Here is a 57,671-nt window from a genome sequence, read left to right on the forward strand (position 1 = left end):
TCCAGTCGCCGTGACAGATCAACGAGATGGCCAGGCCTTCTGCACCCGCACGGCCGGTACGACCGATACGGTGAACGTAGTCATCGCCACTGCGCGGCATGTCGAAGTTGATCACCAGGTCCAGACCTTCAACGTCCAGGCCACGAGCGGCGACGTCGGTAGCAACCAGCACCTTGGTGCCGCCCTGCTTCAGACGGTCGATAGCGGCCTTGCGGTCTTTCTGGTCCTTGTCGCCGTGCAACACGAAAGCTTTGTAATCCAGTGCTACCAGACGGCCATACAGGCGGTCGGCCAGAGCTTTGGTATTAGTGAAGATAATCGCCTTCTGATACGTCTCGTTGGCCAGCAGCCAGTGGACGATCTGTTCCTTGTGGCTGTTGTGGTCAGCGGTGATGATCTGCTGACGGGTACCGGAAGCCAGCTCGCTGACGCTGTTGACTTGCAGGTGCTGCGGATTATTCAACACCTTGCCAATCATTTCGCGCAGACCGGCACCGCCGGTGGTGGCCGAGAACAACAGGGTCTGTTGGCGGTTGGCGCATTCATTCGCCAGACGCTCGACGTCTTCGGAGAAGCCCATGTCCAGCATGCGGTCAGCTTCGTCGAGGACCAGCACTTCAACGTTCTTCAGGTCCAGGTTGCCAGCGTTCAATTGCTCCAGCAAACGGCCTGGGGTGCCGATCAGGATATCCGGCACCTTGCGCAGCATGGCGGCCTGGACCTTGAAGTCTTCGCCGCCGGTGATCAGGCCGGACTTGATGAACGTGAACTGCGAGAAACGCTCGACTTCCTTGAGCGTCTGCTGCGCCAGTTCACGGGTCGGCAGCAGGATCACGGCACGAATGTCGACGCGAACCTTGGCCGGGCCCATCAGACGATTGAGGATCGGTAATACAAATGCAGCAGTCTTGCCGCTGCCGGTTTGCGCCGTCACCCGCAGATCACGCCCTTCCAGCGCCAGAGGTATGGCGGCAGCTTGCACTGGCGTCGGCTCGACGAATTTAAGCTCGGCCACGGCTTTTAGCAGGCGTTCATGCAGGGCGAATTGGGAAAACACGGGTGTTACCTCGACGAAATACAAAAATACGGCGCATAGCGTAACGGTTTCGGCCGCCCGAGCCGAGTTTCTTTACTACCAATGGCTGATTTTGTTACGCAATTTGCCAAGGTGTCCCCTTATCTGCGCCATGAATGTTCTAATTGCGGCGCTTTTCTCTACCGGATTTTTAAGATCATCTATGGATATTCAATCGTTATGGCGCCGCGCCCAGGATCTCTGGGCAGTTCTTGATCAACATCCCGTCCTGCATGCGAGCCTCGGCCTGTTGTTGCTGTTGGTCGTCGCGCTGGTCGCTGGGCGACTGGCGCGCTTTCTGATTCTGCACGCGACAAAAATACTGGGCCGTCAGCCCGCACTGCACTGGGTCAATGACTTACGCCACAACAAGGTCTTTCATCGGCTGGCGCAAATGGTCCCCTCACTGGTGATCCAGTTCGGCCTGAATCTGGTGCCTGACCTCAGCAAAACCGGGCAGAACGTCATCGGCAACATCGCACTGGCGTTCACCATTCTGTTCATGACGCTGGCAATAGGGACGCTGCTGAACGCCCTGCTCGATATCTATGCCCGCACCACCCACGCCCGCACCCGCTCGATCAAAGGCTATGTACAGCTGGCGAAGATGATTCTGTATATCTTTGCCGCGATCATCATCGTCGCCACCTTGATCGACCGCTCGCCGTTACTGCTGCTTTCGGGTCTGGGTGCCATGTCGGCGGTGATTCTGTTGGTCTACAAGGACACCCTGCTCTCGTTCGTGGCCAGTGTGCAACTGACCAGCAATGACATGCTGCGGGTGGGCGACTGGATCGAAATGCCTCAGGTCGGCGCCGACGGCGATGTCGTCGACATCACGCTTCACACGGTCAAGGTGCAGAACTTTGACAAGACAATTGTTTCCATTCCTACCTGGCGCCTGATGTCAGAGTCGTTCAGAAACTGGCGTGGCATGCAGCAATCCGGCGGACGACGCATCAAGCGCAGCCTGTTCATCGACGCCAGCGGCGTACGTTTCGTGCGTGACGATGAAGAGTTGCAGCTCAGCCAGGTGCACCTGCTGACCGACTATATCAGCCGTAAACAGGCGGAATTGCTCGCCTGGAATGAGGCTCAGGGCAACGTCGCAGCGCTATCCGCCAATCGCCGACGCATGACCAACATCGGCACCTTCCGCGCCTATGCGCTGGCCTACCTGAAAAGCCACCCCGACATTCACCCGGACATGACCTGCATGGTCCGCCAACTGGAAGCCACGTCCCAAGGCGTGCCGCTGGAAATCTACTGCTTCACCCGCACCACCGTGTGGGCCGACTACGAGCGCATTCAGGGCGATATTTTCGATTACCTGCTGGCCGTGCTGCCGGAGTTCGGGCTTGGGGTTTATCAGCAACCGAGCGGGTCGGATATGCGGGTGGGGTTGGCGGGTAAGTGATGCCTTTCTGAATCTTCCGCGCAATGACTCCAACCCCCGTCCATACTCAGTTTTGCTACACTGCGGCAACTACAGAAGGAGGCCCTTCGACATGGCAACCCTGAATATCCCCGAGAAGAACGTATCCGGATTCATTCGATCTCTAGCGGAACGCAACGGTGTTCACTACACCGAATCCAGGCTGGATAAGGTGTCTCGTGTAGTCACCCGCCTGGCTGGCGACGAAGTAAATCCAGACGATATCGAGGGCTTGCTCATCAGCCTCAGCCGGAAAGGCTTCATCGCTGGGCCGGACATGATGAAACTGCACTCGCGTTATCTGGATGAGCTCAAGGCGAACGTAAAGTATCCAGTAGCTCGATGAGCAGCCGACGTCACGCCGTTTTCGACCCATTTGGTACTTTTAAAACAAAGGGATATCTGGAGAACGCTACTGCCGAGAAGGATCTCGAAAAAGTTAAACGTATGGAGCATGTTGCCTTTACCTCTCGAATCGAGTCGGCACTGGATATGCTCGCTACAACTGATGAAATCTCCTATCAAACAGTTTTGGAGACGCACAGGACACTTTTTCAGGACTTCTATCACTGGGCCGGTCGCGATCGGCTTTCCACGGCCCCCGACAAAGAAATCTCGAAGGGCGACGTAGACTCGCCTTTCCGTACTGAATTCGAAAGACCCGAGCAGATAAAACTCGCCGTCGACTATGCCCTGCGCCTAGCTAGCGACAAAAATAAAATGAAAGAAAAAGCCGGGACCATCATGGGCCTGTTTGCTTTCGCCCATCCTTTTCTCGACGGCAACGGTAGAGCGATCTTACTCGTGCACATGGAGTTATGCTTCCGCGCCGGATTCTCAATCGCCTGGGCTGCGACTGAGAAAAATGCTTACCTCCAAGCGCTCAGCCAGGAAATTGATTCGCCCGAACTGGGAATTCTCGACTGCTATCTGAGCAACTTTATTCGCCCGGTTACTAGCCGTGACGATTGGCTTGATCAGATCGTAAGCATTCAAGGCCTGGATGGCGCGCATCCTGTCAACGCAATGGACGATGAAGTCTACGTTGCAGGAGCCGCCAATACGCCAGAAATGCTAGAGCGCTACAGGGCCCAAGCCGCCAAAAAGCGATACCGGACAGATCCCTGAAAGAAGCGTCACTCAACAGAAGGTTTCAGAATCTGTAACCTTCTGTTGAGTCTTCAAGATGCGGATCTCCGCCCCATCGAACCAAGCCGACTAACCCACAACGACACCAGAATCAGCACCCCGCCAAAAGCCAGCCGCTCCAGCGGTTCGTTCTGGTTCCAGATCAGCAGGTTGATCAGCAGCCCGACCGGCACATGCAGGACGTTGAAGACCGCCAGGGTGCCGCCGTTGACCAGACACGCTCCCTTGTTCCACCAATACATGCCCAGTGCCGTGGAGCAAAACCCGAGGAACAGCAGCACTGCCCATTGGTCCGTTGCGTCCGGTAACCTTTGCGGGTTGCCGAACATCAGGAACGCGGGCAAGGCGATGATCAGCGCCCCCAGGTAGAAGTAGCCGAAGCGCCGGTAGTGCGGCAGATCGCTGGGGTAGCGGGCGACCAGATGTTTGTACAATACCTGCCCTGCGGCGTAGGTGAAGTTGGCAACTTGCAGCAGCAGGAAGCCGCCAAGGAAGTTGCCGTCGATGCCGTCCCAACGAATCACGCCTGCGCCCAATACGGCAACCAGTGCGGCCACGAGGGCCCACGGGTTGAAGCGTCGATTGAGTGCGTCTTCGATCAGGGTTACGTGCAGTGGCGTGAGGATAGTGAAGAGCAGGACTTCCGGCACGGTCAGCACCCGGAAGCTCAGGTACAGGCAGACGTAGGTGATGCCGAATTGCAGCGCACCGATGACCAGCATCCCGCGCATGAAGCCCGGCTCCACCCTACGCCATTGAGTCAGCGGGATGAAGACCAGCCCGGCCAGCACGACGCGGATCAGCACAGCGAAGTAGCTGTCGACATGCCCTGCCAGAAAAACACCGATCAGGCTGAATGAAAACGCCTGGATCAGCGTCACGATAAGTAGATAACCCATGAGCACTCCCCCATTGAAGGCGGCGACCTTAACGGGTTGGTGTCAGCGGTGTCCATAAAGCACGGCGAATTCAATTCATGTAGCTTGCGCGTGCCTATCAAAAAAAACATAACTCACTGAATAAATAAGGTTTTTTTGTGGGAGCGGTGCTTGCCCGCGATAAGGGCGGCGCGGTCGAAGGATAAATCGCGGTGTTCTTATCGCGGGCAAGCACCGCTCCCACATGGGACCGAGCTTGCTGTGAGACAACGCAGCGGCGGAGACGAAGCAGTCGCCCCTACAGAAGGCACATCTGCCCGCCTGACGAGGCTTACTCCTTACTCAAATCCACCAACGGCTCTTTACGCACTTCGGTCGCACGCCCGGCCTGGATATCTTTGACCTTGCCCAGCGCGGTATCGACTGCTGCTTTGTCGGCTAACAAGCTGTAGCTGATCTCAAACTGGCGTTGCTCCTTGGGACCAATGGTCGGCACAAGATTCAGCGGGCGTTGGTAACGGCGGTTGTAGGAGAAGCTGGTGCCCGGCTCCAGACCCGTCACGTAACCCTGGCCTTTGGTGTCAGTGTTTTTCCACAGCGAGAAGACTGGCAACTGCTGGGTATTGAAGCCCAGCGACACCCCCAGGCTGCCGCCTTTATTATGCAGGACCGCAAGGGTCTCGCCCTTGGCATCGCCATACGGCACCACGTTGTAAACGGTTTCGTCGTAGTCGGGTGTTGGCGCGCGATAGGTTTGCCAGTCACCGAGATCACCTTTGGCCTTCTCGTTGAACGGTGAAACCTGCTTCACCGGCGCTTCGAAACGCGCGCCCTGCTCCAGGAACGGCGTGCTGAAGTTACTGTGATACAGCGCCTGATATTCCTTCGGGTAGTCCCCGTTATTGGTCAACGTGTCGTTGAGGGTGAAGCGCGTGCTGCCGGCATCAGTCACCAGTTCGGTCTGCACCGAGAAGTCGACCTTCTTGAACGCCTGTTCTTTCAATTCGCCTCTGAGACGGATGGCAAACGGCGGTTTCTCATCAATGTGCAACGTCACTTTACTGGCCGGAATGTTCGCGGCGCGACCATGAAGGGTCAGTAACTCGCCGTTATCCATGCCCGGGTGCCCGACCCATTCATAACCGCAGCGGGTCACTAACTCGTTGAACCCTTCCAGCCAGCCCAGACCGCCACGACCATTGAGTTCGATAAACGCTGGATTGACGATGTCCTTCACCGGCGAATCCCAGCCCATGCGCACATCGCCCACAGACGCTTGCAGCACGTTCATGCCGCGGGTGGGCACCACCGTAAGCTTCATCGTGCCGTTGTCGATATCAATTACGCTCACACCTTCCTGCCGACCGCCATGCAGCGTGCGCATCGTGATGGAGAACGGTTTGTCGGTCTTGACCCCGAGTTGGGCGCTGGTGATTTGCTGGTTCTGGGCGGGCTTGTCGGTGTCGAGCAGCACGTAGTCCCAGGCGGCGGCCTGTGTAGCGACGGCAATTGCGCTGAGGCCGAAAAGCCAGGCAAGAGGTTTCATTGGGGTAGTCCTTATTGGAATTATTGGATTCGCAGCAGCATCAGGCTGAATCGGATTAATCGATTCAGCTACCAACCGAGTCTAGTCAAAATGCAGACAAACAGGAAATGCAATTCAGACGAAGTCGTCGCTGAAATACACAAAAGAAAAAAGCCCGATAACCCGCCAAAAAAGGGGATCTATCGGGCCATGCACCCAGGAGCGGGAGGTGCCAAGGGGAAGTCGATTCAGTAGAGCGCGCAGCAATGCTTCAGATCAGGCCACCTGAGCCAGTTTGGCGATGGCCTGGTTCATACCCTTCTCGACGAAGTCACCGCCCATGTTCAAGCCTTCAGCGTGGATGAAGGTAACGTCGTGAATGCCGATGAACGCCAGTACCTGACGCAGGTACGGTTCCTGATGGTCCAGGCTGCTGCCAGCGTAGATACCGCCGCGAGCCGTAAGAACGATGGCGCGTTTGCCGACCAGCAGACCCTGCGGACCTGTTTCGCCGTATTTGAAGGTCACACCGGCACGCAATACATGATCCAGCCATGCCTTGAGGGTGCTCGGGATTGCGAAGTTGTACATCGGTGCGGCGAGTACCAGAACGTCCGTTGCAACCAGCTCATCGGTCAGTACATCAGAGCGCTCCAGTGCGGCTTGCTCTAGAGCCGAGCGCTGATCGGCGGGCTTCATCCAGCCACCCAGCAATGTCGAATCCAGATGCGGCACAGGGTCTGCGGCCAGATCACGAACCGTCACTTGATCAGCAGGATGCGCGGTTTGCCACTGGCCGATGAACTGTTGAGTCAATTGGCGGGAAACCGAACCTTGCTGACGGGCGCTGCTTTCGATGACTAGGACGCGGGACATGATCTGTGGCTCCAACGAAAAAAATGTGTTCGATGGAGTGAAGGTTAAATGTGAACATATCGATTAAAAAGCGTAAAAACCTGCTACAAAATATCTAATAACTTGTTTTGTCCTACCGCTCGTTTACTCTGGGATCACGCTGTCGTGCAGCACATATTGGAACTGTGGGTTTCGATGTGGAACTGCAACTTTTTCTCAGGCGCCAAATCCCTGTGGGAGCCGAGCTTGCTCGCGATAAGGCTTGACGCGATCCAAAGTGAACTGCGTCAAGCCTTATCGCGAGCAAGCTCGGCTCCCACAGGGACGCACTCCAATCCAGAAATCGGGTGTTGGTGATTACTCGGCTTTACAGGTAAGACTGATGCGCAGCTTGATGATGCTGCGGTTGAATTTGGCGGTCACGTCCGCGCTTTTTTTCGCGGCCACGGTAATGCGCCGGGTACGGGGAGCTTCGGGGCCGTTGCGAAACACCACGCTGCATTTGGCGTCGACGTCGCCGTAGTTGTTCACGGTGATGGAGCCCATGTCGTGAAAACTATCGTGAGCGGTGTAGTCGACTTGAACGCCCTCGTAGCTTTTCTCAACCTCGATGGGATACGCCCAGGCCGTCATCGGCAGCAGCGCCAGCAATACACAACAGATTCTGTTCATCGGCAGTCTCCAGAAGGGATTGCAGATTAGGATAAAGCGCAGCAAAAGAGGAGCATCACATGAAAGCCCCCCGCGTCACTCTCGATCAATGGCGAACCTTGCAGGCCGTGGTCGATCACGGCGGCTTCGCCCAGGCAGCCGACGTGTTGCACCGCTCGCAATCGTCAGTCAGCTACACCGTGGCGCGTATGCAGGAGCAACTTGGCGTGCCGCTGTTGCGCATCGACGGGCGCAAGGCGGTGCTGACCGAAGCGGGTGGCGTGCTGCTGCGCCGCTCCCGTCAATTGGTCAAACAAGCCAGCCAGCTTGAAGACCTTGCCCATCACATGGAGCAAGGCTGGGAAGCGGAAGTGCGTCTGGTGGTGGATGCCGCGTATCCCAACGCAAGACTGGTCCGGGCACTGACAGCCTTCATGCCGCAAAGCCGTGGCTGCCGCGTCAGGCTGCGCGAAGAAGTGCTGTCAGGGGTAGAAGAAGTCTTGCTCGAAGGCGTTGCCGATCTGGCGATCAGTGGCTTCAGCATTCCCGGTTATCTGGGCACTGAAATGAGCACCGTGGAGTTCGTCGCCGTCGCCCACCCGGAACATGCACTGCATCAATTGCACCGAGAACTGACCTTTCAGGATCTGGAAAGCCAGTTGCAAGTGGTGATCCGCGATTCCGGCCGTCAGCAACCCCGAGACGTTGGCTGGCTGGGCGCTGAGCAGCGCTGGACGGTCGGCAGCCTGCCGACCGCCGCGACTTTTGTCAGCAGTGGTCTAGGCTTTGCCTGGTTGCCGCGCCACCTGATCGAACGCGAACTGCGTGAAGGTGTACTCAAGGCATTGCCGATGGACAAAGGTGGCAGTCGTAACCCGACCTTCTATCTTTACTCCAGCAAAGACAAACCACTGGGGCCAGCGACGCAGATTCTCATCGAACTGATCCGCACCTTTGATACCGCACCGCTGACCGCTGCTTTCGCCGCGCCTCAACAAGCCTGACAAGGACCTGTCCATGGCCCATTTCGAACATGACGGCTGCTCGTTGCATTACGAAGAATATGGCCAGGGCCCACCCTTGCTATTGCTGCATGGCCTGGGCTCAAGCTGCCGGGACTGGGAGTATCAGATCCCGGCATTCGCCGCCCGTTATCGGGTCATTGCCATGGACATGCGCGGCCACGGGCGCTCCGACAAACCCCGGGAGCGCTACAGCATTCGTGGCTTCAGTGCCGATGTCGAAGCGCTGATCGAGCACCTCAATCTGGGCCAGGTGCATGTACTCGGGCTGTCCATGGGCGGGATGATCGGCTTCCAGTTGGCGGTGGATTATCCTCATCTGCTGAAAAGCCTGTGCATCGTCAACAGTGCACCGCAGGTCAAAGTGCGCAGCGCCAACGATGTCTGGCAATACACCAGGCGTTGGGTGCTGGCGCGGCTGCTGGGTATGGGTACCCTGGGTAAGGCGGTGAGTCACAATCTGTTCCCCAAACCCGAACATGCACATTTACGCCATCTCATGGCCGAACGCTTTGCGAGCAACGACAAACGCGCTTATCTGGCCAGCTTCGATGCGATCGTCGGGTGGGGCGTCGAGCACAAGCTGTCGCGCATTACCTGCCCTACACTGGTGATCAGTGCCGATCGGGATTACACACCGGTCGCGCTTAAAGAAGCGTACGTGGGACTGATCCCGAATGCTCGACTGGTGGTCATCAAAGACTCCCGTCACGCTACGCCGCTTGAGCACCCGGAGCAGTTCAACCGTATCGCTCTGGAATTCATCGATGCCGTACAGGCTGACGTGAACGTCTAAAGCGCTTTCACGCTGGGCAAAAAAAGCCAAACGTGATTACCTTGCAGCCTGCATCGCTTCATGTGTCTGCATTATCGATCGCAGTCGAAACCATCAATCAGGATCAACTGACCCATGCTGAAAAAAATCGTCATCGCCGCCTGCTCCGTGTTGTTCGCCGCCAACCTCATGGCTGCAACACCTGCCAAGCCGACCCGCGTCGTGCTCGACACCAGCTTCGGCGCGATTGAAATCCAGCTCGAAGACCAGAAGGCTCCGATCAGCACTGCGAACTTCCTGGGCTACGTCGACAGCAACTTCTACAACAACACGATTTTCCACCGTGTGATCCCGGGTTTCATGGCCCAGGGCGGCGGTTTCACTGCGCAAATGCAGCAGAAGCCGACCAAAGATCCGATCAAGAACGAAGCGAACAATGGCCTGCATAACGTGCGTGGCACCGTTGCCATGGCCCGTACCTCGCAAGTCAATTCGGCCACCAGCCAGTTCTTCATCAACACGGCCGATAACGCCATGCTGGACAACGGCGTGCGCGACTTCGGTTACGCCGTTTTCGGCAAAGTGGTCAAGGGCATGGATGTAGTCGACCAGATCGTCAACGCCCAGTCCGGCAACAAGCAAGGCATGCAGAACGTCCCTCTCGACCCGATCTACATCAAGTCCGCCAAGCGAGTCGAATAAGCTAAACGTGTCCGCATGAAATCAGTTTAAGCATTCTTGATTTCATGCGGTCCGATCAAGGGAATATCCGCTCAGTAAGGAGAGCCCGCCTAACTCGTGGGCATCATTGCCAATGTTCTATCGTCGTTTCGAAAAACTGATCGATATCTTCCGTGACGCTCCCACCGACGCCCCGCCCAATACCGTTCTAGCCTTCTACATCTACTACCTGCGCCAGGTCTGGCCGAGCTTTGCAGCCTTGCTGGTCGTCGGCTTGATTAGCGCACTGATCGAAGTCGCGCTGTTCAGCTACCTGAGCCGTATCATTGATCTGGCCCAGGGCACGCCCAATAAAGACTTTTTCAGTATCCACGCCAACGAGCTCATCTGGATGGCCGTGGTTGCCCTGCTGTTGCGACCGATTTTCGTTGGCTTGCACGACCTGCTTGTGCACCAGACCATCAGCCCAGGCATGACCAGCATGATTCGCTGGCAGAACCACAGCTATGTGCTAAAGCAGAGCGTGCGGTTCTTCCAGAACGATTTCGCCGGGCGCATCGCCCAACGCATCATGCAAACCGGTAACTCATTGCGCGACTCTGCCGTTCAGGCTGTGGATGCGCTCTGGCACGTGTTGATCTACGCCATCAGCGCCCTGGTCTTGTTCGCTGAAGCAGACTGGCGCCTGATGATCCCGCTGCTGGCGTGGATTGCTTCGTATATCGCCGCGCTCTGCTACTTCGTCCCGCGTGTGAAAGAACGCTCGGTGGTGTCCTCGGACGCACGCTCCAAACTCATGGGCCGTATCGTTGATGGCTACACCAACATCACCACCTTGAAGCTGTTCGCTCATACCAATTACGAACAACAGTACGCCCGCGAAGCGATTATCGAACAGACCGAAAAAACCCAACTGGCCGGTCGCGTTGTGACCGCCATGGATACCGTCATTACCACCATGAACGGGGTGCTGATCGTCACCACTACCGGTCTGGCGTTGTGGCTGTGGACCCAGTCCCTGATCTCGGTGGGCGCCATCGCCCTGGCCACTGGCCTGGCGATTCGTATCGTCAACATGTCCGGCTGGATCATGTGGGTAGTCAACGGCATCTTCGAAAATATCGGCATGGTTCAGGACGGTCTGGCGAGCATTTCCCAACCGGTCAGCGTCACCGATCGCAAGCCTGCACCGCGCTTGAACGTGGACAAGGGCGGCGTGAAATTCGACGGTGTGGATTTCCACTATGGCAACGGTAACGGGATCATCCACGGCCTGAACCTGGACATCAGACCGGGCGAGAAAATCGGTCTGATTGGTCCATCAGGTGCGGGCAAGTCGACGCTGGTCAACCTGCTGTTGCGCATGTACGACGTACAGGGCGGACAGATCCTGATCGACGGTCAGGACATTTCCCATGTGTCTCAGGAAAGCCTGCGCGAACAGATCGGCATGATCACTCAGGACACGTCGCTGCTGCACCGCTCGATCCGTGACAATTTGCTGTACGGAAAACCGGAGGCCACCGACGAGCAATTGTGGGAAGCCGTGCGCAAGGCTCGGGCGGATGAGTTCATCCCGCTGCTGACAGACTCCGAAGGACGCGTGGGCTTTGACGCTCAGGTAGGAGAACGCGGCGTGAAGCTGTCAGGTGGGCAACGCCAGCGTATCGCGATTGCCCGGGTGCTGCTCAAGGACGCGCCGATTCTGATCATGGACGAAGCCACCTCGGCACTGGATTCGGAAGTCGAAGCGGCAATTCAGGAAAGCCTGGAAACGCTGATGAAGGGCAAAACCGTGATCGCCATCGCTCACCGCCTGTCGACGATTGCGCGAATGGACCGACTGGTCGTACTGGAAAACGGCCGCATTGCTGAAAGCGGTACACACGCCGAGTTGCTGGCACATGGTGGCTTGTATGCAAGGCTGTGGCAGCATCAGACCGGAGGGTTTGTGGGGATTGATTGATTCTGTCAGCCCCTGCAACTGATGGATTGGAATACACCCCCTGTGGGACCGAATTCATTCGGGAAGGCGGTATTCCTGACTGTGGAGATGACGTGAATGCACCGGCCCCTTCGCGAATGAATTCGCTCCCACAAGGCCGTTCAAAGGCACGAGATTGTCGTCAAACCTGCCGATACGGCAGCGCTCCTTTGGCATCTTCGGCATACGCCAGGATGCCAACCCTTTCCTGATCAAGAAAATCACTGACCGCGTCCTTCAGCCCGGCATGGGTCAAGTAGTGCCATGACCGAGTGATCACCGGCTCGAAGCCGCGAATCAATTTGTGCTCACCTTGCGCTCCGGCATCGAAGCGCTTCAGGCCATGGGCAATGGCGTAATCCATGCCCTGATAGAAACACGTCTCGAAATGCAGGCGGTCGAACTCCGCGAGACATCCCCAATAGCGCCCGTAAAAACTGTCACCCCCCAAAAGGCTGAACGCCATGGCTACAGGCCGCGAGCCTTGTCGCGCCAGCACCACACGGATCGCCTCAGGCATGCGCTCGGCCAACAGACTGAAGAACTCACGCGTCAGATAAGGCGATTGCCCACGAACCTCGTAGGTATTGGAGTAGCAGGCATACACGAAATCCCAGAGCAGCTCGCTCAGCTGATGGCCTTCGAGCCAGTCGAACTCGATGCCCTGCCCCGCCACCTGCTCGCGCTCCTTGCGCATCTGCTTGCGCTTGCGCGAACTCAAGGCATCGAGGAAGTCCTGAAAATCCCGATAGCCACGGTTTTGCCAATGAAACTGGCAACCATAACGCTGTAGCCAGCCTGGCTGCTCGTCCAGAAACGCATCGGCCAGGGGGTCAGTGAAATTAACGTGTGCGCTGGAGAGTTCCTGGTCTTGAAGATAACCGGGCACAGCATTGAGCAACTCAATGCCGGCATCAGGCGACGCCGACAAAATCCTTGCTCCACTCACCGGACTGAACGGCACTGCCACCAGCAGCTTGGGGTAATACGCAATGCCCGCGCGACGACAAGCATCAGCCCAGCTGTGATCGAACACGTACTCGCCGTAAGAGTGCCACTTGCGATACGCAGGCATCGCCGCGACCAGCTCACCATTCTGGTAGTTGAGCAAGTGTTCAGCCTGCCAGCCCGAGCGTGGCCCGAGGCTACCGCTGTCTTCCAGCGCACTGAGAAACGCATGGCGCACGAACGGCTGCCCCCCCGGAACCAGTGCGTCCCATTGGGCAGGCACGACGTTTTCAAGGGTAGATATCTGGACGGGCATGCGGACTTCCCCAACTGAATCGAGCGACGCAGCAGTATCCCCCATCAGTCGACAATGTTCACCCGTCTCGGTTTCGAAGGCTCTAGCTCAAGGCATACAGACTTTTAAATGTCACCGAGACGCCATCGTTGTGCCACCTTTTTGTCATAACCCATCGTGATACTGGCGCCTGTTTTTAGAAACGGGGGTACTAACCCTCAAACGCCCTGCCTGTGGGGCGGTTTCCCCAGGATGACCTGATGTCGTCCTTATTCACGTTATGGAGATCAACATGCGTCTTGTTTCTACACGTACTGCTTCGGCCCTGTGTGGTGGCCTGGTATTGGCAATGGCTATTCCTGCCAATGCCGCAGTCGACGCTAAATTGCTGGACATGCTCAAGGCTAACGGCTCTATCAACGCAGCCCAGTACGCTGAACTGCAGACCGAACTGGCCAAAGACCAGGCAGCACAGAAACAAGCACTCGCAGATGTGCAAAACACCAAGACAGCCTCTCAGGCCGAGTTCGAGAAAAAAGTCGCCTGGGCGACCAAGACTCAGTTCAAGGGTGATGTGCGTGTTCGCCAGGAATTCGTCAACGTCGAAGGACAGAGCAACAGTCAGGACCAGAGCCGCCAGCGTATCCGGGCAAGACTGGGTGCCTATACCGAAATCAACCCGCAAGTGAACACGGGTATTCGCATCGCCACCGGCGGCACCAGCGGTGATGGTCGCTCTACCAACGCGGATCTGGATAACAAGTTCGCCAAGAAAAACCTGTGGCTGGACCTGGGCTACATCGACTACGCCCCGACAGCCATCAAGAACCTGCACATCATCGGCGGCAAGATGAACCAGCCGTGGGTCAGCATGGGCGATATCATCTGGGACAGCGACCTCAACCCTGAAGGCCTGGCAGCGACCTACAGCTTGCCACTGGGCGGCAAAACCGAGTTGTTCGGCAGCGCGGGTCATTACACCCTCAACAACAATATCGACGGTGAAGGCACGCAATTCCGTCATGACCTACGCATGTATGCCGGTCAGTTGGGTGCCAGGTTCGCGCCGACAGACAACCTGAAAGTTACCTTGGGCGGTAGCGTCTACGGTTTCGACAACGATGACGATGAGGGCGCAGCCGGTCTTGCAGTCAACGGTAATACACCGACTGAGTTCCAGTTGTACGAAGGTTTCGGTCAGATAGATATCAGCGGCCTGGCTGTACCACTGGGTGTGTATGGTCAATACGTCGTCAACGACAAAGCCTCTGACGGCAATGACACGGCCTGGCTGGCGGGTGTGAAAACCAAGGTGTTCGGTTTCGGTCTGGACTACAACTACCGCGATGTACAACGCAATGGCGTGGTCGGCGCGTTCACCGACTCGGACTTCGCCAACGGCTTCACCGGCTCACGCGGTCACAAGTTGAAAGTTGGTTACGAAATCGACAAGAACTTCACGATTGGTGCCACTTACCTGTTGGCCGATGCTGACCACATCCCTAACGCCGGGCGCACCGACGCAGATGCAAAAACCCTTCAGCTGGATCTGGAAGCGAAGTTCTAAAGAGCACCGCGACACGTTTCAGGCTTCAAGCGGCGCAGCTCCCGTCGCTTGACGCCGCAAAGACCTTACCGCTCGACGTTGCCCTGGCGATCCCCATCATCCGTTCGCCAGGGCAAGGTCGGGCTTTTTTTTCGATACCACTTTGTAGGAGTTCCGAAGGCTGTGACGGCTTTTCATCTGACGCCCCAACATCGCACCCTCTGGAAGCCCGCCGCCCTCAACGCTTGCGCAGAATCACGCTGCCAATCGAATAACCTGCGCCAAACGAACTCAGCACGCCCAGCGCGCCGCTTGGCAGGTCATCCTGATAGGTGTGAAACGCGATCACCGAACCCGCCGAGCTGGTGTTCGCATACGTGTCGAGAATTACCGGCGCTTCTTCGATCGAGGCGTCGCGGCCCAAGAGCTTTTTGACGATCAGGTGGTTCATGCTGAGGTTGGCCTGATGCAGCCAGAAGCGCTGCACATCGCTGACGTTCAGGCTGTTTTCATGCAGGTGCGCACCCACGAGTTCGGCGACCATCGGGCAAACTTCGCGAAACACCTTGCGGCCTTCCTGGACGAACAGTTTGTCGGGCGCGCCTTCGCCCTCTTCTGCTGTGCGGTTGAGAAAACCGAAGTTGTTACGGATGTTGTTGGAAAAGCTGGTCAGCAACTTGGTGCCGAGAATATCGAACTGATGCGCTGAAGTGGCCAGATCGGCACGCTCAACCAGCACAGCCGTGGCGGCATCACCGAAGATGAAGTGGCTGTCGCGGTCACGGAAATTCAGGTGTGCAGTGCAGATTTCCGGGCTGACGACCAATACTGCGCGGGCCTGGCCCAATTGCACGCTGTTGCTTGCTGTCTGAATCCCAAAGGTTGCCGACGAGCAGGCGACGTTCATGTCAAAGCCGAAACCCTGAACACCCAATGCTGCCTGAATTTCGATGGAAATCGCCGGGTAGGCGCGTTGCAGGTTCGAGCAGGCGACGATAACGCCGTCGACATCGGCAGCGGTCTTGCCGGCACGTTGCAAGGCTTGCTCAGCGGCAGCCACACCCATCTGGCAGAGGATCGACCATTCATCATTGGAGCGTTCGGGCAAGCGAGGCTTCATGCGGTGCGGGTCAAGAATACCGTCCTTGTCCATGACAAAACGGCTTTTTATGCCCGAGGCTTTTTCGATAAAGGCAGCGTTGGATTCAGTCAGCGCCTGGACTTCGCCACGCTCGATGGCGGCAGCGTTCTCGCTGTTGAATTGGGCAACGTAGGTATTGAAAGACTGCACCAGCTCTTCATTGGAAATGCTGTTGGCCGGGGTATACAGGCCTGTGCCGCTGATGACGACGTTGTGCACGGTCGTTCCTCTCTTATTGATCAATGCAGGTAACGACCTGCTCGGGCATCGCGGCGGCCCCTCTTTTTTGGGACCGACGTACCAATGCAAAACGGTAAAACACCCTTGGTGCGGACAAGCTTTGGCAACGCTCAGGGGTTCAAGGGCCGAAGTGTGCCATATCGGCCCCTATATTGGGGAGTTTGAACAGAAGACCTGTAGGTGCTCGTGCGATCAGGTGAGTACCTATATCTGAGCGGTGCCTGGGCCGAGCCGCATCGGACGATAAACGATAACGCGGTGTGTCTTCCCGCCGCGTCTCATGTATCGCGGGCAAGCCTCGCTCCCACACGTTTTGCGCATGACCCACGCACTGGGTGCTGTATCAAACCTGTGTGAGATTCTATGTTCGCCTGTAAACCTGTGAGAGCGAGGCTTGCCCGCGATGCAGACGACTCGGTTTGTCAGCCATTACCGTGTCATCGTTCATCGCGAGCAAACTCACTCACAGATATCCGTTTGAACGGCCTACCCCTCCACTTGGCTCCATTGCTTGCTCAAGCGCTTGTCGGACACCGGCATTCTGGTCCCCAGTTGCTGGGCGAACAACGACACGCGGTATTCCTCCAGCCACCAGCGATAGGCGGTCAGCTCCGGATCGCGCTTGCCTTCCTGGGCGTGTTTGCTGGCACGGGCCTGGTATTGGACCCAAAGCCCGGCCAGTTCGATGCTCCAGACGCGGTCCTTCTGCACTTGGCTTGGGAGTTTCTCCAAACGCATTTCAATGGCTTTCAGGTAACGCGGCAACTCCTTGAGCCACTGCGCCGGTGTTTCGCGAACGAAGCCCGGATAGACCAACTGCGCCAGCTGCGACTTGATGTCGTTGAGCGCGACCGCCTCGGCCAGATTGATCTTGCCCTTGAAGCGCTTTTGCAGGCCGTGCCAGAGCTTGAGAATATCCAGGGTCAGCTTCGCCAGACGCTCGGCGTGTTCAGTCCATGCGCCACGCTTGCGTTCGGCCAATGCCAGCAGCCCGGCACCGTCACGGGGCAAGCTCTCCTCGCCTTCCAGCACGCAGGTGTCGAGGCTGGCCAGCAGAATGTCTTCGACCAGCGCGTCGATGCGCCCCAACTCGCGATACAGCAATGCCAGTTCGGTCTGGCCCGGCAGTTTGCTGCGCAGGAACTTGGCCGGTTCAGCCAATTGCTGCAACAGCAAACGTTGCAGGGCACGGCGATGCTGGTATTCAGCTTCGGCGGAGGTCGAGAAGCGCCCCTCCTTGACCGTACCTGATTCTTCGACCAGCGCAGGGTAAACCGTCATGGAAAGCCCGGCGATGTTCTGCTGGGTTTTTTCCGCCACCGGCGCGAAGACTTTCGCCTCTACTGGCTGCTGACCTTTCGCTGACTGCGGAACTGCCAGGGCAGCCTGACTGGCTTCTGCAAAACGCGCGGTCAGTTCGTCCAGCTCGCGGCCTTCGCCGAGGAATTTGCCGTTGCCGTCGACAATTTCCAGATTCATTTTCAGATGACTTTCAAGCTGCTGCGCGGCTTCAGCCCAGGCTTCGTCACTGACTCGCGCACCGGTCATGCGCAGCAATTCGCGGCCCAGCGCCTGGGGCAACGAACCTTCGCCAAACGTAATGCGCTGCAACGCTGCCTTGATAAAGTCCGGGACCGGCACGAAGTTCTTGCGAATTGCCTTGGGCAGGTTGCGGACCAGCGCGATGCATTTGGTTTCCAGCAAGCCCGGCACCAGCCATTCCAGCCGCTCGGCGGGCAACGACAGCAACAACGGCGCAGGTACGCGTACGGTCACGCCATCGCGAGGATGATTGGGTTCGAAGTGATAAGTCAGCGGCAGGGTCAGATCGCCCAGCTTGAGGGTGTCCGGGTAATACGCCGCGGTGACTTCATTGGCCTCGCGGGCCAATACGTCTTCTTCGCGCATGATCAACAGTTGCGGGTTCTTCTGACTCTCGGTTTTGTACCAGTGATCGAAGGTCGCAGCCTGATGAATCTCGGCGGGAATTCGTGCCTCGTAAAAGCCGTAAAGCGTGTCTTCGTCAGCGAGAATGTCGCGGCGACGCGCCTTGGCTTCCAGTTCGTCGAGGGTTTCCAGCAACCGGGTATTGGCGCTCAGGCACTTGGCGCGAGAGTTGATCTCGCCACGCACCAACCCTTCGCGGATGAACAGTTCTCGGGAGACCACCGGATCAATCGGCCCGTAGTGCACCGGACGACGGCCGACCACGATCAGGCCAAACAAGGTGATCTGTTCGAACGCCACGACCTGCCCGCGCTTCTTTTCCCAATGCGGCTCGAAGTGGTTCTTCTTGATCAAATGCCCGGCCAGCGGCTCGATCCAGTCTGAATCGATCTTGGCGACCATGCGCGCATACAGTTTGGTGGTTTCCACCAGCTCAGCGGTCATCAACCATTGCGGCCGCTTCTTGCCCAACCCTGACGACGGGTGAATCCAGAAGCGTCGTTGTCGTGCGCCGAGGTAATCGCCTTCGTCGGCTTTCTGCCCGATCTGACTGAGCAGACCGGAGAGAATCGCCTTGTGGAATTTCGGGTAGTCGGCGGGCTCTTTGTTGACTGTCAGTTGCAGGTCGCGACAGATCAGGCCCAACTGGCGGTGAGCGTCGCGCCATTCTCGCAGGCGCAGGTAGTTGAGGAAGTTGCGACGGCACCAGTTGCGTAGCGGGCTGGCGGTCAGGGCCTGACGTTGCTCTTCGAAACCACGCCACAGATTGACCAGTCCGGCGAAGTCCGAATCAGCGTCCTTCCATTGTGCGTGGGCCTGATCCGCCGCTTGCTGACGCTCCGGCGGACGCTCGCGCACATCCTGCACGGACATGGCGCTGGCAACGATCAACACCTCCTGCAAGCTGCCCTGCTTCGCCGCTTCCAGCAACATGCGCCCCATGCGCGGGTCCACCGGCAAGCGTGCCAACTGGCGGCCCAGCGGTGTCAGCTGATTTTCGCGGTTAACCGCCGACAGTTCCTGCAAGAGGTTGAAACCGTCGCTGATGGCTTTGCCGTCTGGTGGCTCAATGAACGGGAAGTCCGTGATCTCGCCCAGGCGCAGATGCAGCATCTGCAGGATCACCGCGGCGAGGTTGGTACGCAGGATTTCCGGATCGGTAAACTCCGGCCGCCCGTTGAAATCTTCTTCGCTATACAGCCGCACGCAGAGACCCGGCTCGACCCGGCCGCAACGGCCTTTACGCTGGTTGGCGCTGGCCTGGGAAACGGCCTCAATGGGCAAGCGCTGTACCTTGGCGCGATAGCTGTAGCGGCTGATGCGCGCGGTCCCGGTGTCGATCACGTAACGGATGCCCGGAACGGTCAACGAAGTTTCAGCAACGTTGGTTGCCAGTACCACACGCCGTCCCGGATGCGACTGGAAAATCCGCTGCTGCTCGGCAGGCGACAGGCGCGCATACAGTGGCAGGATTTCCGTATGTTTGAGCTGCGCCTTGCGCAGCATTTCTGCAGCATCACGGATTTCACGCTCGCCGGGCAGGAACACCAGAACATCGCCAGGGCTCTTGCGTTCACTGCGTTCGAAAGCGGCCAGCTCGTCCAGCGTCGCCAGAATCGCCTGATCAACCGTCAGGTCATCTTCGACGCTGTTGCCCTCTTCGTCCTGCTGGGAGGTCAGCGGGCGATACCAGGTTTCCACGGGGAACGTCCGACCGGAAACCTCGACGATAGGTGCGTCATTGAAGTGCTCGGAAAACCGCTGCAAGTCGATGGTCGCCGACGTGATGATGACTTTCAGGTCCGGGCGACGCGGCAGCAGGGTTTTCAGGTAACCCAGCAGGAAATCGATATTGAGGCTGCGCTCGTGGGCTTCGTCGACGATGATTGTGTCGTAACGCTCAAGAAAGCGGTCGTGCTGAGTTTCCGCCAGCAGGATACCGTCGGTCATCAGCTTGATCAGGGTGCTGCTGTCGCTCTGATCCTCGAAGCGCACCTGATAACCGACCAGCGCGCCCAATGGCGTTCCCAGCTCTTCTGCCACGCGACTGCCGACGCTGCGCGCTGCGATTCGACGTGGCTGGGTGTGGCCAATCAGACCGTGTTGCCCGCGACCGATTTCCAGGCAGATCTTCGGCAACTGGGTGGTTTTACCCGACCCGGTCTCACCAGCAATGATCAGCACCTGGTGCTTGAGCAGCGCCTCTTTGATTTCGTCACGCTTGGCAGCGATCGGCAGGCTGTCGTCGTAACGAATCAGCGGCACGCTATCACGCCGCGCAGTGACCTGAGCACACGACGCCTGCACCTTCGCCACCCACTGCGCCAGCTTCGCCTCATCGGGCTTCTTGCGCAGCTCATGCAACTGGCGGCGCAAGCGATGACGATCGCTGATCATCGCGTGGTCGAGGTTCTTCAGGAGTTGGTCAATCGAGGGCGTTTGATCGGTCATCAGGTGCGCAGGGTCTTTTTGAAAGGTGCAAAGGCGGGGATTGTCGCAGATTGAGGTTACTTGTGACGACCTCCCATATCCGACGCGAAATTCATAATAAGCAATGGCCCACTTGGATGGTTGCGAAAGCCCATTAAAAAGACCAAAATATCGCCCAAAATGGAGCACCAAATAATGCAAAGTATCTTGGCCGACATCGCCGTCAGCGTATCCGAATTGAAGAAAAATCCCTCAGCGGTATTGAGTGGTGCCCATGGATTGCCAGTCGCAGTTCTTAACCATAACAAGGTGATGGGCTATATGGTCCCCGCAGAGGTCTTCGAGGCCATGATGGAGCGTCTTGACGATCTCGATCTCGCCGACCTTATCAAGTCGCGCCAGCATGAAAAGCCCGTGCCGGTAGACATTGATGACCTTTAAGCTTGAGTTTCTGCCATCAGCATTGAAAGAGTGGGAAAAGCTGGGCCATACAATTCGTGACCAGTTGAAGAAGAAGCTTCAAGAGCGACTCAGCCTGCCAAGAGTTCCGGGTGATGCTTTGCATGGCATGCCGGACCACTACAAGATCAAACTGCGCAGCGCAGGTTATCGACTGGTGTATCGGGTCGAAGATGACCGAGTGGTCGTTACTGTGGTCGCGGTTGGTAAGCGGGAGCGTGGCGATGTGTACGCCGCAGCCGGGAACCGATGAGGTTCTTGCGTGAGACTCTACTGGGCCGCATTCGAACCTAGAACGATAATGCGTTCGCGGAGAAGCACAGCTCCAACAGACGATCACAAAACCTGTGGGAGCCGGGCTTGCCCGCGATAAGAACACCGCATATATCAGGTCTGTCGCGTCCAGCCTTATCGCGGGCAAGCCTCGCTCCCACAGGTTTTTTGATCACCTGTGGGAGCGAAGCCTGGCAGAAGAACTTTTACTTCTTCAACCCCAACTTCTTCAACTCCTCATCGCGCAATTCGCGACGCAGGATCTTGCCGACGTTTGTAGTAGGCAGTGAGTCGCGGAACTCGACGCTACGCGGGACTTTGTAGCCGGTCAGGTTGGCGCGCATGTGCTCCATGACTTGATCCTTGGTCAGGGTCATGCCCGGTTTGACCACCACGAACACCTTGATCGCTTCGCCGGATTTATCGTCTGGAACGCCAATGGCCGCACACTGCACCACGCCCGGCAAGGTCGCCAGCACGTCTTCGAGCTCATTAGGGTAAACGTTGAAGCCGGAGATCAGGATCATGTCTTTCTTGCGATCGACAATCCGCATGTAGCCGTCGGGCTGGATTATTGCGATATCGCCGGTCTTGAGCCAGCCATCCGCGTCGATCATTTCATCGGTCGCGTCCTGACGCTCCCAATAGCCTTTCATCACCTGTGGGCCTTTGATGCACAGCTCGCCAACTTCACCCAGTGGCAAATCGTTGCCTGCGTCGTCGATGACTTTGCACAACGTCGAAGGCGCCGGAATGCCGATGGTGCCAATCTGGATATTCTGGTTAGGGTTGCAACTGGCTACCGGACTGGTTTCAGTCATGCCATAGCCTTCGCAAATGGCGCAGCCAGTCACTTCTTTCCAGCGTTCGGCAGCGGCCAGTTGCAAGGCCATGCCGCCGGACAGCGTCACTTTCAGGCCCGAGAAATCCAGATTGCGAAACTCAGGGCTATTGCACAGCGCCACGAACAACGTATTGAGGCCGACAAACCCAGTGAACTTCCACTTGGAAAGCTCCTTGACCATGGCGGGCAGGTCACGCGGGTTGCTGATCAGGATGTTGTGGTTGCCGATCAACATCATCGACATGCAGTGAAAGGTGAAGGCATAGATGTGATAGAGCGGCAGCGGCGTGATCACCACTTCGCTGCCTTCATTCATGTTCGAGCTCATCAAGGCCTTGCACTGCAACATGTTGGCGATCAGGTTGCGGTGGGTAAGCATCGCGCCTTTGGCCACGCCGGTGGTGCCGCCGGTGTATTGCAGCACCGCAACGTCATTGCTGGCCGGTACGGCCTCGGTGAAGGAAAGGCCACGGCCTTTTTTAAGCACTTCATTGAATTTGACTGCCGCCGGCAAGTGGTAAGCCGGAACCATCTTCTTCACGTACTTGATAACGCTGTTGATCAACAGGCGCTTGAGCGTCGGCAGCATGTCCGCCACTTCGGTGACAATCACATGCTTGACGCTAGTCTTGGGCACGACCTTTTCAGCCAGATGCGCCATGTTCGCCAGGCAGACCAGCGCCTTGGCACCGGAGTCCTTGAACTGGTGTTCCATTTCCCGCGCGGTATACAGCGGGTTGGTATTGACCACGATCAGACCGGCGCGCAAGGCACCGAATACGGTAATGGGGTATTGCAGGACGTTGGGCAACTGCACGGCGATACGATCACCGGGCTGCAAATCGGTATGGTGCTGAATCCAGGCGGCAAAAGCGCCCGACTTTTCATACAGCTCACCATAGGTGAGGGTCTGGCCCAGATTGGTGAACGCCGGCTTGCTGGCGAAACGCTCGCAAGACTGCTTCAATACGGCCTGGACGTTGGGGTATTCGTCAGGATTGATCTCGGCAGGTATGCCAGACGGATACTTGTCCTTCCAGAAGTTTTCAATCATGGAAGCCGGGCTCCTCAGCGACAGCGAATTCTTCACACCGCTTGAATGCGATGATTTTTTTGTGTTTTGGAATTGTGCAGTTCACGCTTTGTTGCTTAATGACGGGTCAAAAGCGGGCCGAGAGTAGCAGCTTTGCAAATGGCCGCCTAGAGGCAAGGAAGGCCTCTTCAGTCACTTAAATGACTCAAGAATTCATAGCAGTCACGTTTAGAGTTTTAATTCTATTTGTCGCTAGTCGGGCTAGGATAGCCGGGTTAGAGCTGCTGAAAGAAATCCCATTTTTCAAATACATTCTGTGGGAGCAGAGCTTGCTCGCGATAAGGCTGGACGCGATTCACTTCAGATCCAGTCCAGCCTTATCGCGAGCAAGCTCTGCTCCTATCAAACAAGAAAATAACTACCTGATCTGGAATGCATTTTCTGTAGGAGTGAGCTTGCTCGCGATAGCTTCAGCACAGGCAATATATTCATCGACCAACAGATCGAATCGCGAGCAAGCTCACTCCTACAGGTCCCGTGTTTGCTGCGCGACAGCGTGGTGTCAGGGACACCGGGGCAGCTCCCACAGGAATCACTGATGATGTGGGACTGGCTTTAGCCGGGAGAGCACCCTTTCAGCCGATAAAAATGCATCGACCTTAGTGGCCTCCTCCCGGCTAAAGCCGGTCCTACGGAAATCCAGCAATCTACGTATTGCTCAAGCGAGATCCCGCAACTCCCTCCTGAGAATCTTGCCCACCGGCGTCATAGGCAACGACTCGCGCAGCACGATCTGTTTGGGCACTTTGTAGCCGGTGAAGTTTTCTTTGCAGAACAGCTTCAGTTCTTCAACGCTGACGCCGCCTTCGCGAGGCACCACAAACAGTTTTACCGCCTCCCCCGAGCGCTCGTCCGGCACGCCAATCACGGCGCAGTTGGCGACGCCCGGATGCCCCATCACCACATCTTCAATTTCATTCGGGTAGACATTGAAACCCGACACGATGATCAGGTCCTTCTTGCGATCGACGATGCTGACAAAGCCATCGGCTTCGATCACTGCGATGTCACCGCTCTTGAACCAGCCATCTGCGTCGAGCGCTTCGGCGGTGGCCTCTGGACGTTGCCAGTAACCGAGCATCACCTGCGGGCCTTTAATGCACAGCTCGCCGCGTTCGCCTGACGGCAACTCGTTACCCGCATCATCAATGACCTTCATCAACGTGCCTGGCACGGGAATGCCAACCGTACCAAGACGCGCATACTCGCCATAAGGATTGGCGCTGGCAACGGGCGAGGTTTCGGTCAAACCATAGCCTTCGACAATTCGGCAGCCGGTCATCTGCTCCCAGCGCTCCGCGGTGGCCTTGACCAGCGCCGTGCCGCCGGAATTGGTGCTTTTCAGGCTGGAGAAATCCAGCGACTTGAAGTCCGGGTGATTCATCAAGGCCACGAACAGCGTGTTGAGGCCGATCATCGCCGTGAATCGCCACTGGCCAAGCTCCTTGATGAAGCCGCCAATGTCTCGCGGATTGGTAATCAGAATGTTGTGATTGCCGCTGACCATCATGCACATGCAATTCGCTGTGAATGCATAGATGTGATACAGCGGCAGCGGCGCGATCATGATCTCCTTGCCTTCCTGGAACACTGGTTGCCCGTCGCTGCCATGCTGCAACATACAGGCGTAAACCTGCTGCATGTTGGCGACGAGATTTCCATGGCTGAGCATCGCGCCTTTGGCCAGGCCGGTGGTGCCGCCGGTGTATTGCAGCACCGCGATGTCACTGAGTTGCAGGGCCACTGGATTCAATCGATGGCCTTGCCCCTGATGCAGTGCAGCTTTGAAACGGGTTGCCTGCGGCAAGTGATAGGCCGGGACCAGCTTCTTGACCTTGTCGACGATGGTGTTGATCAGCCAGCCTTTGGCGGTCGACTGCATGTCGCCCATCTTCACTTCGATCAGGTACTTAATGTCGGTATCGGGCAGCACTTCCTGGACGAGCTTGCCGAACATGTTCAGATAAACCAGCGCCCGGGCGCCGGAATCCTTGAACTGGTGGCGCATTTCCCGCGCGGTGTACAAGGGGTTGGTGTTGACTACGATCAGGCCGGCGCGCAAGGCACCGAATACGGCAATCGGGTACTGCAGCAGGTTGGGCATCTGCACTGCGATGCGATCACCGGGTTTGAGGTCAGTATTCCGCTGCAGCCATGCCGCAAAGGCGGCGGAATGGCGATCCAGGTCAGCATAAGTCAGGGTCACCCCCATGTTGGTGAACGCCGGGCGGTCGGCAAACTTGCGACAGCTGCGTTCGAATACTTCAACAACCGACATGTACGCCAGCAAATCCACTTCGGACGGCACGCCTGCCGGTCGCTTGTCGCTCCAGAAATCAGGTTGCATTGTTTTTATCCTCTTACCTGAGATTACCTGAGACTGTCTGACCCACGATGATGGCGCGGGGACTTCGCGGACGTTAGCAGCTAAAACAGGGAAGGCAAACAGAGAAGGTCGCGACATCATTACCATGAATTACAGAGCTGGCCGGTCTGCAATTCTTCAGTCACTCTACACTCCACAAACAGAGCGTTTTAACGCCGTTCCTACCGTTTCCGGAGTTGTCATGAAACATCAGCCGTTCTGGCTCGACGCCAGCGACCGAAGCCGTCTGTACGTCAACGTATGGTTACCTGAGGTCGAGCCAAAAGCGGTGGTCATGCTGTCTCACGGCATGGCCGAACACAGCGGCAGATATGCGCGCCTGGGCATGGCACTGGGCGAAGCCGGGTATGCACTGTATGCCCACGACCAGCGCGGCCATGGCAAGACCGCTGATCAAGGCATGCTCGGCCATTACGCTGACGAACAGGGCTGGGCAAAAGTAGTCGGCGATCTGGCCAGCGTCACTCAAACCATTGGCCAACGGCATCCCGACGTACCGGTTTTCCTGCTGGGCCACAGCATGGGCAGCTACATCGCCCAAGCTTATTTACAGCACCACGGCGCAGGCCTGCAGGGAGCGATCCTAAGCGGCTCCAATTTCCAGCCAGTCGCCCTGTATCGCGGCGCTCGCGTGATCGCCCGCCTGGAGCGCTTTCGCCAGGGCAACACAGGCCGTAGCCGACTGATCGAATGGCTTTCGTTTGGCTCATTCAACAACGCGTTCAAACCGGCACGTACCTGTTTTGACTGGCTCAGCCGCGATCCTGATGAGGTCGACAAGTATGCGCTGGACCCATTGTGCGGCTTTCGTTGCACCAATCAACTCTGGCTGGACATGCTTGCCGGTCTGCAGCAAATCAGCAAGCGGTCGAATCTGGCGCAGATCGATCCGGGCTTGCCGTTGCTGGTAATTGGCGGCGAATGTGATCCGGTGAGTGATGGCAAGCGTCTGAAGGATCTTGCCGACGCATTGGTCGCGGCAGGCCACCAGATGTTACAACTGAAGATCTACCCGCAGGCGCGGCATGAACTGCTCAACGAAACCAATCGTGATGAAGTCACCCGTGATCTAATCGACTGGCTGGAACAGGCAATGCATCAGCCAAGACCGCGTCGGGCGGAATAAACGCTGCGTTTGACATCAATATTCAATTTTCAGGATCACTCATGACCCAGGTTACCAACACGCCGTACGAAGCCCTCGAAGTCGGTCAGACCGCCTCATACAGCAAGACTGTCGAAGAACGTGATATCCAGTTGTTCGCCGCGATGTCGGGCGACCACAACCCGGTCCACCTCGACGCTGAATACGCGGCCTCGACCATGTTCAAAGAGCGCATCGCCCACGGCATGTTCAGCGGCGCATTGATCAGCGCTGCAGTGGCCTGCGAGCTGCCTGGGCCGGGCACGATCTATCTCGGTCAGCAGATGACCTTTCAGAAGCCGGTCAAACTGGGCGATACCCTGACTGTGCGTCTGGAGATTCTGGAAAAGCTGCCTAAATTCCGCGTGCGCATCGCGACCCGCGTGTTCAATCAGCGTGATGAGCTGGTGGTAGACGGCGAAGCCGAAATTCTTGCGCCACGCAAACAGCAGACCGTGACGTTGACGACGTTGCCAGCGATCAGCATCGGCTGATACGGACCATTGTAGGAGCTGCCGAAGGCTGCGAAGGCGGTGTATCAGACCCACCTTTTTCGCAGCCTTCGGCAGCTCCTACAGACATAGCCAATCAAAAAAGCAAAAAAATGGGCGACCGAAGTCGCCCAAAATGCCTTGCGTGCTCTTTTTACTGGAAGGCCTCTGCTCGAGTCCTTCCAGATGAATAGTCCCTGTTCAATAGGACTAGATTAACCAGATGCGCACGGACAGGAATTGACCCAGATCAATAGCACCGCACGCTTTGTTCTAGAGGGCATGGATATCTGATTGGGTCAAAGATATTGGAGGGTTCAGCGGATCACTGTTGGAGCGAGGCTTGCCCGCGAAGAACGATATTGCGGTGTGTCTGACTTACCAAATCGACTGCTCGCGGGCAAGCCTCGCTCCAACAGGACTGTGTTTGCTGCGCGACAGCGCCGCGGCGAAGGCGCGGCGGTCCCTCCTACAGGAAATGTACTCGGTGCGGACAGGCGCCTAGCGTTTCTTGGGCTTGTTTTTCGATTTTTTCTTGCCCTTGGCCAAAGGCATCGCCTGTTCGAATGCATCGCGCATTTCGTTGAGGCGTTTATCTTTCAGATCGTGTATCCGCTTGGCGCGCTCTGCGCCCAGGTCGATCAGGTTTTCATCTGCGCTCATGGACAACAACTCTCGAACACTGGGAAGTGGGCCAATAATGCGCAATCGCAGTGGCTATGACCAGTGGCTATCCGACAAGAAAAACCACCTTTGTTCACGCCAATCCTTTTTTGACGGCACAATTGCCGGTCAGCGCTGCTTATCAAAGGACCGAATACTCGTGCACTCAACCTATTCAGCCCCCTTGCCATTACCGGCATTGCATGGCGACCTGCCGCCGATGCTGACGCTGCGTGCCTTCGAGGCCGTGGCGCGGCATCTGAGTTTCATCAATGCAGCCCGCGAGTTGTCAGTGACGCAAAGCGCTTTAAGTCATCAGGTTCACAAACTGGAAGAGTTTCTCGAGTGCCGCCTTTTTATCCGTCGCACTCGCGCCATCGAACTGACCGAGGCAGGACGCGCTTATCAGCTACAGGTTCGACAGGCACTGGAAGGCATTGCCGCAGCGACGCGCATTATTCGCCATACCGCGCCCGCGCCCAGCGTATTGCGTATCGGCCTGCTCGCCTCGTTTGCAACGATGTGGCTGGCACCGCGTCTGTCCAGCTTCATCTCGGCCAATCCGGATATCCGCGTCGAGCTGGTGCCGTCCTACGATCTGGCCGATGTGGCGGGTGGCGAAGTGGCGCTCGCGATCCGCTACGGCAAAGGTGGCTGGCCCAACGTCAATGCAACGCGCTTGATGAACGAACGTCTTTTCCCGGTGTGCAGCCCACAGTACAAAGCCGATTGGCTCGCAGCGCAACAGGGTGTCAAACTGCCTGGACTGGCGCCAGGCCCTTTGCTTACTGCTCAGGCGACCATTCCGTTCGAATGGCTGGACTGGGCCAGACAGGTGCGTATCGATATCAGCCAGCTGTCGAGTCTGATGCTGCACGACTACAACATCGTGGTTGAGGCAGCGGTCTCCGGACAGGGCATCGCCATGGGGCGTGATCGACTGATCAATCGGCGCTTGCTGGATGGCTCGTTGGTGCAGTTGCTGAACGGCGCCGTATATGAAGGGGAAATCGGCTACTGGCTGGTAACCGGCGACGAGCCACTGAATAGCGCCGCACAACGCTTCGCCGACTGGCTGATCGCAGCGAGCCGCGAGAATGATTGAGCAATATCGATACGTAGGGTGAAATCTTTCAGTTTGTCGGACTGATCGCCGCCTTTCATTGTGCGCTCATCTTTATAGGGAGAGCGCCCAATGAACAACAGCCTGCGCGAGCAACTCGAAAAACTGGACCTGCAGCTTCCGACTCCGGACAGCCCGGCCGGCAACTACGTCAGCACAGTGGTCAGCCAGAACCTGCTGTACGTGTCGGGACAGATCCCCATGGTTGACGGTCAGCCCGCTTTCATCGGCCGGGTGGGTGACACGCTGAGCGAAGAGCAAGGCATCGCAGCGGCAGAACTGGCAGCCCTGGGATTGCTGGCTCAACTGGATTCGGTGATTGGCGACGATCTGTCGAAGCTGGTGCAAATCGTGAGGCTGGGCGTGTTCGTCGCATGCCCCAGCGACTTCACGCGACAGGGCGCCGTGGGCAACGGCGCCTCGAATCTGCTGGTCAGTGTGCTTGGCAAAGCCGGTCAACACGTCCGCACCTCGGTCGGGGTTTCCAGCCTGCCCGTTGGTGTAGCAGTCGAAGTGGACGCCATCTTCGAGCTGAGACCATGAGTCAGACGTTGACCGAAGCGCACATCCAGACGCTGCGTGCCGCGACGCCTGGCTGCCAGCAAGTGATCCATTTCAATCATTCCGGGGCGTCGCTGCCGAGTCAGGCAACCGTGACGGCAATGATCGAGCACATGAACCGCGAAGCCAGCCAGGGTCCTATGGAAGCCGCGGCACAGGGCGAGATGCTGCTGGAAAACGCCCGCAACACCGCTGCGCGGTTGATCAACTGCGCGCCCTCCTCCATTGCATTTCTGGGCAGCGGCTCTGCGGCGTGGGGCATGGCTTTCAGCGCACTGGGAGCATGGCGTCGCGGAGACCGCATTCTCGTCGGGCGTCACGAATGGGGCGGCAACCTGGCTTGCATGGCCCAGGCCTTCGCCGCCGGAGCCAGCCTGGAAGTGATCCCATGCGATGAGAGTGGTGCGGTGTCGGTGTCCGCGCTGGAAGCGATGATCGATGAGCGTGTGCGTTTGATTTCTCTGACATGGCTACCGGCCAACGGTGGCCTGATCAACCCGGCTGCCGCCATCGGCACAATAGCGAAACGGTACGGTATTCCTTACTTCATCGATGCCGGTCAGGCATTGGGACAAATCAGCGTTGATGTGCAGGCGCTGGGCTGCGATGTGCTCAAGGGTGCCTGCCGCAAGTTCCTGCGCGGTCCTCGAGGTACGGCCTTGCTGTACATCCGCGAGGGTTTCGTCGAACAACTTCAGCCGCCATTCGTTGACGTTCTTTCCGCGCCCCGAAACGGCGAAAGTTTTACTCCGCGCAACGACGCTCGACGTTTTGAAACCAGCGAAATGTCGCTGACGCTGATCGCCGGTTTGAATAACGCACTGAGCGAAGTGGAAGCATTGGGCGTAGCGCCTGTCCGCCAGCGTATTCGGCAATTGTCGTCATTGTTGAGGAAGCGCATGGCAGAAGTCGCAGGACTGAAGCTACAGGACCTTGGCGAAGCGCATGATCACTCGGGGCTTGTTTCATTCACGCTGGAGGGCTGGGACGCCCCGGAGATAAAAAAGGAATTAGCCATGAATGGGATAAACATCGGCGCCAATGGCGTGGCTTATACGCCGCTGGACATGCAGGCCAGAGGGCTGGTGAACATTGCGCGGATTTCGGTCAGTCATTTGAACACTGAAAGCGAGATAGAGACGTTGCTCACGGCATTGCGCGAAATGAGCAACGGACAGCGGAAAACAGCCTAGACCTGAACGTCGACCCAAAGCCCCTGGCGCGGCTCGTCATCAATCAGTGGCACAACCGGAACGGTGTTGTCGGCATTCAGCGCAACACCGGGGACGGCCAGATGTTCAGGCTCGTCGTAACCTTCTTCGCGGCGACGCTGCTGTTCTTCGTGGCGTTGCTGCTCTTCGCGCAACAGCCAAGCGTTGCGCTGCTCTTCTTCGTTGCGCAAGTCGATATTGGTTTCGCCAGAACTGGCCTGCACCGGCGCCACAGGAGGAATGTCAGGTACCTGCCGGGCCGGATCCAGTTGTGACGTCACGGGTACCACACTCAGGGGAAGCGTCGGCTGCAACATTATTAGTTCTCCTTTTGAGTGGATGTCGGCCAAGCGTCTACCGACTTGACCCCGTAAATGAGAAACTTTCGACTCTGTTTTTGGTAACTAGTGCCTTTAACAGGCTTAAATTGTTGCAAGGGCGTTTAAATACAGGTGTTTTGTCACTGTACCTTTGGCCTGGGCAGCGTGTTCCGTTAACATAGTCGGCTTTTTCAAAGCGGGAGACAGGCAGCATGGCGCAGCAGTATCAACCGGGGCAACGCTGGATTAGCGACAGCGAAGCCGAGCTGGGTTTGGGCACCGTTCTGGCACAGGACGGCCGCTTGTTGACCGTGCTCTACCCGGCCACTGGCGACACACGTCAGTACGCACTGCGAAATGCACCTTTGACGCGCGTGCGCTTCTCTCCAGGCGATGTGATCACTCACTTCGAAAACTGGAAGATGACCGTCCGTGAAGTCGATGACGTTGATGGCCTGCTGGTCTACCACGGCCTGAACGCGCAAAACGAAGCCGTCACCCTGCCGGAAACCCAGCTGTCGAACTTCATCCAGTTCCGTCTGGCGACCGACCGCCTGTTTGCCGGGCAAATCGACCCGCTGGCCTGGTTCTCTCTGCGCTACCACACCCTGGAACACACCAGCCGCCAATTGCAGTCCTCTCTCTGGGGCCTGGGTGGCGTGCGTGCGCAACCCATCGCGCACCAGTTGCACATCGCCCGTGAAGTGGCTGATCGTATTGCGCCGCGGGTTCTGCTGGCGGACGAAGTGGGTCTGGGTAAAACCATCGAAGCCGGCCTGGTTATCCATCGCCAGCTGCTTTCGGGCCGCGCCAACCGCATTCTGATTCTGGTGCCGGAAAACCTTCAGCACCAATGGCTGGTGGAAATGCGCCGCCGTTTCAACCTGCAGGTCGCCCTGTTCGATGCCGAACGCTTTATCGAAAGCGATGCCAGCAACCCGTTCGAAGACACTCAACTGGCGCTGGTTGCGCTGGAATGGCTGGTCGAAGACGAGAAAGCTCAGGACGCACTGTTTGCTGCTGGCTGGGACCTGCTGGTCGTCGACGAAGCTCACCATCTGGTCTGGCATGAAGACAAGGCGAGCCCTGAATACTCGCTGGTCGAGCAACTCGCTGAAGTCATCCCGGGCGTACTGCTGCTGACCGCCACTCCGGAACAACTGGGCCAGGACAGCCACTTCGCGCGTCTGCGCCTGCTTGATCCAAACCGTTTCCATGATCTGCATGCGTTCCGCGCCGAGAGCGAAAACTATCGCCCGGTCGCTGAAGCCGTGCAGCAACTGCTCGACAAGGGCCGCCTCTCACCTGAAGCGCACAAGACCATCCATGGTTTCCTGGGTGCTGAAGGCGAAACCCTGCTGGCGGCCGTCAATGACGGCGACGAAGAAGCCAGTGCGCGCCTGATCCGCGAATTGCTTGACCGCCACGGCACTGGCCGGGTGCTGTTCCGTAATACCCGTGCCGCAGTGCAAGGTTTCCCGGAACGCAACCTGCACCAGTATCCACTGCCCTGCCCGGCTGAATACCTGGAACTGCCGCTTGGCGAACACGCAGACCTGTATCCGGAAGTCAGCTTCCAGGCACAGCCGGACGCCAGCGAAGAAGAACGCTGGTGGAAGTTCGACCCGCGTGTCGACTGGCTGATCGATACCCTGAAAATGCTCAAGCGCGTCAAGGTACTGGTGATCTGTGCTCACGCCGAGACCGCGATGGATCTGGAAGACGCCCTGCGCGTGCGCTCCGGCATTCCGGCCACGGTTTTCCACGAAGGCATGAACATCCTCGAACGCGACCGCGCTGCCGCGTACTTCGCTGACGAAGAGTTCGGTGCTCAAGTACTGATCTGTTCGGAAATCGGCAGTGAAGGTCGCAACTTCCAGTTCGCTCACCATCTGGTGCTGTTCGATCTGCCTGCACATCCGGACCTGCTGGAGCAGCGTATCGGTCGTCTGGACCGGATCGGCCAGAAACACACCATCGAACTGCACGTGCCATTCCTGGAAACCAGCCCGCAAGCGCGCCTGTTCCAGTGGTATCACGAAGCGCTGAACGCCTTCCTTAATACCTGCCCGACCGGCAACGCCCTGCAACATCAGTTCGGCCCACGCCTGCTGCCGTTGCTGGAAAGCGGTGACGACGATGAGTGGCAAGTGCTAATTGATGAGGCGCGTACCGAACGCGAGCGACTGGAAAGCGAACTGCACACCGGCCGCGATCGCCTTCTGGAGCTCAACTCTGGCGGCGCTGGCGAAGGTGAAGCACTGGTCGAAGCTATTCTGGAGCAGGACGATCAGTTCACTCTGCCGATTTACATGGAAACCCTGTTCAATGCGTTCGGCATCGACAGCGAAGACCATTCGGAAAACGCCCTGATCCTGCGCCCCAGCGAGAAGATGCTCGACGCCAGCTTCCCGCTCGGCGACGACGAAGGCGTGACCATCACTTACGACCGCAACCAGGCGCTGTCTCGTGAAGACATGCAGTTCATCACCTGGGAACACCCGATGGTGCAAGGCGGCATGGACCTGGTGCTGTCCGGCTCGATGGGTAACACCGCCGTGGCGCTGATCAAGAACAAGGCGCTCAAGCCCGGCACTGTCTTGCTGGAGTTGCTGTATGTGAGTGAAGTGGTTGCACCGCGCTCGCTGCAACTGGGTCGCTACCTGCCACCGGCCGCCCTGCGCTGCCTGCTTGATGGCAACGGCAACGACCTGTCGGGGCGCGTGTCCTTCACCACGTTGAATGATCAGTTGGAAAGCGTGCCACGTGCCAGCGCCAACAAATTCATTCAGGCTCAGCGCGACACGCTGAACCCGCAGATCAACGCCGGTGAAGCGAAGATCGCCCCGAAACATGCCGAACGCGTTGCTGAAGCCCAACGTCGTCTGGCAGCGGACACCGACGAAGAACTGGCCCGTCTGACCGCGCTGCAAGCCGTTAACCCAACCGTGCGCGACAGCGAACTGGTCGCGTTGCGCGAACAGCGCGAGCAAGGACTGGCCATGCTGGACAAGGCAGCGTTGCGCCTTGAAGCGATTCGGGTGTTGGTGGCGGGTTAATGGCCTGGCGATAAATCACCGCGCCCCAATCGCGAGCAAATTCAGCTCCTACGATCATCACCGGATCTGTGGGAGCCGAGCTTGCTCGCGATAAACGATAACGCGGTATACCTGCCTACTGCGCTGGCCTTATCGCGGGCAAGCCCGGCTCCCACAGAAGATCGCATACCCTGTTGGAGCGAGGTTTGCCGCGAAGCCGTCAATGCAATCCACTTATTCGCTCTTCGCGAGCAAGCTCAGCCCCCACGATCACCACCGGATCTGTGGGAGCCGAGCTTGCTCGCGATAAACGATAACGCGGTGTATCTGCCTACTGCGCTGGCCTTATCGCGGGCAAGCCCGGCTCCCACAGAAGATCGCATACCCTGTTGGAGCGAGGTTTGCCGCGAAGCCGTCAATGCAATCCACTTATTCGCTCTTCGCGAGCAAGCTCAGCCCCCACGATCACCACCGGTCCTGTGGGAGCCGAGCTTGCTCGCGATAAACGATAACGCGGTATATCTGCCTACTGCGCTGGCCTTATCGCGGGCAAGCCCGGCTCCCACAGAAGATCGCATACTCTGTTGGAGCTAGGCTTGATCTGGGCGGCATTCCAACGAAGCCGTCAATGAGGTGATTCAGATAAACCGCGTATTCATTCTTCGCGGGCAAGCCTCGCTCCAACAGAAGCCTCATCGCATTCATTCTCGCCCGGCTCATCCGCCACCATCCCCGCCTTCATCCTCGCTGCATCCCGACTGAAACACCGCGACGCCAGGTATAAAAATACCAGCGTCATGAACAGCGCCACCGGGATGAGATACATCGCGTCATGCAGACCAACCGCCTTGTAAACCTCGCTCATCTGCTCAGCGCCCGCTGCAGCCATGGCCGAATGGGCGAAGTGATCTGACAGCAAACCGACCACCACGGGACCCAGCCCGCCGCCCAGCAAATACAGCCCCGCGAAAAACAACGCCATCGCCGTCGCCCGCAACCTGGGCTCGACCACATCCTGAATCGCGGTGTAGACGCAGGTGTAGAAGTTGTATGCAAACAGCCACCCCAGGCTGAAAACTCCCACGAACACACCGATTTCAATGCGGCCCGCATGCAACGCATAGCCGGTCGCCAGCGTCGCAATCAACATGCTGCCCGCCGCGAACAACAGCCGGCCGTTGGCGAAACGTTGATGCAATTTGTCAGCAACCCAACCGCCCAGCGTCAACCCGATCAACCCCGTCACACCGACAATCATCCCGGTCGCCACCGCAGCGTCGTGCAAGGGCAGCAGAAAATAACGTTGCAGCATCGGCACCATGAAAGAGTTGCACGCATAGGTCGCAAAGTTGAACGTCAGCCCGGCCAGCACCAGCCAGCCAAAAGTCGGCACCGAGAGCACGCGACGAATCGGCTTTTCGATTTTCTCCTCGGACATGCGCACACTTTCCGCAGCACCCCGCTTGGGTTCACGGATGAAAAACATGAATAACGCCAGCACCAACCCCGGCACAGCCGCAATGAAAAACGGGGCCCGCCAGCTATCGAAGGCTGTCACCATCGCACCGATGGTGAAGAACGCCAGCAACAATCCCAAAGGCAGCCCCAACATGAAAATGCCCATGGCCCGGGCGCGTCGATGGGCGGGGAACAAATCACCGATCAGCGAGTTGGCCGCCGGTGCATAGCTGGCCTCGCCAATACCGACGCCCATTCGCACTAATAGAAAAGTCCAGAAACTGCCCGCCAGGCCGTTGACCGCCGTCAGCCCGCTCCACACTGCCAGGCCCCAGCCCATGATTTTCTTGCGCGAGCCGTTGTCGGCCATACGCCCCAGAGGCAGACCCGCGATGGCGTACACCAACGTGAACGCAGTACCGATGATTCCCAACTGGAAATCACTCAAGTGCCATTCCATGCGAATCGGCTCAATGATGATTGCCGGAATGGTGCGGTCAAAAAAGTTGAACAGGTTGGCCAGAAACAGCAAAAACAGAACACGCCAGGCATTGGACGCCTGTGGAGACAAAGGCTGCGGGGTGCCTTGCATGGTGGGGCTCCTTTTTATTGTTATAAAAACGCGTGAAGCTGGACATCACTAGTCAATCTAGGGCGCCATCGAATAGCTGTCTGTAAACATTCGCGAAAGAGATGACCTGGCATTGAGGCAGCGGCATAGGCTTATAACTAATCGCTATTATGTTAATTCCAAATTGATTGAACCCCTCAGCCCTTTCCAGTTGGCACACTTAGCGCAACTCCTATACTGACATCGACTCGCCACCATTCATGGATTTGGCGACCCTGGCATTGAATACATGGGGCCCGCTATGGAATGGCTTGGTTTGCACTTGATGTCCGGTCAATCCCACGACGGGATGCTGCTACTGGACTGTACGCATAACCTTTTTCTCATGGCGCTGTCCTTCGGCGTCATTTCAGCTGCATGCCTGGCGACGCTGGATATCGGCGAACGCATCATTCATTCGGAAAACCAGCAGAGTCGGCAACGCTGGCAAGTGCTCGGCGCGCTGTGCCTGGCGGGCGGCGCATGGGCTATGCACTTCATTGGGATGCTCGCGTTCGAAACGCCGATGAAGGTCAGCTACGACCTTCCCACAACCATTGCTTCGCTGTTTATTGCGGCCATTGCTGGCGCGTTCGCGATCAAAGCCATCAGCCACGAAGTCATCGGACCCGGTCAATGGCTGCTCAGCGCTATTGGTATTGGCCTTGGCGTGGTCATCATGCATTACGTCGGCATGTCGGCGTTGCGCTCACCTGCCGTTCAGTACTATCAGCCCGGTCCGTTCGGGCTCTCGATTCTGATGTCCATTCTATGTGGCGCAGTGTTTCTGCTAATGCCCAGCTATCTGCGTCAGGGCAGCGGCATGTTCCACCAGATGCTCAAATACGGCGCCAGCATGTTGCTCGGGGCGGGCTTGCTGGGTACCCACATGATCGGCATGTGGTCGCTGAATCTGGTGCTTCCCGAAAATATTCCACTCGAATCGGCAGCTCCCGAAAACGCCATGCAACTGGGCCTGACTATCGCGATCATCGCCCTGCTGATTATCGCGGGCAGCCTCAGCGCGTCGATGGCTGACAAGAAACTGCAAAGCAAGGAACACGACCTGCGCCGCGTGAACGCATTGCTCAGCCAACTGGATCAGGCACGCATGTCGCTGCAGCAGGTGGCGCATTACGACGCACTGACCAACCTGCTCAACCGCCGTGGTTTCAACCAGACTTTTGCCGAGAAACTGACCGACCATCACGCCAGCGGCGGAATGATGGCGGTGATGTTCCTCGACATCGACCATTTCAAACGTATCAACGACAGCCTTGGGCATGATGCGGGCGATGATCTTCTCAAGGCGATCGCCGAGCGCATTCGCAGTGCGACACGTGGCGATGATGTGGTGTCCCGCTTTGGCGGCGATGAGTTCTGCATTCTGATCAGCCTGCACAACTACGAAGAAGCCGAGCAACTGGCCAATCGGGTCATGCAAAAGATGAAAGAACCGATCGCCCTGGCCGGGCGGCATATGGTCATGACCACCAGTATCGGCATCAGTATCTTCCCGCAGGACGGCCAGACTTGCGACGAACTGCTCAAGCACGCCGACCTGGCGCTCTATCAATCCAAAGGCAACGGCCGCAACCGGGCGCACTTTTTCAGCCCCAACCTCAAGACCAAAGCCAGTCTGGAGCTGCAACTGGAGGAGGAACTGCGCAACGCGCTGCTTGAAGAAAACGGCCTGCAGGTCTATTACCAGCCCATCGTTGATCTCAGCACCGGCCAGGTGTCCAAGCTCGAAGCACTGGTGCGCTGGGAGCACCCGCAGCATGGCTTGCTGACGCCGGACCGGTTCATCGAGATAGCCGAGACCAACGGCCTGATCGCCGATCTTGATAACTGGGTGCTGCGCCGCGCCTGCCACGACCTTGGGCAACTGTCCGGCAATGGTCTCGACGATCTGATTATTGCGGTCAATTGCTCCGCGCTTAACCTGACCCGGGAAACGCTGATCGATGACATCCAGCGCGCCTTGCGACAAGCCAATGTTCCCGCACGGCGTCTGGAGCTGGAGGTCACCGAGAACGCACTTATGGGCAATATCAGCACCACCATTGGCTTGCTCAAGCAAATCCGCTGCCTGGGTGTTTCGCTGTCCATTGATGATTTCGGCACAGGCTACTCATCCCTGGCCTACCTCAAGCGCCTGCCGCTGGATACGGTCAAGATTGATCGCTCTTTCATTCTCGATATTCCGGGCTCAGCCCAGGACATGGAAATCGTTCAGGCAATCATCGTAATGGCCCATACCCTGCGATTGAAGGTCGTGACCGAGGGCGTGGAAACGTCGCAGCAGAAGGAGTTTCTCAGCAAGTATGGCTGCGATTATATTCAGGGCTATCTGGTCAGTCGGCCACAGCCCCTTGAGCAAATCCTGCCGCTGGTGCAGAAGCTTAACCAACGTAAAACCGCCAGCCAGAACGCCCCGAAGACTGTTCAGCAAAACCCCATGCCGGAAAAGTGGAGTCACGGACCCGCGCGCTAACTGAATGGTACGGGAAAGACGGGACAGCAAAAAACTGACCGGGTTCAATTCTTGAGCCTGAAATAGCTAAAGGTTCCCGTACGCTCGCCGATCTATTTACTGGACCAGACCGAGCGTGCCCTTTTCTTGAATAGGGGTTTCCCTATCGTTCTTGAAAAAACCGCACTGCAACGTCGTGATTTCTCTATCAGCGACGGCGCGATGACAGCTGCTGCATCGCCGCCCTCCCCAGGCTAATGGCGCACGATGACCAATAAGAATGATTCTGCTGGTGCGATATACGGACCATTAAATGCACTCGCTGCCGAAAAGGCCACCGGCCTTCCGGGCACCTACTATCAGCCCAAGCCAGTTCCCGCTCAGCAGTACATGTATTTCACGGAAACCGACACAGATCGCATCCTGGATAACCTTGATGGTCTGCGCGATTCGGTTTTCCCGCAACCTGCCCATATCGAAGACAACGTCCTGCGCAGCGAACAGCAGTTCCCCTCGGTATGCCTGATCGGTCTGGGGCGCTGCGGTTCCAACATTGCTCTGGATGTTGCCGAACTGGTCTACAACGCACGCAAGTTCTATCTCAATCAGTTCGAAAATGAAGACCGTCTGAGCGAAGACAAGCGCTATAGCCCGGTCCGCTGGATCCGCAACAACCTGCGACTGGTGCAAAACAAAGCGAGCAAGCCAGTTTTTCTGGTCGAGCCACTGGTTATGCTCGGCGACCTGGACAAAGACATTGCCGGTCGCATCCGTTTCTCGCGCAAGGGCGAGAAAAGCGGGTTCATCAACGACTACAGCAAAATGAAGATCATGGACCTTTCAGAGGTTCATGCCGGCGGTGCGGGCAACGCCCCGATTCTCGGTCAGTATCTGGCCAAGATCATCCTGAACAAGGACACCAACCACTTCTCCAGCGCTGACTGGAAACTGATTCACTCGTACCTGATCGACTCGTGCGGCATCAAGGCCAACCAATCGCGGCTGTATTTCTACATCTTCAGTGCGGGTGGCGGTACCGGTTCAGGCATGGCCTCCGAGTTCGGTCTGGCGCAACAGTTCTCGTACATGAACAAGACGTTCGACACCCGGCCGACTGACGAAAACGACAGCAAGCGTGGCCGGTCCTTTGTGTTCGAGCCGATCTTCACCAGCGGCATTTGCGTGCTCCCGAACATTTCCGATCACCGCAGCGAAATGTCCGAAGCCCTGCACATCAACGCTGGTCGCCTGCTGTGCAAATACCTGTCGGAAGAATGGGACTTCTCATACAACTTCGAAAACGAAGACAGCAGCGAAGCCAGCGTCATGGGCCGTATTCGCCCCTGGAACGCCATGATGCTGATCTCCAATGACATCATGCGCTACGCCGAAGCCAGCGACGACGGCAACATCGAGAACATTGACGTGAACGCCATGGAGCGTCACGCCAACCAGTACATCTCGCAGCAGATCTTCAACATTCTCACCGCTCAGGCGGTGACGACTGACTACGACCAGAACTACTTCCGACGCGCAGGCATCGATATCGGCGAGACGATTCGTCTGGATGCCAACGACCTGTTCATGAGTCTGGCGGGCCCGGTGGCGATTGCCTATGCCGAATCGGTGGTCCCGGAAAGTCCGGCGCCAGGTTCTGACAAGTTCAAGGTGTTCGAAAAAGAACCGCCACGCCTGAACATTGATGACTTGTTCTTCCGCTCCATTGACCTGCCACACTTCAACAAAGTGACCCAGGCCATTGAAGGCATCAGCCTGTTGCCGATCGAGTCCAAGCGTTATCGTGCGGCACTGGATCAGTACAAGACTTCGGGCTACGACGCCGCGGCACTCCACGACCTGCACTTCTTCAAGAACTGCTCGTCGGTGGTGTCCATCGTCTCCCTGCCCAAAGACTACAAGCTGTCCTATATGGACCTGAACCGGCTGAAGACGCACCTCAACAGCCTGTTCCCCAACACCACGCTCAAGCGTTATGCATTGGTGATCGGCGCGTCGGCCAACTTGTCGCTGACGACGTTGATCGCGAAAAGTCCGTGCCTTTCGGATGACTTCCTGACCCTGATCGTGGCGTTCATCAAGCGCTGCTTCGCGAAAAACCAGTACCGTTTCGACGACACACTGGACAACGCGATTCTGGACTTCATCGTCAGCGAAGAATTTGACGAAGACCGCGTTGATGAATTGCTGAACGAATACGAGAACCCGGCCAAGATCCTCGACACCAACTGGTACGCGATCAAGCCGATGTACGAAAAGAAGTACCGCGAGCTGATCGAAGACAAATCCAGGTTTGTCTCGATCAATGACATCCGCATCTCTCGCGAGAGCGTGAAGAAGGCCGTCAAATACCTGCGCGAAATTTATCGTCACCGCATCGGCAAGACCCGGGTCATTTCACTGAATCAGCATACGGGCAAGACGGATTACGGGGTTAAGTAACGCCGGCGACTTGCGAATCAGCACCGTGCTCACAGGTTAGCCACGATCTCAGGCCCATGATTGACCTGTGGGACCGAATTCATTCGGGAAGGCGGTGTTTCAGTCGATACGGATGTACCGGCCCCTTCGCGAATGAATTCGCTCCCACGGGATTGCGCACGACTCGGCTTCATGAAGAGCCTGTGGGGCCGAATTCATTCGGGAAGGCGGCATTCCTGATGGCACAGATACATCGAATCTACCGGCCCCTTCGCGAATAAATTCGCTCCCACGGGATTGCGCACGACTCGGCTTCATGAAGAGCCTGTGGGGCCGAATTCATTCGGGGAGGCGGCATTCCTGACGGCACAGATACATCGGATGTACCGGCCCCTTCGCGAATGAATTCGCTCCCACGGGATTGCGCACGACTCGGCTTCATGAAGAGCCTGTGGGACCGGATTCATTCGGGAAGGCGGCATTCCTGACGGCACAGATACATCGAATCTACCGGCCCCTTCGCGAATGAATTCGCTCCCACGGGATTGCGCACGACTCGGCCTCATGAAGAGCCTGTGGGACCGAATTCATTCGAGGAGGCGGCATTCCTGACGGCACACATACATCGAATGTACCGGCCTCTTCGCGAATGAATTCGCTCCCACAGATTTGTGTTCGCGGGCCAACATAGAATCTCCCACGGGGGAATTGAGCCAAGAGGCTTGCCATGAAATCTCCAAGAGATTCTGCGCAGCCTGTTGAGATATTTCGCTACCCCGAAACCCCGGCCGCAGTTACCAGACTTCCCACTTGAACCCGCATTTCGCACCAAAAAAGATCGCTAACTAAGCGGGCGCCCTGTCCTGGACCAGAACCCAGGGTGCCACCACAACGGCCCAGAGCACCGGATCACGCTCCACAAGCTCTAGCGCCTTGGCTTCAGCCACCTTGCCGACTTCACCACTGGCAAGCCATGCACTGACTTTATCCGCTTCGTTCTGCGCAACCGCCTCTGCCACCTCGATCAAATCCAGCGTCGGCTCGACCCACAACAGGGCACCTCGCGCAAAGAACGGCTGAAGCTCGGTCCAGGTAATTGATGCCGTTTCGCCGAGCAGTTTGGCATAGAGGGTGCTTGGTTCTTCGCTCATGGGTTTCACCGAAAAGAAAATCGACGCGAATGATAGCGCCGAGTCCGCTCAAGACAAACCCAGATACAAGTAATTGATTGCAGGGAAGATCAGGAAAACCAGGGGTTTAGAGGTCGATTGGACAGGTCGAACCGCATGATTCTGTATCTTTCTTACGATTAAGCGACATTGATCGTTTTTGCCCCCTGCGGCTAGCTATTCAAGCCATTGACCGGCGCTCTAAACTGTTCCGGTACAGTTTGCCGGGGGGCTGATCGGTGTTTAAAATCCGGTCCCGCTGCCTAGGCATCAGGATTATAAAAATTAAAACACAAGAGTGGAGCATCATGACTAAGGGTACCAAGAAGCTTTCCAGGCTGTTTGCCGCATTGGTTATGGCGGGGGTTGCCAGCCATTCGTTCGCAGCAGACACCATCAAGATCGGCATCGCAGGTCCAAAGACCGGCGCAGTTGCCCAGTACGGCGACATGCAGTTCAGCGGCGCAAAAATGGCCATTGAGCAGATCAACGCCAAAGGCGGCGTCGATGGCAAGAAACTCGAAGTCGTTGAATACGATGATGCCTGCGATCCGAAACAAGCGGTCGCGGTAGCCAACAAAGTCGTCAACGACGGCGTCAAGTTCGTGGTCGGCCACCTGTGCTCCAGCTCCACCCAACCGGCTTCGGACATCTACGAAGACGAAGGCATCATCATGGTGACTCCGGCTGCAACCAGCCCGGAAATCACTGCACGTGGCTACAAGCTGATCTTCCGCACCATTGGTCTGGACAGTGCGCAAGGCCCGGCGGCTGGCAACTACATCGCCAAACAGGTCAAACCTAAAACCGTCGCCGTCATCCACGACAAGCAACAGTACGGTGAAGGCATCGCCACTGCCGTCAAGCAGACGCTGGAAAAAGACGGCGTAAAAGTCGCGCTGTTCGAAGGCATCAACGCTGGCGACAAAGACTTCTCGTCGCTGATCGCGAAGATGAAACAAGCCAACGTCGACTTCGTTTACTACGGCGGTTACCACCCGGAACTGGGCCTGATCCTGCGTCAAGCTCAGGAAAAAGGTCTGAAAGCCGGTTTCATGGGTCCGGAAGGCGTGGGTAACGCGTCGATCTCGCAGATCGCTCAGGATGCGTCCGAAGGCCTGCTGGTCACCTTGCCTGCTTCGTTCGACCAGGATCCGGCCAACAAGGCTCTGGTTGAAGCGTTCAAGGCCAAGAAAGAAGATCCAAGCGGTCCGTTCGTGTTCCCGGCTTACGCTGCAGTTCAAGTGATCGCTGACGGTATCACCGCTGCGAAAAGCGAAGACACTGACAAAGTGGCCAAAGCTATCCACGCTGGCACCTTCAAGACGCCAACCGGCGACCTGTCGTTCGATGACAAGGGTGACCTGAAAGACTTCAAATTCGTGGTCTACACCTGGCACAAAGACGGCACCAAAACTGAAGCGCCTGTGAAGTAAGCATTCGCCATAAGTTGAATCCAGAGCCCACTGCAACCGCAGTGGGCTTTGTTTTACGAGCGCAGGTGATCCACAAGACCAACTGTCGCTGACCATCTTGAAACCGTCACCAGTGATTCACTGGGCTTGTATCCAACGTGGACACATACCACGACGTGCAAGCGGCCAAAGACTTCACCAGTGAAACATAGAGCAGGTTTTTAGGAGCACGCTGTAATGCCCGAGATAGATATCTATCACTTCTTCCAACAGCTGGTTAATGGTCTGACCATTGGCAGCACCTATGCCTTGATCGCCATCGGTTACACGATGGTCTACGGCATCATCGGCATGATCAACTTCGCCCACGGCGAGGTGTACATGATCGGTTCCTACGTCGCCTTCATCGCCATCGCCGGTTTGACCATGATGGGTATCGACAGCCTGCCGCTGGTTATCACTGCAGCGTTTGTCGCGAGTATCGTCGTCACCAGCGCCTACGGTTATTCCATCGAACGCGTGGCCTATCGACCGCTGCGTGGCAGTAACCGTCTGATCCCGCTGATCTCTGCCATTGGTATGTCGATCTTTCTGCAGAACTCGGTTCTGCTGTCTCAGGACTCAAAAGATAAATCGATCCCCAACCTGATTCCCGGCAACTTCGTGTTTGGCTCGGCCAGCACCCATGAAGTCGTGATTTCCTATATGCAGGTGCTGATCTTCGTCGTGACACTGATCGCGATGCTCGGCCTGACCTGGTTCATCTCCCGCTCCCGTCTGGGTCGCGCCTGCCGTGCCTGTGCGGAAGACATCAAGATGGCCAACCTGCTGGGTATCAACACCAACAACATTATTGCCCTGACCTTCGTCATCGGTGCAGCACTGGCGGCGGTCGCTGCCGTATTGCTGAGCATGCAGTACGGCGTGATCAACCCCAACGCGGGCTTCCTGGTCGGCATCAAAGCCTTCACCGCAGCGGTACTGGGCGGTATCGGCAGTATCCCGGGCGCGATGCTCGGTGGTCTGGTGCTCGGCGTGGCAGAAGCGTTTGGTGCCGATATCTTCGGCGACCAATACAAGGATGTGGTGGCGTTCGGTCTTCTCGTATTGGTGCTGTTGTTCCGGCCGACCGGCCTGCTCGGCCGTCCGGAGGTTGAAAAAGTATGACCAAAAATCTCAAATCGGCGTTTTTCAGCGCCTTGCTGGTGCTGGCCGTGGCCTACCCGGTTTTCGGACTGAAGCTGGAAATCGTCGGCGTCAAACTGGCCGTCATTGGTGCCAGTACCACCACCGTGAGCGTGATTATTGCCGGCGCCATCGCGATGTTCCTGCGCGTGCTGTTCAATGAGCAGATCACTGCGGCATGGCGCTCCTCACCGAATATGCCACTGGTGCCAGCCAAGGCCAGCAACTTCCTGAGCCTGCCCTCCACCCAGCGCTGGATCATTCTCGGCCTGGTAATGGTCGCATTGGTCTGGCCGTTCTTCGGCTCCCGAGGCGCGGTGGATATCGCCACGCTGATCCTGATCTACGTGATGCTCGGCCTGGGCCTGAACATCGTGGTCGGTCTGGCCGGTCTGCTGGATCTGGGCTACGTCGGCTTCTATGCCGTGGGTGCTTACAGCTACGCCCTGCTCTCCCACTACTTCGGCCTGGGTTTCTGGATCTGCCTGCCGATTGCGGGAATGATGGCGGCGCTGTTCGGCTTCCTGCTGGGCTTCCCGGTATTGCGTCTGCGCGGCGACTATCTGGCCATCGTGACCCTGGGCTTCGGCGAAATCATCCGCCTGCTGCTGCGCAACATGACCGACCTCACCGGCGGCCCGAACGGCATCAGCAACATCGAGAAACCGACCCTGTTCGGGCTGTCTTTCGAGCGTAAAGCGGCTGAAGGCATGCAGACCTTCCACGAGTATTTCGGGCTGCCGTACAACTCGATCAACAAAGTAATCTTCCTGTATCTGGTTGCTCTGCTGCTGGCACTGGCTGCGCTGTTCGTCATCAACCGTCTGCTGCGCATGCCTATCGGTCGTGCCTGGGAAGCGTTGCGTGAAGACGAAATCGCCTGCCGTGCGCTGGGCCTGAATCCGACCATCATCAAGTTGTCGGCCTTCACCCTGGGTGCAGCATTTGCCGGTTTCGCAGGCAGCTTCTTCGCCGCTCGCCAAGGCCTGATCACGCCGGAGTCGTTCACCTTCATCGAGTCGGCGATCATTCTCGCCATCGTCGTATTGGGTGGCATGGGCTCGCAACTGGGCGTAATCCTCGCGGCCATCGTCATGATCCTGCTGCCTGAACTGATGCGTGAGTTCAGCGAATACCGCATGTTGATGTTCGGCGCCATGATGGTGCTGATGATGATCTGGCGTCCTCAAGGTCTGCTGCCCATGCAACGTCCACACATGGAGCTGCGCAAATGAGCCGCCCAATCCTCGAAGTCAGCGGCCTGAGCATGCGCTTTGGCGGTCTGCTGGCGGTCAACGGTGTAGGCCTGACCGTCAATGAGAAACAAGTCGTGTCGATGATCGGTCCCAACGGCGCTGGCAAGACCACGGTATTCAACTGCCTGACCGGTTTCTACAAGCCAACCGCAGGCACCATTCTGCTCGACGGCGAGCCGATTCAAGGTCTGGCCGGTCATCAGATCGCCCGCAAAGGCGTGGTGCGGACTTTCCAGAACGTGCGCCTGTTCAAGGAAATGACGGCACTGGAAAACCTGCTGGTTGCACAGCACCGTCACCTGAACACCAATTTCCTGTCCGGCCTGTTCCGCACTCCGGCGTTCCGTCGCAGTGAGCAGGAGGCCATGGAATATGCTGCTCACTGGCTGGAAGCGGTCAACCTCAAGGAGTTCGCCAACCGTACGGCGGGCACCCTCGCCTATGGTCAGCAACGCCGTCTGGAAATCGCCCGCTGCATGATGACCCGTCCGCGCATCCTGATGCTCGACGAGCCGGCTGCAGGTCTGAATCCGAAGGAAACCGAAGACCTCAAGGCTTTGATCGGCGTACTGCGTAACGATCACAACGCGACTGTTCTGTTGATCGAACACGACATGAAGCTGGTGATGAGCATTTCCGACCACATTGTGGTGATCAATCAGGGCACACCGCTGGCTGACGGCACGCCGGCACAGATCCGCGATAATCCTGAAGTGATCAAAGCCTACCTGGGGGAAGCGTAAATGCTGCAATTCGAAAACGTTTCTACCTTCTACGGCAAGATCCAGGCCTTGCACGACGTCAATGTAGACGTGCGCCAGGGCGAGATCGTGACGCTCATCGGTGCCAACGGTGCGGGTAAATCCACGCTGCTGATGACCTTGTGCGGTTCGCCCCGCGCCCACAGCGGCAGCATCCGTTACATGGGTGAAGAACTGGTCGGTCTGGAATCATCGGTGATCATGCGTAAAAGCATCGCCGTGGTCCCGGAAGGTCGTCGCGTGTTTGCGCGTCTGACCGTGGAAGAGAATCTCGCCATGGGCGGCTTCTTCACAGAAAAGGACGACTATCAGGAGCAGATGGACAAAGTCCTGCACCTGTTCCCGCGCCTGAAAGAACGCTTCAACCAACGCGGCGGCACCATGTCCGGCGGCGAACAGCAAATGCTCGCGATCGGCCGTGCGCTGATGAGCAAGCCCAAGCTGCTGTTGCTGGACGAGCCCTCACTGGGTTTGGCGCCGATCATCATTCAGCAGATTTTCGAGATCGTCGAACAACTGCGTCGTGATGGCGTGACGGTGTTTCTGGTCGAGCAAAACGCCAACCAGGCCTTGAAGATCGCCGACCGGGCCTATGTGCTGGAAAACGGTCGTGTGGTGATGCAAGGCACCGGTGAAGAGCTACTGGTTGACCCGAAAGTGCGTGATGCTTATTTGGGCGGTTGATGATTTGCTGCAATAAGAAAACGGCCTTCGGGCCGTTTTTTTATGAGAAATTACCGGATGGCTCAGAGCCTGTGGGAGCGAGGCGCAATCCCGTAGGACCGGCTTTAGCCGGGAGGGCGTCGGAACATTCACCAGACTTCTTTCGCCAGAAATGCCGCTCTCCCGGCTAAAGCCGGTCCTACGAGGTCAAGAGCTAATTCAGGCGGCAGCCCCCTTCAGGTATCCCCCACCCCCAACCGCTCCAGCGCCGCACTGCTGCGCTGAAACCAGCTCAACAGATAATCGGCCAACACCTGCATGCGCTTGGGTAATTCACCTTCATACGGGTGCACCAGAAACAACGGCGAAGTACTGGTCTGATAATCGGGGAACAGCCAGTGCAAGCGACCGTCGTTGATCTCGGCATGCACCATGTACGACGGCAATCGGGCGATCCCGGCACCCACCAGTGCCGCCTTCTTCAATAAACCGTAATGATTACTGGCGAACGTACCGTTGACCTGAACCCTGGTGAGCTCATGGTTCTGGTGATAGAGCCACTCGTTGCGACCGCTGTAATGACTGTTCAGCAGGCAACTGTGCGTAATCAGCTCGTGAGGGCTATTTGGCTGTCCATGAAGTTGTAAATAAGCACTGCTGGCACACGTCAGCTCCTGCATGGCAAGCAACGGCTTGGCGACGAGGCGTTCGTCACTGGCCACATGGGAGCGGATAGCCAGATCAAAACCATCGCGACGCAGGTCACGAAAAGCGTTATTGAGCTCCAGCTCGACCTTAACTTGCGGGTATTGCGCAGAAAACTCCATGAGCAAGCCTTCAAAAAACGTCTCCCCCAAAGACACCGGGGCCGTGACACGTACCTGACCCACCATGTCATCGCGCATCAGCTCAACGATATTGCGCGCCCGCTCCATGCTGGCCAACAACTGCTGCCCTTGCGGCAACAACGCTGCGCCAGCAGAAGTGAGGCTGAGGCTGCGGGTGCTTCGGTGCAGCAGCATCACGCCATAAGCCTGCTCCATCTGGCTGATCCGCTTGGACAGGTAACCTTTGCTGCAACCCAGACGGGCCGCAGCAGCCGTGAAACTTCCCGCGTCGATCAGTACCGCAAAGGCTGCCAGGTCATCAATTTCGCTCACTGTTATTGTTTCCCTATGAGAACCAAAGGTTGCCTATTAGCACGCTTATCGACGGCAAATAGCGACCCTACACTGTCCCTCGACATCCATGAATGAATCTTCGGAGCGACAGCATGAAAATTTTATTGATTGGTGCAAGTGGCACCATTGGCTCGGCCATCGCCCAGGAACTGGCCCAACGTCACGAGATCGTCCGCGCAGGCCGCAAAAGTGGAGAAGAGCAGGTGGATATTAGTGACAGCGCTTCAATCCGAAAACTGTTCGAACGGATAGGCCGATTCGATGCAGTGGTCTGCGCCGCAGGCAATGTGAAGTTCGCGCCGCTGGCCGAAATGACTGAAAGCGACTTCGCTCTGGGCTTGCAGGACAAATTGATGGGCCAGGTCAACCTGCTGCTGATCGGTCGGGAGTTCGCCAACGACGGCGCGTCGTTCACGTTCACTACCGGTGTACTCAGTCACGATCCGATCCGTTCGGGTAGTTCGGCCAGTCTGGTCAATGGTGCCATCGACGCCTTTGTCCGGGCAGCGGCCATAGAGTTGCCACGCGGCATGCGGGTCAACTCGGTCAGCCCTAATGTTCTGGTTGAAGCCATGGACAGCTATGCGCCTTATTTCCGGGGTTTCAAACCGGTGCCCGCAACCGATGTAGCGCTGGCTTACGCAAAAAGTGTCGAGGGCCTGCAGACCGGTCAGACGTATCACGTTGGTTAATGCCTCTTGTGATGGGGCCGCAGGCTGAGTAACGTGGCGGCACATGTCTGGAGACCACTCAATGTTTGCTGTTCGTTCCGCTCTGCTCGTCGCGCTGTTGCCACTGTTCGCTGGCTGCCAGATGCTTGCCTCTCACTCCGGTTCAGACCCCGTCTCGAAGGCTGGCTGGATTCGCATGCAGGGCAATCTGACCGGCGATAGCGGCAAGCTGATGTTCCAGCCGTGTAATGAGCAGCGTCGTTACGTGGTCAAGGACGGCGGCAATACTGGCATCCTGCAGGAAGCGACTTCCCTGGCGGACAGCTCCGGCAAGGTCTTCGCCGACCTGCGCGGTGTGTTCGTCGCCAGTAAAGCGGTCGACAGCGATGGCCAGCTGGACCTGCGTCAGGTGTACCGCGTCGAACGCGCAGGTCAGGCCTGTGAGGACCCCAATTTCAAGCGTCTGACGTTGCACGTCAACGGTAACAAACCGGCGTGGAACGTTAACGTCAGTGGCAAAGGGATGGTTATTGAGCGTCAGGGCAAAGACTCCATTGCCGTGCCGTATGTGGAAGAGCAACTGCCAGATGGGCGGTTCAGCGTCAGCAGTGAGGCCAACGGCAACAAGATGGAGCTCTGGGTTGCGCCACAGCGTTGCGTTGATAGCGTGGATGGCTCGGTGCAGCATTTGACTGCCGAGTTGCGAATCAACGGCGAGACCGCGCGGGGTTGCGGGTATTACGGCGGGTCGCGAGATGATTGATCTCGTTTGAGATCGGCGTCATCTTTATCGTGGCATTTAGTGGTTTTGGGTACATATCCGTTTTTGGGGTAACGGCTGGTATTGGTTGCGCTTTTACAGCGCGTCACTTTTGAACAGCGCAAAAGTAACCAAAACGCTCTTGCCCCACCACTCGGCACCTCGCTGTCGCTCGGTGTACCCGCCCGCAGATCCTGAACCGTGGGCCGCCGCAACGGGCCATCCATGGCCCAATGCGGCTAACCCGGCATCCTTGCCGGGTTGCCCACGCTTCAGAATCTGCGTTCGGCCAGCGTGGTTTAACGGGGCGCCCCAGATCAAAATCAAAAGCGCGGCGGCCTGACAGCCGACCTGGTTGTTTGAGCTTTCCGGTCTTCTGTAGGAGCTGCGGAAGGCTGCGAAGCGGTGTGTCAGATGTCGAATGCGTTGGTTGTGGTGACGTCTCGCGAACAAGTTCGCTCCTACCGGTCAGATGTGAAACCGCTGCTTTTGATCTGCTTTTGATCTGCTTTTGATTTTGATCTTAGGCGCCCCGTTAAACCACGCCGGCCGGAATTCGATATTGCTGCGTGGGGCAAACCGGCAGGGATGCCGGTTTAGCCGCCTCAGGCCATGGATGGCCGGTGGCGGCGGCCCCACGCAGCAATGTCGGATTCCGGGTATGCCGAGCCTAGGCGAGGCACCTAGTGGTGGGGCAAGAGCGTTTTGCTTACTTTTGCGCTCAAAAGTGAGGCGCCGTAAGGGCGCAACCAATATTAGCCGTTACCCAGCAACGGATATGTACGCAAAAATCACGGCATAAATGTGTTCGCCCCCCTAATAGCGTAACCATCAAACTCAAGACAACCCACCACCCCGCCTCCCCCCAATGTGTCTTATAATCCCCGGTTCTTGTAGCGCTGTCGGGCTGATCCTGCGGCCCGGAAACTGGATTTTTTCATGTTACGAATCACCGAACTCAAGCTGCCGATCGACCACCCGGACGAAGACCTGCGTCCCGCCCTCCTGCAGCGCTTGGGCATCGCCAGCGATGAACTGCTGGAATTCACCCTGTTCAAGCGCAGCTACGATGCGCGCAAAAAGTCCTCCGAGCTGTGCTTCATCTACACCATCGATTTCGAAGTGCGGGATGAAGCCGCCCTGCTTTTGCGTCTTGCCGATGATCGTCATCTCAACCCCGCGCCAGACGTCAGCTATAAAGTCGTTGGCCATGCGCCAGAAGGACTGACCGAACGCCCAGTGGTCGTCGGCTTCGGCCCCTGCGGGATTTTCGCGGGGCTGCTGCTGGCACAGATGGGCTTCAAACCGATCATCCTTGAGCGCGGCAAGGAAGTCCGTCAGCGCACCAAAGATACCTGGGGCCTGTGGCGCAAGAACGTGCTGAACCCCGAGTCCAACGTGCAGTTTGGCGAAGGCGGCGCCGGGACCTTCTCCGACGGCAAGCTCTACAGCCAGATCAAGGACCCGAAATTTCACGGTCGCAAGGTCCTGCACGAGTTCGTCAAAGCTGGCGCACCTGAGGAAATTCTCTACGTCAGCAAACCCCACATCGGTACATTCCGGCTGACTGGCGTCGTGGAAAACATGCGTCACCAGATCGAAGCGCTGGGCGGTGAAGTGCGCTTCGAGCAACGCGTGACCGACGTGCTGATCGACAACGGCCAACTGCAGGGTGTGGTGCTCGACGGTGGCGAGCGTATCGACTCCCGGCACGTGATCATGGCCTTGGGGCACAGCGCTCGTGACACATTCAGGATGCTCCACAGCCGTGGCGTTTACATGGAAGCCAAGCCGTTTTCCGTGGGCTTCCGCATTGAACACCCACAATCGCTGATCGACCGCGCTCGCCTGGGCAAGTACGCCGGGCATCCAAAACTGGGGGCGGCCGATTACAAGCTGGTTCACCACGCCAAAAACGGTCGTTCGGTGTACAGCTTCTGCATGTGCCCGGGCGGTACGGTGGTGGCCGCGACGTCTGAACCCAATCGCGTCGTCACCAACGGCATGAGCCAGTACTCACGTAACGAACGCAATGCCAACTCAGGCATCGTGGTCGGTATTACCCCCGAAGATTATCCGGGCAGCCCACTGGCGGGCATCGAACTGCAAGAGCGTCTTGAATCCCACGCCTATGTGCTGGGCGGAAGCACTTATGAAGCGCCTGCGCAGTTGGTTGGTGATTTCATTGCAGGCAAAACATCGCAGGCACTCGGTAGCGTAGAGCCATCCTACAAGCCGGGCGTCAAGCTGGTGGACCTGGCAGACGCCCTGCCCGCTTATGCCATCGAAGCCATTCGTGAAGCACTGCCAGCGTTCGATAAGCAGATCAAAGGTTTTGCCCTGCATGACGCCGTACTGACCGGGATCGAAACCCGTACTTCTGCGCCATTGCGTATCACCCGAAACGAAAGCATGCAAAGCCTGAACGTCAAAGGCCTGTTTCCAGCCGGTGAAGGTGCAGGTTACGCCGGAGGCATCTTGTCAGCCGGGGTTGATGGCATTCGAATCGCTGAGGCTTTAGCAAGAAGCATCTTGGGTATCGAAGTCTGATCCAAGTGAGATTTCAGAAGATTCCCACACCACAAAAAGAATCTTCCTACCACCAAAAACGCACTAACTGACAGACTCGGAAACACTCTAAATCGGTCATTCCGCTTAGAACAAAAACGAATATAACTTTTGTTTTAACGACGGGAAGTCCGGGTTAGGGTGTCGCTCCTTTTTGTTGGATGGGAGCGCAAACCTTGCCTCTGCGTATTACTGTCACTCGTTTTTTCCAGCTTGAAGCGGCGGGTGGTCTGTTATTGATCGCCGCCGCTGCGTTGGCGCTGCTCATCAATAACTCGCCGCTGTCGTGGATGTATAACGCGTTCCTCGACACCCCCGTTGTGGCGCAGATCGGCGCTGTAAAAATCGCCAAGCCGCTATTGCTGTGGATCAATGACGGGATGATGGCGCTGTTCTTTCTGCTGATAGGCCTGGAGGTTAAACGGGAAGTTCTGGAGGGCCATCTTTCACGCCCCTCGCAGATCATTCTTCCGGGCACGGCGGCCATTGGCGGCATGGTGATTCCGGCGCTGGTGTTCTGGGCGCTGAACAAAGGCGATGCGGCGGCGATGAATGGCTGGGCTATTCCCATGGCCACCGACATTGCCTTCGCGCTGGGCGTGCTGGCGTTGCTGGGCAAGCGAGTCCCGGTGTCGCTCAAGCTGTTTCTGATGACGCTGGCGATCATCGATGACCTCGGCGCGATCATCGTCATCGCGCTGTTCTATTCAGGCGAACTGTCGAACCTGTCGCTGATCCTGGCGGGCTCTTCGATCGTGGCGTTGATTGCGATGAACAGGTTAGGCGTACGTAAGCTGGGCCCTTATCTGCTGATCGGTTTGCTGCTTTGGGTATGCGTACTCAAAAGCGGTGTGCATGCGACGCTCGCGGGCGTGGTGTTGGCGTTCTGTATTCCTTTGCGCACAGTTGACCACGACTCATCACCACTGCTGACCCTGGAACACGCGCTGCATCCTTGGGTCGCTTACGGCATTCTGCCGCTATTCGCCTTTGCCAACGCTGGCGTCTCCCTGAGTGGCGTGACACTGGAAAGCTTCACCCATCATGTGCCAATGGGCATCGCAGCTGGCTTGCTGCTGGGCAAGACTGTTGGCGTGTTTGGTCTCACCTGGCTTGCGATCAGGATCGGTATCGCCAAACTCCCCAGCGGAGCCAACTGGGGTCAGGTGCTGGGTGTCTCGATTCTCTGCGGGATTGGTTTCACCATGAGCCTGTTCGTCGGCTCGCTGGCGTATGTGCCATGCAGTAGCGAATACGCGGGCGTGGATCGCATGGGGATTCTGACCGGTTCGATACTCGCGGCCTTTATCGGTTATGCCGTCATGGCAGTCAGCAGTCGGAAAAATCCAGTCCGTTGAATTGAAATTAATCTTTTGTAGGAGCTGCCGAAGGCTGCGATAGCGGTATGTCAGGATGAACGCATCGCAGCCTTCGGCAGCTCCTACAGGGAAAGCATTTGCTGCGCGACACAGGAAACAGCGTGACGCCAAAGTCACCAACGATCACCCACAAAAAACCCGATCACCAGGATCGGGTTTTTATGTTTCAAGACGCTACTGAAACGGTGCAGTCACTCAATGAGAGACGCGGCTGGTACCGTTGACGGTCATGATGCGAACGCGCTCGCCCACCCGGAAAATCTCGTTTTCCTGAACTTGCTGCACGTAAGCACGCATAGAGCCATCGTCTTCACGCACAGTGATTTCAACGCCCTGGGTACGGGTCAGACCTTCTTCAGTGGCAGAACCCAGCAAGCCACCCGCTACCGCACCGATAACGGCCATGACGATGCTGCCACGGCCACCACCGATTGCACTGCCGCCTACGCCACCGACGACCGCGCCAGCACCCGCGCCGATTGGCGTCTTGCTGCCTTCGATCTTGACCGGACGCAGAGATTCGATGGTGCCCAGGCGAACGGTCTGCACTGTCCGCGCTTCGTCACGGGAATAAGAGTCGCCAGTCAGGTTCGACATGCAGCCAGTGAGGGTCATGGCCAAAGCAGTGAACGTGGCAACCAGCAGAACAGACTTACGCATAAAGGTATCTCCAGAGGAACATGCAGCCATTAGACTCTGCGCTGTGAGCGCTGTCACGTGCCGCGCCTCGTTAATTTATTTTCATTCAGGCGGTATACAGCACCGGCTGCCATAACTCTAGGACGAGTTGGCCGCTGAATAATTCAAACAAACCGATGGGTTAACAGGCGGCTAAGGAGCCAGACGCTCGCGCGTCCACTGTGTGTCCACAAGGCGATAATTCAGACGGTCGTGCAGACGACTTGGACGGCCTTGCCAGAACTCGATGCGCTCAGGCAGCAGACGGTAACCACCCCAGTGATCAGGGCAATGCGGCTGGATGTCCATGAAGCGTTGCTCGGTGGCTTTAATCATCCCTTCAAGCTCGGAGCGATCGGCGATAACCCGACTTTGAGGTGAAGCCCAGGCCCCAAGACGGCTACCCAAAGGACGCACCTGAAAATAGGCGTCGGACTCTTCGGGAGTGACTTTCACCACTTGCCCCTCAATCCGTACCTGACGCTCCAGCGTCGGCCAGAAGAACGTCATCGCCGCGAACGGACGTGCTGCCAGTTGCTGCCCTTTGGCGCTGTCGTAGTTGGTGAAGAACGTGAAGCCTTCAGCGTCCAGGCCCTTGAGCAACAGAATGCGGCAATGTGGACGGCCTTGATCATCAACCGTCGCCAGCGTCATCGCATTGGCCTCAACAGGTGCCTGCTCGGTTTTGACCGCCTCGGCAAACCATTGATGAAAGAGCGCGAACGGCTCATCGGGCGCCTGCGCTTCAGTCAAACCATCGCGGGCATAGTCACGGCGCATGTCGGCCAGAGACTGGGTCATGACGTCTTTCCTTGATTGAAAAACAACGTCGCAGACTCGCGCATTCAGGCGCGAGTCTGCGAGTGTTTTAGTTGCTGGCCTGATCGGTAGCCGCAGGTTTCTTCTTCACTGCGGCCTTGGCAGGAGCAGCCTTGGCGGGCGTCGCCTTTTTCGCCGGAGCGGCTTTCTTGGCAGAAGGCTTGCTCGCACCAGCTTTCTTGGCCGGTGCTGCTTTGGCTGGCGCAGGAGCAACGGCTGGCGCTGGTTTGACGTCTTGAGCAGCAACCATGGTCGGCGCTGGCGGCAAGGCGTATTTGCTCATCAGCGCGAGCATGGTGTTTTCCGGCGTCATGACGATTTCCACACGACGGTTCAGCTTGCGACCTTCAGCGCTGTCATTGGCCGCACGGGGCATGACGGCGCCCATGCCACGCAGGCTCAGGCGATTACGCTCCAGACCACTGAGGCGGAAAATAGCCGCAACCGACTGGGCGCGTTCCTGGCTGATTTTCTGATTCGCCGGGGCTGCGCCGGTGGTGTCCGCGTGACCCAATACCAGAACAGCGGTTTTCGGATCAGCTTCAACCAGTTTGGCCAGACGCGTGATCGGGCCCAGTGTCACTGGCAGCAACATGGCCGGACGATCAGGGTTGAACGAGCTGTCTACAGGGGCAGTGATCACCAGAACATCTTCACGACGCTCAAGTTCGAACGGGCTGTCCTTGATGGCCAGGCGCAGGCGTGGCTCGTAGTCATCCAGCCAGGCCTGAGTCACTTTAGGATCAACCTTGGGCACTGCCTTGGCTTCTTCTTTCTTGTCGCCGCCGAACGGCCACCACCACTTGCTATCGGTTTCACTCTTGGCAATCAGCGGCGGCACGCTCTTGTCCGCTGGTTTGGCGGCGGGTGCTGCAGCCACTTCAGCTTTTGGCTCGGCACTGTCACTGGATGCGAACGGCCAGTACCAATGAGTGCCGCTCTCGGCCTTGGCTACTGGAGCAGCAGGCTTGGCAGCAGCAGTCGGAGCAGCGGCAGGAGCTTTTTCCGGGGATTTGACAGGTGCTGCGTCGGCAACCTTGTCAGAGCCGAACGACCACCAGCTGTTGCCAGCGTCAGCGGAATCATTTTTTGGCGTTTGCGCACAGCCGGTTACGGCGAGGCAAAGGGCGATTGCGAGGCTTTTATTGGATGACATGGATGACCCACAAAAAGTAGTAAACAGACAATGAACTTGGCAGTGCCCATATAACACGCATAAACGGGCAGTTGGAAAAGGAAACCGTCGCACGGTTCCTGTTCGGGGGTATTAACTGACAGTCGGTATTAAACAAGCACTTATGACGACAACTTAGCGCAAACACTCACCTAGCACTCGCACCAGATTCTGTGCTCGCGGATCCATCAATACATAGGGGCCGAGGGTGTTGGTGACGAAGCCGAATGCAACGTCGCGATCAGGGTCAGCAAAGCCGATCGACCCGCCAGCGCCAGGATGACCGAATGCTTTCGGGCCCAGACCGTAGGTAGCGTTGGGCACATCGGGCTGATCAAGCATGCAGCCCAGACCGAAGCGGGTCTGGGTCAACAGCGTTTTGTCCTGGCCTAGGCTGTGTTCGCGAGTCAGTTCGTTGAGCAGCTCAGGTTCCAGCAAGCTGCCATCCAGCAGACCGTTGTAGAACCCGGCCAGACTGCGGGCATTGCCGTGTCCATTGGCAGCGGGTTGCTGCATGCGCCGCCACTCGGGCTTGTTGGTGCTGGTCATGATCGACGGAGGATTGGTAAACGCCCTCGCCGTCATCGAATTGGGCTCGCGCATGGTGGTTTGCAGCAGGCGCTGGGCAGACTCATCACCCGCATTACCTTTACTGCGAGCGATGTGCGCAACGCGATGAAACTCTTCATCAGGCAGGCCGACATGGAAATCCAGCCCCAGCGGGCGAGAAATGCGTGCAGCGATGGCCTCTCCCGGCCCGCGCCCGTCAGCACGGCGCAGCATTTCGCCCACCAGCCAACCGTAAGTGATCGCGGCATAGCCATGG

The 57,671-nt window shown here is 57.4% G+C and carries 46 protein-coding genes (2 of these 46 running past the window's edge); 27 read left to right on the forward strand and 19 right to left on the reverse strand.

Annotated features, from left to right (window positions below):
* Positions 1-1,057: the 5' portion of a DEAD/DEAH box helicase gene (locus K3169_RS23085; protein WP_027898061.1), read on the reverse strand. 290 nt of this gene lie to the left of the window's left edge; the window shows 1,057 of its 1,347 coding nt (coding positions 1-1,057); it begins with the start codon at positions 1,055-1,057; the stop codon falls past the left edge of the window.
* Positions 1,058-1,238: 181 nt separating this feature from the next.
* On the opposite strand from K3169_RS23085, the gene K3169_RS23090 reads away from it, so the two are divergent.
* The 3 genes from K3169_RS23090 (at position 1,239) to K3169_RS23100 (ending at position 3,638) form a co-directional block, all read left to right on the forward strand.
* Positions 1,239-2,492, forward strand: coding sequence for a mechanosensitive ion channel family protein (locus K3169_RS23090; RefSeq protein WP_231672929.1), 1,254 nt, complete (start codon positions 1,239-1,241; stop codon positions 2,490-2,492).
* Between the two features lie 91 nt (positions 2,493-2,583).
* Positions 2,584-2,856, forward strand: coding sequence for a hypothetical protein (locus K3169_RS23095; RefSeq protein ID WP_099270726.1), 273 nt, complete (start codon positions 2,584-2,586; stop codon positions 2,854-2,856).
* On the forward strand, positions 2,853-3,638 hold the full coding sequence (locus K3169_RS23100; protein ID WP_231678191.1) for a Fic family protein: 786 nt from the start codon (positions 2,853-2,855) through the stop codon (positions 3,636-3,638). The genes K3169_RS23095 and K3169_RS23100 overlap by 4 nt, the downstream gene beginning before the upstream one ends.
* A 53-nt stretch (positions 3,639-3,691) precedes the next feature.
* On the opposite strand, the gene K3169_RS23105 is transcribed toward K3169_RS23100, so the two are convergent.
* The 4 genes from K3169_RS23105 to K3169_RS23120 all read right to left on the reverse strand — a co-directional run bounded on the left by K3169_RS23105 (position 3,692) and on the right by K3169_RS23120 (position 7,589).
* Complete coding sequence (locus tag K3169_RS23105; protein ID WP_263268192.1) at positions 3,692-4,558, reverse strand: EamA family transporter; 867 nt, start codon at positions 4,556-4,558, stop codon at positions 3,692-3,694.
* Positions 4,559-4,868: 310 nt separating this feature from the next.
* On the reverse strand, positions 4,869-6,083 hold the full coding sequence (locus K3169_RS23110) for an aldose 1-epimerase family protein (RefSeq protein ID WP_263268194.1): 1,215 nt from the start codon (positions 6,081-6,083) through the stop codon (positions 4,869-4,871).
* Positions 6,084-6,338: 255 nt separating this feature from the next.
* Positions 6,339-6,938: an FMN-dependent NADH-azoreductase gene (locus tag K3169_RS23115; protein ID WP_122397329.1), complete on the reverse strand. Its 600-nt coding sequence runs from the start codon at positions 6,936-6,938 to the stop codon at positions 6,339-6,341.
* Between the two features lie 336 nt (positions 6,939-7,274).
* A complete protein-coding gene (locus K3169_RS23120) occupies positions 7,275-7,589 on the reverse strand; it encodes a hypothetical protein (RefSeq protein WP_027902949.1) in 315 nt (104 codons plus the stop codon).
* Between the two features lie 59 nt (positions 7,590-7,648).
* On the opposite strand from K3169_RS23120, the gene K3169_RS23125 reads away from it, so the two are divergent.
* From K3169_RS23125 to K3169_RS23140, 4 genes are all read left to right on the forward strand, one after another.
* Positions 7,649-8,572, forward strand: a complete 924-nt coding sequence (locus K3169_RS23125) for a LysR family transcriptional regulator (RefSeq protein ID WP_027902948.1) — start codon at positions 7,649-7,651, stop codon at positions 8,570-8,572.
* 13 nt (positions 8,573-8,585) lie between these two features.
* The gene (locus K3169_RS23130; RefSeq protein ID WP_231678123.1) at positions 8,586-9,386 is read left to right on the forward strand and encodes an alpha/beta fold hydrolase; all 801 of its coding nucleotides are present in this window, start codon (positions 8,586-8,588) and stop codon (positions 9,384-9,386) included.
* 114 nt (positions 9,387-9,500) lie between these two features.
* Positions 9,501-10,067 (forward strand): peptidylprolyl isomerase, encoded by a 567-nt coding sequence (locus K3169_RS23135; RefSeq protein WP_027902946.1) that lies wholly within the window; start codon positions 9,501-9,503, stop codon positions 10,065-10,067.
* A 112-nt stretch (positions 10,068-10,179) separates the two neighbouring features.
* Positions 10,180-12,012: an ABC transporter ATP-binding protein gene (locus K3169_RS23140; protein WP_231678124.1), complete on the forward strand. Its 1,833-nt coding sequence runs from the start codon at positions 10,180-10,182 to the stop codon at positions 12,010-12,012.
* A gap of 160 nt (positions 12,013-12,172) precedes the next feature.
* On the opposite strand, the gene K3169_RS23145 is transcribed toward K3169_RS23140, so the two are convergent.
* Positions 12,173-13,294, reverse strand: a complete 1,122-nt coding sequence (locus K3169_RS23145; RefSeq protein ID WP_027902944.1) for a GNAT family N-acetyltransferase — start codon at positions 13,292-13,294, stop codon at positions 12,173-12,175.
* A gap of 271 nt (positions 13,295-13,565) precedes the next feature.
* On the opposite strand from K3169_RS23145, the gene K3169_RS23150 reads away from it, so the two are divergent.
* The gene (locus K3169_RS23150; protein ID WP_099270863.1) at positions 13,566-14,840 is read left to right on the forward strand and encodes a putative porin; all 1,275 of its coding nucleotides are present in this window, start codon (positions 13,566-13,568) and stop codon (positions 14,838-14,840) included.
* Positions 14,841-15,057: 217 nt separating this feature from the next.
* On the opposite strand, the gene K3169_RS23155 is transcribed toward K3169_RS23150, so the two are convergent.
* On the reverse strand, positions 15,058-16,179 hold the full coding sequence (locus tag K3169_RS23155) for a beta-ketoacyl-ACP synthase III (RefSeq protein WP_231678126.1): 1,122 nt from the start codon (positions 16,177-16,179) through the stop codon (positions 15,058-15,060).
* A 507-nt stretch (positions 16,180-16,686) separates the two neighbouring features.
* The gene (hrpA, locus tag K3169_RS23160) at positions 16,687-20,598 is read right to left on the reverse strand and encodes an ATP-dependent RNA helicase HrpA (protein ID WP_263268199.1); all 3,912 of its coding nucleotides are present in this window, start codon (positions 20,596-20,598) and stop codon (positions 16,687-16,689) included.
* Positions 20,599-20,772: 174 nt separating this feature from the next.
* On the opposite strand from hrpA, the gene K3169_RS23165 reads away from it, so the two are divergent.
* Both K3169_RS23165 and K3169_RS23170 read left to right on the forward strand, forming a co-directional pair.
* Positions 20,773-21,018, forward strand: a complete 246-nt coding sequence (locus K3169_RS23165; protein ID WP_027900067.1) for a type II toxin-antitoxin system Phd/YefM family antitoxin — start codon at positions 20,773-20,775, stop codon at positions 21,016-21,018.
* Positions 21,008-21,289, forward strand: coding sequence for a type II toxin-antitoxin system RelE family toxin (locus K3169_RS23170; RefSeq protein WP_027900068.1), 282 nt, complete (start codon positions 21,008-21,010; stop codon positions 21,287-21,289). Before K3169_RS23165 ends, K3169_RS23170 begins: the two co-directional genes overlap by 11 nt.
* Before the next feature lie 226 nt (positions 21,290-21,515).
* Here K3169_RS23170 and fadD1 read toward each other — a convergent pair whose 3' ends face one another.
* Together fadD1 and fadD2 are read right to left on the reverse strand one after the other, a co-directional pair.
* Positions 21,516-23,207, reverse strand: a complete 1,692-nt coding sequence (fadD1, locus tag K3169_RS23175; protein ID WP_122397383.1) for a long-chain-fatty-acid--CoA ligase FadD1 — start codon at positions 23,205-23,207, stop codon at positions 21,516-21,518.
* Between the two features lie 697 nt (positions 23,208-23,904).
* Entirely contained in the window at positions 23,905-25,593 is a 1,689-nt protein-coding gene (gene fadD2, locus K3169_RS23180; protein ID WP_263268202.1) for a long-chain-fatty-acid--CoA ligase FadD2, read from the reverse strand.
* Positions 25,594-25,813: 220 nt separating this feature from the next.
* Between fadD2 and K3169_RS23185 the strand changes: the two genes are divergently transcribed.
* Complete coding sequence (locus tag K3169_RS23185) at positions 25,814-26,758, forward strand: alpha/beta hydrolase (RefSeq protein ID WP_263268204.1); 945 nt, start codon at positions 25,814-25,816, stop codon at positions 26,756-26,758.
* Positions 26,759-26,799: 41 nt separating this feature from the next.
* Positions 26,800-27,270 carry a MaoC family dehydratase gene (locus K3169_RS23190; protein WP_027900991.1) on the forward strand — a complete coding sequence of 157 codons (471 nt, stop codon included), beginning with the start codon at positions 26,800-26,802 and terminating at the stop codon, positions 27,268-27,270.
* A gap of 498 nt (positions 27,271-27,768) precedes the next feature.
* Here K3169_RS23190 and K3169_RS23195 read toward each other — a convergent pair whose 3' ends face one another.
* Complete coding sequence (locus K3169_RS23195; RefSeq protein WP_049827014.1) at positions 27,769-27,930, reverse strand: hypothetical protein; 162 nt, start codon at positions 27,928-27,930, stop codon at positions 27,769-27,771.
* Between the two features lie 220 nt (positions 27,931-28,150).
* On the opposite strand from K3169_RS23195, the gene K3169_RS23200 reads away from it, so the two are divergent.
* From K3169_RS23200 to K3169_RS23210, 3 genes are all read left to right on the forward strand, one after another.
* Positions 28,151-29,035 carry a LysR substrate-binding domain-containing protein gene (locus K3169_RS23200; protein WP_263272353.1) on the forward strand — a complete coding sequence of 295 codons (885 nt, stop codon included), beginning with the start codon at positions 28,151-28,153 and terminating at the stop codon, positions 29,033-29,035.
* A 90-nt stretch (positions 29,036-29,125) separates the two neighbouring features.
* Positions 29,126-29,596 (forward strand): RidA family protein, encoded by a 471-nt coding sequence (locus tag K3169_RS23205; RefSeq protein WP_027900993.1) that lies wholly within the window; start codon positions 29,126-29,128, stop codon positions 29,594-29,596.
* Entirely contained in the window at positions 29,593-30,807 is a 1,215-nt protein-coding gene (locus tag K3169_RS23210) for an aminotransferase class V-fold PLP-dependent enzyme (protein WP_122397380.1), read from the forward strand. Before K3169_RS23205 ends, K3169_RS23210 begins: the two co-directional genes overlap by 4 nt.
* Here the strand turns inward: K3169_RS23210 and K3169_RS23215 are convergent.
* On the reverse strand, positions 30,804-31,142 hold the full coding sequence (locus K3169_RS23215) for a hypothetical protein (protein ID WP_027900995.1): 339 nt from the start codon (positions 31,140-31,142) through the stop codon (positions 30,804-30,806). The two genes, K3169_RS23210 and K3169_RS23215, sit on opposite strands and share 4 nt — an antisense overlap.
* 215 nt (positions 31,143-31,357) lie before the next feature.
* Here K3169_RS23215 and rapA point away from each other — a divergent pair, with 215 nt between their 5' ends.
* The gene (gene rapA, locus K3169_RS23220) at positions 31,358-34,204 is read left to right on the forward strand and encodes an RNA polymerase-associated protein RapA (RefSeq protein WP_122397379.1); all 2,847 of its coding nucleotides are present in this window, start codon (positions 31,358-31,360) and stop codon (positions 34,202-34,204) included.
* Between the two features lie 634 nt (positions 34,205-34,838).
* Here rapA and K3169_RS23225 read toward each other — a convergent pair.
* Entirely contained in the window at positions 34,839-36,233 is a 1,395-nt protein-coding gene (locus K3169_RS23225) for a spinster family MFS transporter (protein WP_231678232.1), read from the reverse strand.
* Positions 36,234-36,513: 280 nt separating this feature from the next.
* Here K3169_RS23225 and K3169_RS23230 point away from each other — a divergent pair, with 280 nt between their 5' ends.
* Together K3169_RS23230 and K3169_RS23235 are read left to right on the forward strand one after the other, a co-directional pair.
* A complete protein-coding gene (locus K3169_RS23230; protein WP_231678231.1) occupies positions 36,514-38,748 on the forward strand; it encodes an EAL domain-containing protein in 2,235 nt (744 codons plus the stop codon).
* 369 nt (positions 38,749-39,117) lie between these two features.
* Positions 39,118-41,187: a hypothetical protein gene (locus K3169_RS23235; protein ID WP_373562258.1), complete on the forward strand. Its 2,070-nt coding sequence runs from the start codon at positions 39,118-39,120 to the stop codon at positions 41,185-41,187.
* A gap of 824 nt (positions 41,188-42,011) precedes the next feature.
* On the opposite strand, the gene K3169_RS23240 is transcribed toward K3169_RS23235, so the two are convergent.
* The gene (locus tag K3169_RS23240) at positions 42,012-42,317 is read right to left on the reverse strand and encodes a DUF2288 domain-containing protein (protein WP_231668170.1); all 306 of its coding nucleotides are present in this window, start codon (positions 42,315-42,317) and stop codon (positions 42,012-42,014) included.
* 326 nt (positions 42,318-42,643) lie between these two features.
* On the opposite strand from K3169_RS23240, the gene K3169_RS23245 reads away from it, so the two are divergent.
* The 5 genes from K3169_RS23245 (at position 42,644) to K3169_RS23265 (ending at position 47,636) form a co-directional block, all read left to right on the forward strand.
* The gene (locus tag K3169_RS23245; RefSeq protein WP_099270752.1) at positions 42,644-43,771 is read left to right on the forward strand and encodes a branched-chain amino acid ABC transporter substrate-binding protein; all 1,128 of its coding nucleotides are present in this window, start codon (positions 42,644-42,646) and stop codon (positions 43,769-43,771) included.
* Between the two features lie 216 nt (positions 43,772-43,987).
* Positions 43,988-44,917: a high-affinity branched-chain amino acid ABC transporter permease LivH gene (gene livH, locus K3169_RS23250; protein WP_099270753.1), complete on the forward strand. Its 930-nt coding sequence runs from the start codon at positions 43,988-43,990 to the stop codon at positions 44,915-44,917.
* On the forward strand, positions 44,914-46,170 hold the full coding sequence (locus K3169_RS23255) for a high-affinity branched-chain amino acid ABC transporter permease LivM (RefSeq protein WP_122807300.1): 1,257 nt from the start codon (positions 44,914-44,916) through the stop codon (positions 46,168-46,170). Before livH ends, K3169_RS23255 begins: the two co-directional genes overlap by 4 nt.
* Positions 46,167-46,934, forward strand: coding sequence for a high-affinity branched-chain amino acid ABC transporter ATP-binding protein LivG (livG, locus tag K3169_RS23260; RefSeq protein WP_027900848.1), 768 nt, complete (start codon positions 46,167-46,169; stop codon positions 46,932-46,934). Before K3169_RS23255 ends, livG begins: the two co-directional genes overlap by 4 nt.
* Positions 46,935-47,636 (forward strand): ABC transporter ATP-binding protein, encoded by a 702-nt coding sequence (locus tag K3169_RS23265; protein ID WP_027900847.1) that lies wholly within the window; start codon positions 46,935-46,937, stop codon positions 47,634-47,636.
* A gap of 215 nt (positions 47,637-47,851) precedes the next feature.
* On the opposite strand, the gene K3169_RS23270 is transcribed toward K3169_RS23265, so the two are convergent.
* Entirely contained in the window at positions 47,852-48,775 is a 924-nt protein-coding gene (locus K3169_RS23270; protein ID WP_263268210.1) for a LysR family transcriptional regulator, read from the reverse strand.
* A gap of 113 nt (positions 48,776-48,888) precedes the next feature.
* Here K3169_RS23270 and K3169_RS23275 point away from each other — a divergent pair, with 113 nt between their 5' ends.
* The 4 genes from K3169_RS23275 (at position 48,889) to nhaA (ending at position 54,153) form a co-directional block, all read left to right on the forward strand.
* A complete protein-coding gene (locus K3169_RS23275; RefSeq protein ID WP_263268212.1) occupies positions 48,889-49,488 on the forward strand; it encodes a short chain dehydrogenase in 600 nt (199 codons plus the stop codon).
* Between the two features lie 61 nt (positions 49,489-49,549).
* On the forward strand, positions 49,550-50,230 hold the full coding sequence (locus tag K3169_RS23280; RefSeq protein ID WP_027900844.1) for a COG3650 family protein: 681 nt from the start codon (positions 49,550-49,552) through the stop codon (positions 50,228-50,230).
* Between the two features lie 936 nt (positions 50,231-51,166).
* Positions 51,167-52,777, forward strand: coding sequence for an NAD(P)/FAD-dependent oxidoreductase (locus K3169_RS23285; RefSeq protein WP_263268214.1), 1,611 nt, complete (start codon positions 51,167-51,169; stop codon positions 52,775-52,777).
* A gap of 194 nt (positions 52,778-52,971) precedes the next feature.
* Entirely contained in the window at positions 52,972-54,153 is a 1,182-nt protein-coding gene (nhaA, locus tag K3169_RS23290; RefSeq protein WP_263268216.1) for a Na+/H+ antiporter NhaA, read from the forward strand.
* Positions 54,154-54,369: 216 nt separating this feature from the next.
* On the opposite strand, the gene K3169_RS23295 is transcribed toward nhaA, so the two are convergent.
* The 4 genes from K3169_RS23295 to K3169_RS23310 form a co-directional block, all read right to left on the reverse strand.
* Complete coding sequence (locus tag K3169_RS23295) at positions 54,370-54,834, reverse strand: glycine zipper 2TM domain-containing protein (RefSeq protein ID WP_027900841.1); 465 nt, start codon at positions 54,832-54,834, stop codon at positions 54,370-54,372.
* A gap of 171 nt (positions 54,835-55,005) precedes the next feature.
* On the reverse strand, positions 55,006-55,653 hold the full coding sequence (gene pdxH, locus K3169_RS23300) for a pyridoxamine 5'-phosphate oxidase (RefSeq protein WP_263268219.1): 648 nt from the start codon (positions 55,651-55,653) through the stop codon (positions 55,006-55,008).
* A gap of 67 nt (positions 55,654-55,720) precedes the next feature.
* The gene (locus K3169_RS23305) at positions 55,721-56,827 is read right to left on the reverse strand and encodes an OmpA family protein (protein WP_263268221.1); all 1,107 of its coding nucleotides are present in this window, start codon (positions 56,825-56,827) and stop codon (positions 55,721-55,723) included.
* A 153-nt stretch (positions 56,828-56,980) separates the two neighbouring features.
* A protein-coding gene (locus K3169_RS23310; RefSeq protein ID WP_263268223.1) for a serine hydrolase domain-containing protein crosses the window boundary here: on the reverse strand, positions 56,981-57,671 show its 3' portion. It continues 458 nt past the right edge of the window; the window shows 691 of its 1,149 coding nt (coding positions 459-1,149); its start codon lies beyond the right edge, outside the window; the stop codon is at positions 56,981-56,983.

The sequence above is a fragment of the Pseudomonas phytophila genome, assembly GCF_025643095.1.
In the GTDB taxonomy this organism is placed as follows: Bacteria; Pseudomonadota; Gammaproteobacteria; order Pseudomonadales; family Pseudomonadaceae; genus Aquipseudomonas; species Aquipseudomonas quasicaspiana.

Excerpts from the sequence above, each read along its gene's own strand:
- K3169_RS23090 (WP_231672929.1), top strand. The coding sequence starts at position 1,239 with ATGGATATTCAATCGTTATGGCGCCGCGCCCAGGATCTCTGGGCAGTT.
- K3169_RS23095 (WP_099270726.1), top strand. The coding sequence starts at position 2,584 with ATGGCAACCCTGAATATCCCCGAGAAGAACGTATCCGGATTCATTCGA.
- K3169_RS23100 (WP_231678191.1), top strand. The coding sequence starts at position 2,853 with ATGAGCAGCCGACGTCACGCCGTTTTCGACCCATTTGGTACTTTTAAA.
- K3169_RS23105 (WP_263268192.1), bottom strand. The coding sequence starts at position 4,558 with ATGGGTTATCTACTTATCGTGACGCTGATCCAGGCGTTTTCATTCAGC.
- K3169_RS23110 (WP_263268194.1), bottom strand. The coding sequence starts at position 6,083 with ATGAAACCTCTTGCCTGGCTTTTCGGCCTCAGCGCAATTGCCGTCGCT.
- K3169_RS23115 (WP_122397329.1), bottom strand. The coding sequence starts at position 6,938 with ATGTCCCGCGTCCTAGTCATCGAAAGCAGCGCCCGTCAGCAAGGTTCG.
- K3169_RS23120 (WP_027902949.1), bottom strand. The coding sequence starts at position 7,589 with ATGAACAGAATCTGTTGTGTATTGCTGGCGCTGCTGCCGATGACGGCC.
- K3169_RS23125 (WP_027902948.1), top strand. The coding sequence starts at position 7,649 with ATGAAAGCCCCCCGCGTCACTCTCGATCAATGGCGAACCTTGCAGGCC.
- K3169_RS23130 (WP_231678123.1), top strand. The coding sequence starts at position 8,586 with ATGGCCCATTTCGAACATGACGGCTGCTCGTTGCATTACGAAGAATAT.
- K3169_RS23135 (WP_027902946.1), top strand. The coding sequence starts at position 9,501 with ATGCTGAAAAAAATCGTCATCGCCGCCTGCTCCGTGTTGTTCGCCGCC.
- K3169_RS23140 (WP_231678124.1), top strand. The coding sequence starts at position 10,180 with ATGTTCTATCGTCGTTTCGAAAAACTGATCGATATCTTCCGTGACGCT.
- K3169_RS23145 (WP_027902944.1), bottom strand. The coding sequence starts at position 13,294 with ATGCCCGTCCAGATATCTACCCTTGAAAACGTCGTGCCTGCCCAATGG.
- K3169_RS23150 (WP_099270863.1), top strand. The coding sequence starts at position 13,566 with ATGCGTCTTGTTTCTACACGTACTGCTTCGGCCCTGTGTGGTGGCCTG.
- hrpA (WP_263268199.1), bottom strand. The coding sequence starts at position 20,598 with ATGACCGATCAAACGCCCTCGATTGACCAACTCCTGAAGAACCTCGAC.
- K3169_RS23165 (WP_027900067.1), top strand. The coding sequence starts at position 20,773 with ATGCAAAGTATCTTGGCCGACATCGCCGTCAGCGTATCCGAATTGAAG.
- K3169_RS23170 (WP_027900068.1), top strand. The coding sequence starts at position 21,008 with ATGACCTTTAAGCTTGAGTTTCTGCCATCAGCATTGAAAGAGTGGGAA.
- fadD1 (WP_122397383.1), bottom strand. The coding sequence starts at position 23,207 with ATGATTGAAAACTTCTGGAAGGACAAGTATCCGTCTGGCATACCTGCC.
- fadD2 (WP_263268202.1), bottom strand. The coding sequence starts at position 25,593 with ATGCAACCTGATTTCTGGAGCGACAAGCGACCGGCAGGCGTGCCGTCC.
- K3169_RS23185 (WP_263268204.1), top strand. The coding sequence starts at position 25,814 with ATGAAACATCAGCCGTTCTGGCTCGACGCCAGCGACCGAAGCCGTCTG.
- K3169_RS23190 (WP_027900991.1), top strand. The coding sequence starts at position 26,800 with ATGACCCAGGTTACCAACACGCCGTACGAAGCCCTCGAAGTCGGTCAG.
- K3169_RS23195 (WP_049827014.1), bottom strand. The coding sequence starts at position 27,930 with ATGAGCGCAGATGAAAACCTGATCGACCTGGGCGCAGAGCGCGCCAAG.
- K3169_RS23200 (WP_263272353.1), top strand. The coding sequence starts at position 28,151 with ATGCTGACGCTGCGTGCCTTCGAGGCCGTGGCGCGGCATCTGAGTTTC.
- K3169_RS23205 (WP_027900993.1), top strand. The coding sequence starts at position 29,126 with ATGAACAACAGCCTGCGCGAGCAACTCGAAAAACTGGACCTGCAGCTT.
- K3169_RS23210 (WP_122397380.1), top strand. The coding sequence starts at position 29,593 with ATGAGTCAGACGTTGACCGAAGCGCACATCCAGACGCTGCGTGCCGCG.
- K3169_RS23215 (WP_027900995.1), bottom strand. The coding sequence starts at position 31,142 with ATGTTGCAGCCGACGCTTCCCCTGAGTGTGGTACCCGTGACGTCACAA.
- rapA (WP_122397379.1), top strand. The coding sequence starts at position 31,358 with ATGGCGCAGCAGTATCAACCGGGGCAACGCTGGATTAGCGACAGCGAA.
- K3169_RS23225 (WP_231678232.1), bottom strand. The coding sequence starts at position 36,233 with ATGCAAGGCACCCCGCAGCCTTTGTCTCCACAGGCGTCCAATGCCTGG.
- K3169_RS23230 (WP_231678231.1), top strand. The coding sequence starts at position 36,514 with ATGGAATGGCTTGGTTTGCACTTGATGTCCGGTCAATCCCACGACGGG.
- K3169_RS23235 (WP_373562258.1), top strand. The coding sequence starts at position 39,118 with ATGTATTTCACGGAAACCGACACAGATCGCATCCTGGATAACCTTGAT.
- K3169_RS23240 (WP_231668170.1), bottom strand. The coding sequence starts at position 42,317 with ATGAGCGAAGAACCAAGCACCCTCTATGCCAAACTGCTCGGCGAAACG.
- K3169_RS23245 (WP_099270752.1), top strand. The coding sequence starts at position 42,644 with ATGACTAAGGGTACCAAGAAGCTTTCCAGGCTGTTTGCCGCATTGGTT.
- livH (WP_099270753.1), top strand. The coding sequence starts at position 43,988 with ATGCCCGAGATAGATATCTATCACTTCTTCCAACAGCTGGTTAATGGT.
- K3169_RS23255 (WP_122807300.1), top strand. The coding sequence starts at position 44,914 with ATGACCAAAAATCTCAAATCGGCGTTTTTCAGCGCCTTGCTGGTGCTG.
- livG (WP_027900848.1), top strand. The coding sequence starts at position 46,167 with ATGAGCCGCCCAATCCTCGAAGTCAGCGGCCTGAGCATGCGCTTTGGC.
- K3169_RS23265 (WP_027900847.1), top strand. The coding sequence starts at position 46,935 with ATGCTGCAATTCGAAAACGTTTCTACCTTCTACGGCAAGATCCAGGCC.
- K3169_RS23275 (WP_263268212.1), top strand. The coding sequence starts at position 48,889 with ATGAAAATTTTATTGATTGGTGCAAGTGGCACCATTGGCTCGGCCATC.
- K3169_RS23280 (WP_027900844.1), top strand. The coding sequence starts at position 49,550 with ATGTTTGCTGTTCGTTCCGCTCTGCTCGTCGCGCTGTTGCCACTGTTC.
- K3169_RS23285 (WP_263268214.1), top strand. The coding sequence starts at position 51,167 with ATGTTACGAATCACCGAACTCAAGCTGCCGATCGACCACCCGGACGAA.
- K3169_RS23295 (WP_027900841.1), bottom strand. The coding sequence starts at position 54,834 with ATGCGTAAGTCTGTTCTGCTGGTTGCCACGTTCACTGCTTTGGCCATG.
- pdxH (WP_263268219.1), bottom strand. The coding sequence starts at position 55,653 with ATGACCCAGTCTCTGGCCGACATGCGCCGTGACTATGCCCGCGATGGT.
- K3169_RS23305 (WP_263268221.1), bottom strand. The coding sequence starts at position 56,827 with ATGTCATCCAATAAAAGCCTCGCAATCGCCCTTTGCCTCGCCGTAACC.